At 65.2% G+C, this 57,671-nt stretch carries 46 protein-coding genes, 3 tRNA genes and 3 pseudogenes (1 of these 52 only partly in view); 18 read left to right on the top strand and 34 right to left on the bottom strand.

The window, feature by feature from the left end; all coding sequences use genetic code 11:
• The 7 genes from AKN84_RS05200 to AKN84_RS05170 all read right to left on the bottom strand — a co-directional run.
• Positions 1-2,425, bottom strand: the 5' portion of a protein-coding gene (locus AKN84_RS05200; protein ID WP_050419692.1) for a valine--tRNA ligase. 443 nt of this gene lie to the left of the window's left edge; the window shows 2,425 of its 2,868 coding nt (coding positions 1-2,425); its start codon is at positions 2,423-2,425; the stop codon falls past the left edge of the window.
• 135 nt (positions 2,426-2,560) lie between these two features.
• Entirely contained in the window at positions 2,561-3,316 is a 756-nt protein-coding gene (locus AKN84_RS05195) for a PopZ family protein (protein ID WP_050419691.1), read from the bottom strand.
• Between the two features lie 335 nt (positions 3,317-3,651).
• Positions 3,652-5,034, bottom strand: coding sequence for a TolC family outer membrane protein (locus AKN84_RS05190; protein WP_050419690.1), 1,383 nt, complete (start codon positions 5,032-5,034; stop codon positions 3,652-3,654).
• 215 nt (positions 5,035-5,249) lie between these two features.
• Positions 5,250-5,915 carry a protein-L-isoaspartate O-methyltransferase family protein gene (locus tag AKN84_RS05185; protein WP_050419689.1) on the bottom strand — a complete coding sequence of 222 codons (666 nt, stop codon included), beginning with the start codon at positions 5,913-5,915 and terminating at the stop codon, positions 5,250-5,252.
• 121 nt (positions 5,916-6,036) lie between these two features.
• Positions 6,037-6,216 (bottom strand): hypothetical protein, encoded by a 180-nt coding sequence (locus tag AKN84_RS05180; protein WP_050419688.1) that lies wholly within the window; start codon positions 6,214-6,216, stop codon positions 6,037-6,039.
• Positions 6,217-6,349: 133 nt separating this feature from the next.
• Positions 6,350-6,424, bottom strand: a tRNA-Asn gene (locus AKN84_RS05175).
• Between the two features lie 563 nt (positions 6,425-6,987).
• Positions 6,988-7,473, bottom strand: coding sequence for an anthrone oxygenase family protein (locus tag AKN84_RS05170; RefSeq protein ID WP_050419687.1), 486 nt, complete (start codon positions 7,471-7,473; stop codon positions 6,988-6,990).
• A gap of 94 nt (positions 7,474-7,567) precedes the next feature.
• Between AKN84_RS05170 and AKN84_RS05165 the strand changes: the two genes are divergently transcribed.
• Both AKN84_RS05165 and AKN84_RS05160 read left to right on the top strand, forming a co-directional pair.
• A complete protein-coding gene (locus AKN84_RS05165; protein ID WP_050419686.1) occupies positions 7,568-8,212 on the top strand; it encodes a TetR/AcrR family transcriptional regulator in 645 nt (214 codons plus the stop codon).
• 409 nt (positions 8,213-8,621) lie between these two features.
• The gene (locus AKN84_RS05160; RefSeq protein ID WP_024584196.1) at positions 8,622-8,804 is read left to right on the top strand and encodes a hypothetical protein; all 183 of its coding nucleotides are present in this window, start codon (positions 8,622-8,624) and stop codon (positions 8,802-8,804) included.
• 43 nt (positions 8,805-8,847) lie between these two features.
• On the opposite strand, the gene AKN84_RS05155 is transcribed toward AKN84_RS05160, so the two are convergent.
• The 6 genes and pseudogenes from AKN84_RS05155 to AKN84_RS05130 all read right to left on the bottom strand — a co-directional run bounded on the left by AKN84_RS05155 (position 8,848) and on the right by AKN84_RS05130 (position 18,919).
• Positions 8,848-8,921, bottom strand: a tRNA-Cys gene (locus AKN84_RS05155).
• 55 nt (positions 8,922-8,976) lie between these two features.
• A pseudogene (locus AKN84_RS05150) lies at positions 8,977-9,701 on the bottom strand (tRNA-uridine aminocarboxypropyltransferase).
• 35 nt (positions 9,702-9,736) lie between these two features.
• Positions 9,737-12,841: an efflux RND transporter permease subunit gene (locus tag AKN84_RS05145; RefSeq protein WP_050419685.1), complete on the bottom strand. Its 3,105-nt coding sequence runs from the start codon at positions 12,839-12,841 to the stop codon at positions 9,737-9,739.
• On the bottom strand, positions 12,838-15,966 hold the full coding sequence (locus AKN84_RS05140; protein ID WP_050419684.1) for an efflux RND transporter permease subunit: 3,129 nt from the start codon (positions 15,964-15,966) through the stop codon (positions 12,838-12,840). Before AKN84_RS05140 ends, AKN84_RS05145 begins: the two co-directional genes overlap by 4 nt.
• Before the next feature lie 48 nt (positions 15,967-16,014).
• Positions 16,015-17,460: an efflux RND transporter periplasmic adaptor subunit gene (locus AKN84_RS05135; RefSeq protein WP_050419683.1), complete on the bottom strand. Its 1,446-nt coding sequence runs from the start codon at positions 17,458-17,460 to the stop codon at positions 16,015-16,017.
• A complete protein-coding gene (locus AKN84_RS05130; RefSeq protein ID WP_128970481.1) occupies positions 17,450-18,919 on the bottom strand; it encodes an efflux transporter outer membrane subunit in 1,470 nt (489 codons plus the stop codon). The genes AKN84_RS05135 and AKN84_RS05130 overlap by 11 nt, the downstream gene beginning before the upstream one ends.
• Positions 18,920-19,491: 572 nt before the next feature.
• Between AKN84_RS05130 and AKN84_RS05125 the strand changes: the two genes are divergently transcribed.
• Entirely contained in the window at positions 19,492-20,526 is a 1,035-nt protein-coding gene (locus tag AKN84_RS05125) for a cysteine synthase A (protein ID WP_050419682.1), read from the top strand.
• 111 nt (positions 20,527-20,637) lie between these two features.
• On the opposite strand, the gene AKN84_RS05120 is transcribed toward AKN84_RS05125, so the two are convergent.
• The 4 genes and pseudogenes from AKN84_RS05120 to AKN84_RS05105 all read right to left on the bottom strand — a co-directional run bounded on the left by AKN84_RS05120 (position 20,638) and on the right by AKN84_RS05105 (position 25,153).
• On the bottom strand, positions 20,638-21,378 hold the full coding sequence (locus AKN84_RS05120) for an amino acid ABC transporter ATP-binding protein (protein WP_050419681.1): 741 nt from the start codon (positions 21,376-21,378) through the stop codon (positions 20,638-20,640).
• An 11-nt stretch (positions 21,379-21,389) separates the two neighbouring features.
• Positions 21,390-22,910, bottom strand: coding sequence for an amino acid ABC transporter permease (locus AKN84_RS05115; RefSeq protein ID WP_050419680.1), 1,521 nt, complete (start codon positions 22,908-22,910; stop codon positions 21,390-21,392).
• Positions 22,907-24,112 (bottom strand): amino acid ABC transporter permease, encoded by a 1,206-nt coding sequence (locus AKN84_RS05110; protein ID WP_050419679.1) that lies wholly within the window; start codon positions 24,110-24,112, stop codon positions 22,907-22,909. Before AKN84_RS05110 ends, AKN84_RS05115 begins: the two co-directional genes overlap by 4 nt.
• A gap of 25 nt (positions 24,113-24,137) precedes the next feature.
• Positions 24,138-25,153, bottom strand: a pseudogene (locus tag AKN84_RS05105) (amino acid ABC transporter substrate-binding protein).
• Between the two features lie 327 nt (positions 25,154-25,480).
• Between AKN84_RS05105 and metC the strand changes: the two are divergent.
• The 5 genes from metC (at position 25,481) to AKN84_RS05080 (ending at position 31,282) form a co-directional block, all read left to right on the top strand.
• A complete protein-coding gene (gene metC, locus AKN84_RS05100) occupies positions 25,481-26,677 on the top strand; it encodes a cystathionine beta-lyase (RefSeq protein ID WP_050419678.1) in 1,197 nt (398 codons plus the stop codon).
• Positions 26,678-26,962: 285 nt separating this feature from the next.
• Positions 26,963-27,766, top strand: a complete 804-nt coding sequence (gene cpaB / locus AKN84_RS05095; protein ID WP_050419677.1) for a Flp pilus assembly protein CpaB — start codon at positions 26,963-26,965, stop codon at positions 27,764-27,766.
• Positions 27,767-27,806: 40 nt separating this feature from the next.
• The gene (locus AKN84_RS05090) at positions 27,807-29,246 is read left to right on the top strand and encodes a type II and III secretion system protein family protein (RefSeq protein ID WP_050419676.1); all 1,440 of its coding nucleotides are present in this window, start codon (positions 27,807-27,809) and stop codon (positions 29,244-29,246) included.
• Between the two features lie 30 nt (positions 29,247-29,276).
• The gene (locus AKN84_RS05085; protein ID WP_050419675.1) at positions 29,277-30,017 is read left to right on the top strand and encodes a CpaD family pilus assembly protein; all 741 of its coding nucleotides are present in this window, start codon (positions 29,277-29,279) and stop codon (positions 30,015-30,017) included.
• Positions 30,014-31,282: a CpaE/TadZ family protein gene (locus AKN84_RS05080; protein WP_050419674.1), complete on the top strand. Its 1,269-nt coding sequence runs from the start codon at positions 30,014-30,016 to the stop codon at positions 31,280-31,282. Before AKN84_RS05085 ends, AKN84_RS05080 begins: the two co-directional genes overlap by 4 nt.
• A gap of 23 nt (positions 31,283-31,305) precedes the next feature.
• Here AKN84_RS05080 and AKN84_RS05075 read toward each other — a convergent pair whose 3' ends face one another.
• A complete protein-coding gene (locus AKN84_RS05075; protein WP_050419673.1) occupies positions 31,306-32,130 on the bottom strand; it encodes a tetratricopeptide repeat protein in 825 nt (274 codons plus the stop codon).
• A gap of 140 nt (positions 32,131-32,270) precedes the next feature.
• Positions 32,271-32,516, bottom strand: a complete 246-nt coding sequence (locus AKN84_RS05070) for a PilZ domain-containing protein (RefSeq protein ID WP_021079298.1) — start codon at positions 32,514-32,516, stop codon at positions 32,271-32,273.
• 332 nt (positions 32,517-32,848) lie between these two features.
• On the opposite strand from AKN84_RS05070, the gene AKN84_RS05065 reads away from it, so the two are divergent.
• Positions 32,849-34,531 (top strand): Na/Pi cotransporter family protein, encoded by a 1,683-nt coding sequence (locus AKN84_RS05065; RefSeq protein ID WP_050419672.1) that lies wholly within the window; start codon positions 32,849-32,851, stop codon positions 34,529-34,531.
• Between the two features lie 21 nt (positions 34,532-34,552).
• Here AKN84_RS05065 and AKN84_RS05060 read toward each other — a convergent pair whose 3' ends face one another.
• The 7 genes and pseudogenes from AKN84_RS05060 to AKN84_RS05030 all read right to left on the bottom strand — a co-directional run bounded on the left by AKN84_RS05060 (position 34,553) and on the right by AKN84_RS05030 (position 47,733).
• Complete coding sequence (locus AKN84_RS05060) at positions 34,553-36,358, bottom strand: M23 family metallopeptidase (protein ID WP_050419671.1); 1,806 nt, start codon at positions 36,356-36,358, stop codon at positions 34,553-34,555.
• A 201-nt stretch (positions 36,359-36,559) separates the two neighbouring features.
• Entirely contained in the window at positions 36,560-36,898 is a 339-nt protein-coding gene (locus AKN84_RS05055; protein WP_050419670.1) for a lipid-A-disaccharide synthase N-terminal domain-containing protein, read from the bottom strand.
• A pseudogene (locus AKN84_RS05050) lies at positions 36,898-37,676 on the bottom strand (glycosyltransferase family 2 protein). Before AKN84_RS05050 ends, AKN84_RS05055 begins: the two are co-directional and overlap by 1 nt.
• 69 nt (positions 37,677-37,745) lie before the next feature.
• Positions 37,746-38,591: a phosphatase PAP2 family protein gene (locus AKN84_RS05045; protein ID WP_050419669.1), complete on the bottom strand. Its 846-nt coding sequence runs from the start codon at positions 38,589-38,591 to the stop codon at positions 37,746-37,748.
• A 1-nt stretch (position 38,592) separates the two neighbouring features.
• Positions 38,593-40,338: an ArnT family glycosyltransferase gene (locus AKN84_RS05040; protein ID WP_050419668.1), complete on the bottom strand. Its 1,746-nt coding sequence runs from the start codon at positions 40,336-40,338 to the stop codon at positions 38,593-38,595.
• Positions 40,339-40,420: 82 nt separating this feature from the next.
• Positions 40,421-42,529, bottom strand: coding sequence for a penicillin-binding protein 1C (pbpC, locus tag AKN84_RS05035; RefSeq protein ID WP_050419667.1), 2,109 nt, complete (start codon positions 42,527-42,529; stop codon positions 40,421-40,423).
• Positions 42,526-47,733 (bottom strand): alpha-2-macroglobulin family protein, encoded by a 5,208-nt coding sequence (locus AKN84_RS05030; protein WP_050419666.1) that lies wholly within the window; start codon positions 47,731-47,733, stop codon positions 42,526-42,528. Before AKN84_RS05030 ends, pbpC begins: the two co-directional genes overlap by 4 nt.
• Positions 47,734-48,020: 287 nt before the next feature.
• On the opposite strand from AKN84_RS05030, the gene AKN84_RS05025 reads away from it, so the two are divergent.
• From AKN84_RS05025 to AKN84_RS05015, 4 genes are all read left to right on the top strand, one after another.
• Positions 48,021-48,097 (top strand) — tRNA-Arg (locus AKN84_RS05025).
• Between the two features lie 257 nt (positions 48,098-48,354).
• On the top strand, positions 48,355-49,668 hold the full coding sequence (locus tag AKN84_RS05020) for a glycosyltransferase family 87 protein (RefSeq protein ID WP_244484930.1): 1,314 nt from the start codon (positions 48,355-48,357) through the stop codon (positions 49,666-49,668).
• Between the two features lie 235 nt (positions 49,669-49,903).
• Positions 49,904-50,068, top strand: a complete 165-nt coding sequence (locus tag AKN84_RS47180; RefSeq protein ID WP_157863249.1) for a hypothetical protein — start codon at positions 49,904-49,906, stop codon at positions 50,066-50,068.
• 389 nt (positions 50,069-50,457) lie between these two features.
• Positions 50,458-50,871 (top strand): DUF992 domain-containing protein, encoded by a 414-nt coding sequence (locus tag AKN84_RS05015; RefSeq protein WP_157863248.1) that lies wholly within the window; start codon positions 50,458-50,460, stop codon positions 50,869-50,871.
• A gap of 213 nt (positions 50,872-51,084) precedes the next feature.
• Here AKN84_RS05015 and AKN84_RS05010 read toward each other — a convergent pair whose 3' ends face one another.
• On the bottom strand, positions 51,085-51,276 hold the full coding sequence (locus AKN84_RS05010) for a hypothetical protein (RefSeq protein WP_050419664.1): 192 nt from the start codon (positions 51,274-51,276) through the stop codon (positions 51,085-51,087).
• 117 nt (positions 51,277-51,393) lie between these two features.
• Between AKN84_RS05010 and AKN84_RS05005 the strand changes: the two genes are divergently transcribed.
• A complete protein-coding gene (locus tag AKN84_RS05005) occupies positions 51,394-51,690 on the top strand; it encodes a hypothetical protein (RefSeq protein WP_050419663.1) in 297 nt (98 codons plus the stop codon).
• A gap of 424 nt (positions 51,691-52,114) precedes the next feature.
• Here the strand turns inward: AKN84_RS05005 and AKN84_RS05000 are convergent, their stop codons facing one another.
• A complete protein-coding gene (locus AKN84_RS05000) occupies positions 52,115-52,528 on the bottom strand; it encodes an SRPBCC family protein (protein ID WP_050419662.1) in 414 nt (137 codons plus the stop codon).
• A gap of 237 nt (positions 52,529-52,765) precedes the next feature.
• On the opposite strand from AKN84_RS05000, the gene AKN84_RS04995 reads away from it, so the two are divergent.
• Positions 52,766-53,071 carry a hypothetical protein gene (locus AKN84_RS04995; protein ID WP_050419661.1) on the top strand — a complete coding sequence of 102 codons (306 nt, stop codon included), beginning with the start codon at positions 52,766-52,768 and terminating at the stop codon, positions 53,069-53,071.
• Positions 53,072-53,088: 17 nt separating this feature from the next.
• Here the strand turns inward: AKN84_RS04995 and AKN84_RS04990 are convergent, their stop codons facing one another.
• The 3 genes from AKN84_RS04990 to AKN84_RS44575 all read right to left on the bottom strand — a co-directional run bounded on the left by AKN84_RS04990 (position 53,089) and on the right by AKN84_RS44575 (position 55,010).
• A complete protein-coding gene (locus AKN84_RS04990) occupies positions 53,089-53,724 on the bottom strand; it encodes a 2-dehydro-3-deoxy-6-phosphogalactonate aldolase (RefSeq protein WP_050419660.1) in 636 nt (211 codons plus the stop codon).
• Positions 53,725-53,735: 11 nt separating this feature from the next.
• On the bottom strand, positions 53,736-54,650 hold the full coding sequence (locus tag AKN84_RS04985) for a 2-dehydro-3-deoxygalactonokinase (RefSeq protein WP_050419796.1): 915 nt from the start codon (positions 54,648-54,650) through the stop codon (positions 53,736-53,738).
• A gap of 144 nt (positions 54,651-54,794) precedes the next feature.
• On the bottom strand, positions 54,795-55,010 hold the full coding sequence (locus tag AKN84_RS44575) for a hypothetical protein (RefSeq protein WP_128970447.1): 216 nt from the start codon (positions 55,008-55,010) through the stop codon (positions 54,795-54,797).
• A 196-nt stretch (positions 55,011-55,206) separates the two neighbouring features.
• Here AKN84_RS44575 and AKN84_RS04980 point away from each other — a divergent pair, with 196 nt between their 5' ends.
• Positions 55,207-55,383, top strand: a complete 177-nt coding sequence (locus AKN84_RS04980; protein WP_167351833.1) for a hypothetical protein — start codon at positions 55,207-55,209, stop codon at positions 55,381-55,383.
• Between the two features lie 101 nt (positions 55,384-55,484).
• Here the strand turns inward: AKN84_RS04980 and AKN84_RS04975 are convergent, their stop codons facing one another.
• Complete coding sequence (locus AKN84_RS04975) at positions 55,485-55,754, bottom strand: hypothetical protein (RefSeq protein WP_050419658.1); 270 nt, start codon at positions 55,752-55,754, stop codon at positions 55,485-55,487.
• A 142-nt stretch (positions 55,755-55,896) separates the two neighbouring features.
• Positions 55,897-56,073, bottom strand: coding sequence for a hypothetical protein (locus tag AKN84_RS47960; protein ID WP_167351832.1), 177 nt, complete (start codon positions 56,071-56,073; stop codon positions 55,897-55,899).
• Positions 56,074-56,259: 186 nt separating this feature from the next.
• On the opposite strand from AKN84_RS47960, the gene AKN84_RS04965 reads away from it, so the two are divergent.
• Positions 56,260-56,526: a hypothetical protein gene (locus AKN84_RS04965; protein WP_244484929.1), complete on the top strand. Its 267-nt coding sequence runs from the start codon at positions 56,260-56,262 to the stop codon at positions 56,524-56,526.
• Positions 56,527-56,745: 219 nt separating this feature from the next.
• Positions 56,746-57,102 (top strand): DUF6481 family protein, encoded by a 357-nt coding sequence (locus tag AKN84_RS04960; protein WP_050419656.1) that lies wholly within the window; start codon positions 56,746-56,748, stop codon positions 57,100-57,102.
• Positions 57,103-57,162: 60 nt separating this feature from the next.
• Here AKN84_RS04960 and AKN84_RS04955 read toward each other — a convergent pair whose 3' ends face one another.
• Entirely contained in the window at positions 57,163-57,408 is a 246-nt protein-coding gene (locus tag AKN84_RS04955) for a pentapeptide MXKDX repeat protein (RefSeq protein WP_050419655.1), read from the bottom strand.
• Positions 57,409-57,671: the final 263 nt, after the last annotated feature.

The raw sequence follows: 57,671 nt of genomic DNA, 5'->3' as shown, positions 1-57,671 counted from the left end.
CGAGATCGACCACCCAGCCGATCTCGGCCTCAGCGGCGGGATCGCTGAACTCATCGGCGTCGAGCGCGGCAATGACCGGCGGAATGATCGGATCGACCACCGGACCGGCGGTCGCGATCGCCGCCAGCTGCTCGCCGGTGACGCCCGACTTGCGCGGCCAGGACGCCAGCACCAGCAGGCCGTTGCGCTTTGCCGTCACGGCCCACAGCTCCTCGGTGATGAAGGGCATGAACGGGTGCAGCAGCTTGAGGATCTCGTCGCGCGCCCAGGCGATCATGGCGCGGGTCTCGGCCTTGGCCGCGCCCTCCTCGCCCATCAGCACCGGCTTGGCGAGTTCGAGATACCAGTCGCAGAACACGTTCCAGACGAAGCGGTAGATCGCGCCGGCGGCATCGTTGAAGCGGTGATCCTCGATGGTCTCGGTCACCTCGCGGGTGACGCGCGAGGTCTCGTGCGCGATCCAGCGGTTCAAGGTTTCCCTGGCGGCCTTCGGATCGAAACCGTCCGGCTTGGCGCATTCGTTCATCTCGGCGAAGCGGCAGGCGTTCCAGAATTTGGTCGCGAAGTTGCGGTTGGTCTCGACCAGATGCGGCGACAGGCGGATGTCATGGCCCTGCGCCGCCTCGCGGGTCAGCGCGAAGCGCAGCGCGTCGGCGCCGTATTCGTCGATCACGCCGAGCGGATCGATGACGTTGCCCTTCGACTTCGACATCTTGGCGCCCTTCTCGTCGCGGACGAGGCGGTGGATGTAGACGGTCGAGAACGGCGCCTGCTTCATGAAGTGCAGGCCCATCATCATCATGCGGGCGACCCAGAAGAAGATGATGTCGAAGCCCGTCACAAGCGTGTTGGTCGGGTAGTAGCGCGCGACCTCCGGCGTGTCGTCCGGCCAGCCCAGCGTCGAGAACGGCCACAGCGCCGACGAGAACCAGGTGTCGAGCACGTCCTCATCGCGCGTGATGAAGCCCTCGCGCTTGGCGGGGTCGGTGGCCATGTCATGGCCCTGCTCCGGCGTGATGACCTCCTGCTCGACGTAATAGCCGAGCGCGTTGCCGACCGCCTCTTCCTCGGTCTCGGCGACGAACACCTTGCCGTCCGGGCCGTACCAGGCCGGGATCTGATGGCCCCACCACAGCTGGCGCGAGATGCACCAGGGCTGGATGTTCTCCATCCACTCGAAATAGGTCTTTTCCCAGTTCTTCGGCACGAACGTGGTTTCGCCCGAGCGCACCGCCGCCATCGCCGGCTGCGCCAGCGTCTTGGCGTCGACATACCACTGGTCGGTCAAATACGGCTCGATCACGACGCCGGAGCGGTCGCCATGCGGCACCATGTGGGTGTTGGGCTCGATCCGCTCGAGGAAGCCGAACTCCTCCAGCCGCGCCACGATCTTCTTGCGCGCGGCGAAGCGTTCGATCTTGTCGAACTCGGCGGCGAACTCATCGGAGCCCATCGGCAGGCCGCGCAGATAGTCCTCGTTGCCAACCAGGCTGAGGCAACCTTCCTGGTCGAGCACGCTGATCTGCGGCAGGCCGTGGCGCTTGCCGATCTCGAAGTCGTTGAAGTCGTGCGCCGGCGTCACCTTGACCGCGCCGGAGCCCTTCTCCGGATCGGAATAATCGTCGGCGACGATCGGAATCTTGCGGCCGACCAGCGGCAGGATGACGTGCTGGCCGACCAGGTCGGTATAGCGCTCGTCGTCCGGGTGCACCGCGACCGCGGTGTCGCCGAGCATCGTCTCGGGACGCGTGGTCGCGACCACGATGAACGACTTCGGATCGTCGGGGCTGAAGCTGCGGCCCTCGATCGGATAGCGCAGGTACCAGAGATGGCCCTTGACCTCGACCTGCTGTACTTCGAGATCGGAGATCGCGGTGAGCAGCTTCGGGTCCCAATTGACCAGGCGCTTGTCCTTGTAGATCAGGCCATCGCGATGCAGCTCGACGAACACCTTGACGACGGCGCGCGACAGGCCCTCGTCCATGGTGAAGCGCTCGCGCGACCAGTCGCAGGATGCGCCGAGCCGCTTGAGCTGGTTGACGATGGTGCCGCCGCTCTCGGCCTTCCACTGCCAGACCCGTTCGAGGAACTTGGCGCGGCCCATGTCGCGCCGGCCCGGCTCCTGCCGTTCCATCAGCTGGCGCTCGACCACCATCTGGGTGGCGATGCCGGCATGGTCGGTGCCGGGCTGCCACAGCACGTCGCGGCCGCGCATCCGCTCGAAGCGGCACAGGATGTCCTGCAGCGTGTTGTTGAGCGCGTGGCCCATGTGCAGCGAGCCGGTCACGTTCGGCGGCGGGATCACGATCGTGAAGGGCGCGGCGTCCTTGCGCTCAGGCCGGCCGGCCTTGAACGCACCGCTCTCCTCCCAGATCCGGGCCATGCGGTGCTCGATATCGGCGGGCTGGTAGTTTTTCTCGATCATGACAATGCGCTATGGACCATAGGGAAAGGCTAGAAAGCCGCCGGACCGCACCAAGTCAACCGGACTGGCACGTCAAAACGGCGTTTTGGGCATTTGGGGACGGAATGAGGGCTGCCAAGCCCCTGCGGGGCCGGGCTATCGACCGCGGGATACCCGTTCGATCTCGGCCTTGACGATCCGCTCGACCAGGCCCGGCAGATTGTCGTCCAGCCAGGACTTCAGCATCGGCCGCAGCATCTCCTTGACCAGATCCTCCAACGTCCGAGCATTGTTGCTCAGCACGGTGTTGGCCAGCGAGTTGAAGGCGGATTCGACCGCCCGCATCGTGGTTCCCGAGATGATCTGCTGCATCGGCGCGGTTTCGATCGCCGGCGGTTCTCGGACTGGCTCGCGAACGGATTCCTGGGCAGGCACCCGGGTGCGGGCCTCGGTGAATTCGACGTCGTCCTGCGGCTCGACTTTGCGGAACGATGGCGCGGGGGCCGGCTCCGGCAGCGCCATGTCGTCGGTGAGCTCGAACACGTCGGCTTCGGGCTGGGCTTCCGGCTGCGGCGACGGCCTGATCTCGGCCGCGGGCGTCGCCTCGTCGAGGCTGGCCAGCAGCGAATCGATGTCGTCCTGGCTGTTGCTGGAGGCCGCTGCCGGCGCGGGCGGCGTTGATTTCGGCGCCGGCGCCGCGGCCTTTGCAGCCTGAGGCGCTGCAGGCGGCGGGCTCTTCATCGCGGGTTTGGCCGCCGGTGGCGGCGCGGGCTCGGCCTTCGGCGGCGGTGGAGCAGCAGCCGCCGGCTTCTCGGCCGCACCCGGCTTTGCCTCGTCGTCGGCAATGATGCGACGGATCGACGCCAGGATCTCCTCCATCGAGGGTTCTTGGACCTTCGCAGGTTGCGTCATCTCCGACTCCACATCGAAACTATTTTACATCAAGCCCAAGAGGATTCGCCGGTTCCGATGATGCGGGCGGAGATTTTCATTGCTCTCGCCCGACTTGTCCCCAGATCACGCCCGCCCGAGGCCCTTCTGCAAGCTTCGTGTCGCCCAATGCAGCGTGATCACAGGTGGCGTCGCACCTGTCATCACGCTACGCCGGCTCGCCGCGAATCGCCTTGCTGCCCGACAAAACGGTATGTCAGGCCAATTATCGATTGCAAGCAAACGCGCCCGTTTGTGGTCCTGATTAACTCAGAACCACAAACATGGCGCGACAAGCGATGATGAAGTGAAGGTGTTTAGCGGCCGTCGGGTGTGCGAACGCCGGCCCAATTGTCACGAACCTGCTGGTAGTGCACGCTCGGATCATAGATGTTGGTCGAAAGGCCCATCACCTGCGGCGACAAGCGGCCGATATAGTTCAGCACATTGTAGGAAGCGACGACGCGGTCGTGCTGCGCTGTGACGAGCGCATTGCGCGCGTTGACGAGCGCCTGCTGCGCATTGAGCACGTCGAGCGTGGTGCGCTGGCCGGCCTTGGCTTCTTCGCGCACGCCGTTCAGCGCGATTTCCGACGCGGTCACCTGCGCCTGCGCCGATGCCACCTGCGACTTGCCGGCGACCAGCTGACCCCAGGCGGTGACGACGTTGGCACGCGCCTGATCCCTGGTCTGGTCCAGCACCAGGCGCTGCTGCGCCAGCGATTCCTTGGACTGGCGGATCAGCGAGTACTCAGCGCCGCCCTGGTAGATCGGCAGCGACAGTTGAACGCCGACCGAGGCGTTGAAGAGGCGGTACACGGTCAACTGCGTTTCGTAGCCCTGGCTGACCGATGCCTGCAGCCCAACCGTCGGCAACAGCGCGCCTTCGGCAACCTTGGTCTGCAGGAAGTTGACGTCGACGCCGTACATCGCGGCGGTGACGTTCGGATTCTGGGTCAGGCTGAGTTCGACAGCAGCCGAGAGCGACGACGGCAGGAACCGGTCGACCGGCGAGCCCGGCGCGGGATTCTGCGGCTCGACGCCGATGATGCGGCGGTAGTTCGATCGCGTCGTCGTCAGATTCGATTCCGCGGTGAGCTGCTGGGTTCTGCCGGCCGCGAGCTGGGCCTCAGACTGCGCAACGTCCGTGCGCGTCACCTCGCCGACGTTGAAGCGGTCCTGGGTCTGCTTCAGCGTCTGTTCCAGCACGCGCGTGTTGCTGCGCTGGACCTCGACGATTGCCGCGTCGCGGAGATAGTCCATATAGATCGTGGCCGCGCTCAGCAGCACCGACTGCTCGAGCACGCGCAAACCTTCGCGTGCCGACGACACCTGGCTTTCAGCCTGGCGCACCTTCGGCCCGTTCTGCGCATTGAACAGCGACTGGCTGGCGGTGATGCCAACGGTACGCTGCCGGCTCACACCCGACAAAGCCGGGCTTCCCGGCGCCAACTGCTCATCGGTGTATTGTCCGCCGGCCGTTGCGGTCAGCGAGACCTTCGGACGGTAACCCGAGAGTGCCTGCGGAACGTTTTCGTCGATCGACCGCACCTGTGCACGTTGTGCGTTCAGCTGGGGATTGTTCTGGTAGGACCGCACCAGCGCGGACTCGATAGTTTCGGCGAGCGCGGGCACGGGGCCCAGCTCCGCCAACAGAAGGGCGGCAGTCGCAGCCGCGGTGATAGCCTTCACCCCTCGCATCCCCGGTAATCCAATCATTGTAGTCGCCGTCTCCACACGCAAGTCAGTTCCGGCGGTCGCTTCAGACGAAGTGAGTCCCGCCTCACCTTAGTCCGCAGCTAAGGGCAACGGAACTACCCCGCAACGGAACATGGTGGAAACTCTTCACCTGGGGCAAACGGGCCACACTTCTGATTCGGAACGGGATTTTATCAGGTGGCGCAGCGCGGTAGCGGTCAGAAGACGAAGGCGGGACGCCGTTCCAGTCCGGGCAGCACCGGGGCGGTGGCATCGAACAGCTCGCGATGTCCGAAATCCCCGTGGGAGTGCGTCACGAGGGTGGCGCGCGGCGGCGGCGTCAGGCCGAACACCCCGACCAGCCGGCCTCCCTCCTTGAGCTGGCCAAACAGCCCGGTCGGGAGGATCTCGGTCGCACCATTGAGGACGATGACATCATATGGCGCACCCGCGGCGTCGCCGTCCGCTGAAGCTCCGGTCTTGACGGTCACATTCTGGATCCCGAGCTGGGCCAACGCTGCGGTCGCTTTCGCGGCAAGCGCCGGATCGCTCTCGGTGGCGCTGACCTGCGCGGCAAAGCGCGCCACGATCGCGGCGGCGTAGCCGGTTGCACAGCCGACGACCAGGACGCGGTCGGTGGCCTTGATCTCGGCGGCCTGCAGCATCCTGGCGAGCAGCGCCGGCGTGATCAGGCAGCGCTTGGCCGCGCCGCCCTCGGCGACATCGAGATCGAGATCGAGATAGGCAAGCGCCTGCTTGCTGGCCGGCACGAATATTTCGCGCGGCACGGTCAGCATGGCTTCGAGAATGCGATCATCGGTCACGTCGCTCGGACGCACCTGACCATCGACCATGTACTGGCGCGCGGTCGAAAAACCGGTCATTGGCGGGGACCCTGCAAGTCGCGGCATTGCCGCTGGAGAAGCTAGAACAGGGCCATCTTTTGGAACAAGCTCCGCCAAAACGCAACACGCCGTTGGTGTACGGGATGCTCCGGGGCGCGTTCTATTCGATCGTGACCGCAAGCCGGCCGATCAGGCGGGCCACTTCATCGAGATGCTCGGAATCATGCTCCTCGACGGCCCTCGCGAGCCGGCGGACACACTCATCGTCGCTGATGACGGGAGCATCATGCGGAACAAGCGTCGGCTGCGGCATCGACAGGTCGATCAGATTAATGGCCATCAAAATCACCTCTCAAGACCCGGCACGACGAAGTGTCGACAGTTATTGAGTCGATTTGACGACGTATTTGGTTCGCGTGTTGCGGACCACGTGCTTGTGATTGTCGACGGCAATGTTGCCGGGCCAGCAAAGCTGGCTCCCCGGGCTGGATTCGAACCAGCGACCATTCGATTAACAGTCGAATGCTCTACCGCTGAGCTACCGAGGAATAGGCGAACAAGTGTTCGCGAGCGGGCAGCGTATAACAAAGCCTTTCGGGCTTGCAAAGAACCAAATGGGGCTTCGGCGAAACTTTAGCCCAAGACGGTAAACCGCTGCAATGCAAGGGTTTGCCGGCGTCCCAGGGCAATGCAGGCCTGTCCCGGTTGTCCCGTTCTCGGCGCGGGGCGGCCGGGATGGACCAATGACGCGGCGTTACAGCCGCGCGCCGTGATTCCCGGCCGGGGCCCCCGCCCCCTTGATGTCATTCCGCAATGAACGAGGTGGTCTTGGTGCCGGGGTCGTAGCGCAGCCTCAGCACGTTGAGCTTGCAGAGGTTGACGTTCTTCCAGCACCGACTCGTTGTAGTTGGCCCAGTCGACCTTGATGTTCCAGACGCAGCCTTCGTGAAGCCGAGAAACTTGATGGCGTATCCGGTCTCGTTGACGACCGAGACGTTGCGGTTGTCGGCCGCGCATCGTTGTGCGGCGGCACCTCCTTGGCGATCGTGCCGGACGAGTACAGATCGTGCACAAAATGCGAAGCACCCTGCCAGAGCCTTCTGCGTTCCGATCAACGCGCGGCGATCGTGACGATGAACAGAGCGGTCGCCGCGAGCGAAGCGACGGTCCGCACGTGGTTCCAAAAGGTCCAGTCGGTCAGATAGCGCGCCCAGACCGGCGCGGCCGCCGTGCTCGCGGGATCCGTGGCCGCAAGCTGGTCGTTCAGCGGCACGTTGAAGACGGCAGTGACGACGAACATCCCGAGGATATAGAGGCCGCCGCCGCAAATCATCGCAACGGCGCCCGGCTCCTGCCATCTGAGCGCACCGAGCACGACCAGCAGGGCGCAGGACAGCGTGGTGCCGAGGAAGATCGGCATGAACAGCGAACGCACGATGTCGACGTTGATCGCGTTCATCGCCGAGATGCCAGCCGCCTGGTCGACACGGCCGAGCGCGCTCATCACGAATGTCGAGAACGCAAAATAGAGCCCGGCAAGCACGCCGCAGCCGAGCGCGGAAAACCACAGCAAGCCCGAGGTCAGGATATTGCGCATCGCTCTACCTCCGAATGCGAGAGATACTCGTGTTTGCAAAATGCGATAAACTCTCGTATTAGAGACGTCAACCCGATTTCGAAGGAGACAGAAGGTGGCGAGACGAAAGGCCGCGCCCGTGGAAGCCCCCCTGCCCGGGCTGGCGCGGCTTGCTCCGACGCAGCAGCGCAGCCGCGAACGGTTCGAGCGCATCCTCGCCTGCGCGACCGAGATCATGGCGGAGAAAGGCAGCGAGGCCTTTCGGATGAGCGACATCGTCGAACGCAGCGGCGTCGCATTCGGCTCGCTCTATCAATATTTCCCGGACAAGGCCGCGATCATCGGCACGCTGGCGGAACGGCACAACGCCGTCGGACGCGATTGTGTCAGGCGCGATCTGGCTGCCGTCACGGCCCCGCGCGACCTGCATCCGGCGCTTTGCCGGATCGTCGACAGCTACTGCGAGATGTTCATGCGCGAGCCTGTCATGCGCGACATCTGGCAGGCGACGCAGGCCGACCGCGCCCTGCAAAAGCTCGATGCCGACGACATGGCCGTGCTCGCCGGCCTGCTGTCCGACGCAATCCGGCGGGTTGCGCCCGGCGTGCCGGCCGCCACCCTCGCGACCTTCTCAGCACTGACGATGACGCTGATCGCGGCCGCAGTACGCCACGCGATCACGCTGCCGCCGAAAAAGGCGCGGCAGGTGCTGACACAATTCAAGACCATGCTGCCGGATGACCTCGCCGGGCTGGCTTGACCACGTTCGTGACCGACCTCGGGAATTTCCGCCGCGCATGGGCGGTAGGCATCGGGCGTAGAGCGGCGCTGCCCGGCTCTGGCGAACGAAGTCAGCGAGGGCCGAGAATCGATGCAACGCGCGATAGGCGACACCGCGGTCTGCTTGCCTTCACTGTCACGTCTTCCTAAAATTCCTGCGATATTTGACGGCTATGAATATTGCCGGGAATTCCGGGAAGAGTTTTTCGCAAGATGTGATTTGTCTCACACGAGGTGCGGCAGTGCCGACCTAGGTTCCCGAAGGGGTCATCAGCGATTTATTAACCAAACAGGGCGCCATCGTTCTTTTCATAAAATTCGAACGAATCGCTCAATCCGGACCGAAGACAGTTTTGCGACCATTGCGCTCTCGAACCTCGGAGAGCGCGATGAGCGAAGTCGAATTTGATCTGCTGCTGGACGCCGTGCGTACGGCCATCGCGCCTATTGCTCAGGAGGATTTCGTGGCCCAACCTTCGCCCCGCATTCAGCCGCCGCCGCGCGCTGCCAATGACAACCAGGCGCCGTGGCCGCTGATTCCGTTTCCTGAAGGTTGGTACGCCGCGAGCTAATGCGGCTTCTCATTTGTCGGCTGCAAGCCATTGATGAGATGAGTGGAGGCCACGACCAGAATTGAACTGGTGTACACGGTTTTGCAGACCGTTGCGTAACCACTCCGCCACGTGGCCCCTTGCGGCGCACTTCATATACGCCCTCTCTGCGATAGGCAACCAAGCCCAACAGCTAACGTCGGCGCCTCCGGTAGTCGCGTTTCCTGGGTTTTGGCGCCAATTCCGGCATTTTGGCCTGGACTTCGCGGAATCTCGCCAGCATCCGCTCGAAACTGTCAGTTAACGTTGCGGCGATATCGGGCCGCTTCTGCAGCCCGGCCAGCAGGATCGCGGCCGCCTCGATGGTGGACAAACCGTCGCGCCGCGGTTCCCGGCGCAACTTGCCGTACAGCGAGGGGCGTTTCGGCCCGAGAATCACCCGCTGGCACTTCAGCATCCAGGCGTTGCGCCACCACAGCGCCTTGGCCTGGCTCCAGGTGCCATCGAGCAGCACGATGCCCTCGATGTCGGACAGGATCGCGCGCTGATGCGGCTCGAGCTCGCCCTTGCGGTTGATCGCGACGATCTCGGCATCGGTCTCGAGGTCCTCGACCTTGGCCGAGCGAGATAGAGCACCGCCCAGCGCGACGGGTCGGGCACCGGGCGGCCGAGCGCCTTGGCAAGGCTCGGCCACGACAATCCGATCCGCACCACGGCGTTCTCGAAATGCTGCGCCAGCAGCCGCGCGGTACCGAGCGCCCTGTCCTGCTCCTGCGGATGGATCAGGATCAGGAGCTGAATGCGGCTTTCGATCGGTGTGACGCTGTCGCAGATGCAGAGCGGCAGCGGCTTGCCGCAACGCGCGCAATCCTCGATCTCGGCGATAACGTCGGATTTGACTTCGGTCGGTTCGGACATCGCTTCGCTATACGCCCACGACGGCGCAATTCAAACTATTCCGCCGGCGCGTGCACGCCTGACGGCTCGCGGCGCTGACGCAGCCGGTCGATCAAGAGATAGATCACCGGCGTGGTGTAGAGCGTCAGGATCTGCGACACGAACAGGCCGCCGATGATGGTGATGCCGAGCGGCCGCCGCAGCTCGGTGCCCGGGCCGGTCGCAATGACCAGCGGGATGCCGGCAAACAGCGCGGCCATCGTCGTCATCAGGATCGGGCGGAAGCGCGCCCGGCAGGCCTCGAAGATCGCGTCCCGCGACGACAGGCCCTGGTGCCGTTCGGCCTCGAGCGCGAAGTCGACCATCATGATGCCGTTCTTCTTGACGATGCCGATCAGGAGGATGATGCCGACGAAGGCGATCACGGTCAGCGGCGTGTTGGTCACCTGCAACGCCAGCAGGGCGCCGAGGCCGGCCGACGGCAGTGTCGAGATGATCGTGATCGGATGCGCGAGGCTCTCATAGAGCACGCCGAGCACGATATACATCGCGATCAGCGCGCCGAGGATCAACAGCGGCTGCCGCCCGCTCGTCTTGTTGAAGTCGCCGGCATTGCCGTCGAAGCTGCCGCGGATGCCCTCCGGCATGTGCAGCTCGTCGACCGCCTGCTGGATGTTCGTGGTCGCGACCTCCAGCGGCACGTCCGGCAACAGGTTGAACGACACCGTGGTCGAGGGGAAGCCGCCGGAATGATAGACCGCGAGCGCCGACAGTCCGCGCTCGTAGCGCACCAGCGCCGACAGCGGCACCTGCACGTCGTTGGCGCCGGCGACATAGATGCGCTCGAGGTTCGAGGGATCGCTCTGGAACTTCGGATCAATCTCGAGCACCACCACGTACTGGTTGCGCTGGGTGTAGATGTAAGAGATCTGCCGCTGCGAGAACGCGTTGTTCAGCGCGTTGTCGATATCCTGCACCCGGACGCCGAGGCTGGAGGCGATCTTGCGGTCGATCACGAGGTTGAGCTGCAGGCCGCCGGGATCGCGGTCGGAGGACACGTCGGTGATGCCCTCCACCGTCTCCATCCGCTTGGCGACGAGCGGCGCCCATTTCTGCAACAGATCGAGGTCGGTCGAGGCGAGCGTGTATTGATAGTCGGAATCGCTCTGCCGGCCGCCGGTGCGGATGTCCTGCGCGGCGAACATGAACAGGCGGATGCCCGGCACCATGAACAGGTTGCGGCGCAGCCGGTCGATCACCTGGGCGGTCGACATGCCTCCCCGCTCCTCCGGCGGCTTCAGGCTGATGAACATGGTGCCGCGGTTGGAGGTGGCGCCGCCCGGGCCGCCGCCGGAGCCGACCGACGAGCCAATGCCGGCGACCGCGGGGTCTGCCATCACGATGTCGGCGAGCCGCTGCTGCAGCTGGAGCATCGACTGGAACGAGATATCGGCCGAGGCCCGTGTCGAACCGATCACGAATCCGCTGTCGTCGGTCGGGAAATAGCCCTTCGGCGTCTTGATGTAGAGCGTCACCGTCAGGGCGACGGTGGCGAAGAACACGATCAGGGTCAGGAAGGGATAGCCGAGCACGATGCGCAGGGTCGATGCATAGAATGCCACGACCCGCGACAGCGTGCCCTCGATGGCGCGGTCGTACCAGGTCGCGTGCTCCGAGGTCGCCTCCTTGATGTAGTGGGCGCAGATCATCGGCGTGATCGTCACCGACACCAGGGTCGACACGATGATGGCAAACGTCAGGGTCAGCGAGAACTCCCGCAGCAGCCGGCCGACGATGCCGTCCATGAAGATCAGCGGCGTGAAGGCCGCGATCAGCGACAGCGAGATCGACAGCACAGTGAAGCCGATCTGCTTGGCGCCTTCGACCGCGGCCGGATATGGCGCCATGCCCTGCTCGAGATTGCGGTACATGTTCTCGATCATGACGATGGCGTCGTCGACCACGAAGCCGACCGAGATCGCGAGCGCCATCAGCGACAGATTGTCGATCGAGAAGCCGGCGAGCCACATCCCGGCGCAGGTGCCGGCCAGCGCCAGCGGCACCGAGACGCCGGCCGCGATCGTCGGCACCACCCGGCGCAGGAACACGAACACCACGACCATCACAAGCATGGCGGTCGCCAGCAGCGTGAACTGCATATCCTCGACGCTGGCGCGGATCGTTCCGGTGCGATCGACCAGGGTCGAGATCTCGACGCCGGCCGGGATCCACTTCCTCAGTTCCGGCAGCAGCCGGCGAACGTTGTCGACGGTGTCGATGACGTTGGCGTCGCCCTGCTTGGTGATCTGGATCAGCACCGCCGGCTGCTTGTTGAACCAGGCGATCGAGCGCGAGTTGCGGACGGAATCCTCGACCTCGGCGACGTCGGAGAGGCGGACGAAATTGCCGTTCGAGCTCTTGATGAGGATGTCGCGGAACTCGGCCGCGGTGCGCATCTGCTTGTTGATCGATAGCGTCTCGGCTAGCCGGTCGCCGTTGAAGATGCCGACGGGACCCAGCGGATTGGCATTGATGATCGCGAGCCGGACGTCGTCGGTCGAGATTCCGGCATTGGCCAGCGACACCGGATTGAGCGCGATGCGCACTGCCGGCTGGTCGGCGCCACTGACGGTGACCTCGCCGACCCCCGGCACCTGCGAGATGCGCTGTGCCAGCACGGTGTCGGCGACATCGTACATCGCGCTGGTCGAGATCGTCTTCGAGGTCAGCGCCAGCACGAACACGGGCGCCGCAGCCGGATTGGCCTTGCGGAACTTGGGCAGCGACGGCAGGTCGCTCGGCAGATCGGCGAGCGAAGCATTGATCGCCGCCTGCACGTCGCGCGCGGCGCGGTCGATGTCACGGCCGATCGAGAACTGCACCTGGATGCTGGTGACGCCGAGCGAGCTCGTCGAGGTGATCTGGTCGACGCCCGAGATGGTGCCGAGCTTGCGCTCCAGCGGCGCTGCAACGGTCGAAGCCATCACGGAGGGATCGGCACCGGGCCGGGACGCCGACACCCGGATGGTCGGGAAATCGACGTTCGGAACCGACGACACCGGCAGGAACTGGTAGGCGACGATCCCGACCAGGAACAGCCCGATCCCCAGCAAGGTGGTGCCCACCGGCCGGCGGATGAAGGGCTCCGAGATCGAGATCACTGCATGCCCTCGGTGGCGCCCGCGATCGGCGGGCCGCTGGGACCAGGCTCCGGCACGGCCCGCTCGATCCGCCGGTTGAGCCGGTCGAGCGCGAGATAGATCACGGGCGTGGTGTAGAGCGTCAGCAGCTGGCTCAGCAGCAGGCCGCCGATGATCGAGATACCGAGCGGGAAGCGCAGCTCGGCGCCGGTGCCGCTTTCGATCGCGAGCGGCAGCGCGCCGAACAGCGCCGCCAGGGTCGTCATCATGATCGGCCGGAACCGCAACAGGCAGGCCTGCACGATGGCGTCATAGGACGACATGCCCTGATGCCGCTCGGCCTCCAGCGCGAAGTCGATCATCATGATGGCGTTCTTCTTGACGATGCCCATCAACAGAATGATGCCGATCAGGCCGATCACCGACAGGTCCTGCCCGCACAGCATCAAGGCGAGGATAGCGCCGACGCCGGCCGAGGGCAGCGTCGAGAGAATCGTGATCGGATGGATGTAGCTCTCGTAGAGCACGCCGAGCACGATGTAGATCGTGATGATCGCGGCCAGGATCAGCCAGGGCTGCCCGGCAAGCGAGCGCGCAAACTCGGCGGCGTCGCCGGAATAGATGCCGACGATGCTGCCGGGCATCCCGATCCTGCTCTCGATCGCCTTGACGGCGACGACCGCGTCGCCCAGCGCCTCCCCGGGCGCCAGGTTGAAGCTGAGCGAGACCGACGGGAATTGCGCCTGGTGCGAGATCGCGAGCGGCGCCGTGGTGCGGACCAGCGTCGCCACCGCCGACAGCGGCACCTGCGCGCCGTTCGCGCCGGGCAGATAGAGCTTGTCGAGGATCGACGGGTCGCGCTGATACATCGGCAGCGCCTCGAGCACCACGCGGTACTGGTTGGCCTGGCCGTAGATGGTCGAGATCTGACGCTGCGCGAAGGCGTCGTTCAGCGTGTCGGTGACGCCCTGCAGATTGACGCCGAGCTGGCCGGCACGCTGTCGGTTGATGTCGAGCGCCGCGCGCAAGCCGCCATCCTGCGCCTCCGAGGAGACGTCGCGGAAGATCGGGTCGCGCCGCATCTCGGCGACCAGCTTCTGGGCCCATTGCGAGACTTCGGCGGCATCGGTCGCGGTCAGCGTGTACTGGTATTGCGAGCGGCTGGACTGGGTCGAGATCTGCACGTCCTGCACCGGCTGGAAGTAGACGGTCATGCCGGGGACCGACGATATCTTCAGCTTCAGCCGCTCGATCACGTTGACGACGCCGTCGCGCCGCTGGTCGAGCGGCTTCAGGGTCATCACCAGGCGGCCGACATTGGTGGTCGGATTGACCGAACCCGAGCCGATCACCGAGACCACGCCGACCACGTCGGGGTCGGCCTTGATGATGTCGGAGACGGCGCTCTGCCGCCGCTGCATCTCGGCGAACGAGACGTCGGGACCGGCTTCGGTCACCGCCGTGATCGAGGAGGTGTCCTGCAACGGCAGGAAGCCCTTCGGCGCCAGCACGTACATGATCAGCGTCAGCGCGATGGTCGCGAACGTCACCAGCAGCGTCGCGCGCTGGCGCTGCAGCACCCAGAGCAGCGTCCGATGGTAGAACTCCACCATGCGGTCGATGAAGCGGCTGACCGCGGCGAGGCCCGGAACCGCCATCTCCTCGTGAATGTCCTTGAGCAGCCGCGAGCACATCATCGGCGTCAGGGTCAGCGAGACGATTGCCGAGGTCACGACCGCAATTGTCAAAGTCAGCGCGAATTCGCGGAACATGCGGCCGACCAGCCCGGACATGAACAACAGCGGAATGAACACCGCGATCAGCGATACCGTCAGCGAGATCACGGTGAAGCCGATCTCGCTGGCGCCCTTGAGCGAGGCTTCCATGACAGTCTCGCCGTCTTCCATGTGGCGGACGATGTTCTCGATCATGACGATGGCGTCGTCGACCACAAAACCGGTTCCGATGGTCAGCGCCATCAGCGACAGATTGTCGAGGCTGAAGCCGGCGAAATACATGATGCCGAAGCTCGTGATCAGCGACAGCGGCAGCGCGACGCCGGCAATCAGGGTCGCGCGCAGCGACCGCAGGAACAGCAGCACCACCAAGGTCACCAGCACGACGCTCAGGATCAGCGTGAACTGCACGTCGCGGACCGAGGCGCGGATCGTCACCGTGCGGTCGGAGACGATGGTCAGCTTGACGCCGGCCGGCACCGAGCGCTGCAGCCGCGGGATTTCGCCGCGGATCTGCTTGACGACGTCGATGACGTTGGCGCCGGGCTGACGCTGGATATCGATGATGACCGCCGGTGTGCCCTGGTACCAGCCGCCGGTGCGGTCGTTCTCCAGCCCGTCCACGATCTGGGCGACATCGCCGATCGTGACCGGCGAGCCATTGCGGTAGGCGATGATGATCGGCCGGTAGGCGTCGGCCGCTGCGATCTGGTCGTTGGCGGCGATCGTGTAGGATTGCTGGGCGCCGTCGAGCGAGCCCTTCGGTCCCGACACGTTGGCGCCGGCGATCGCGCTGCGCAGGTCCTCCATCGCAATGCCATAGGCGGCAAGCCGGGCGAGGTCGGCCTGCACGCGCACTGCCGGCTTGAGGCCGCCGAGGATCGAGACCCGGCCGACGCCGGAAACCTGGCTCAGCCGTTGGCCCAGGATGGTGTCGGCGAGATCGCTCATCGCCCGCAGCGAGATCGTGTCCGAGGTCAGCGCCAGGGTCATGACCGGCGCGTCCGCCGGGTTCACCTTGGCATAGACCGGCGGGTACGGCAGCGTCTTCGGCAGGATGCCGGCCGCGGCATTGATCGCGGCCTGCACGTCCTGCGTGGCGCCGTCGATGTCGCGGTTGAGGTCGAACTGCAGCGAGATCTGGCTGACGCCGAACGAGCTCGTCGAGTTCATCGACGACAGCGACGGGATCTGCCCGAGCTGCCGCTCCAGCGGCGCCGTGATCAGCGAGGCCACCACGTCGGGGCTCGCACCGGGCAGCTGCGTCGTCACCTGTACGGTCGGAAAGTCGACCTGCGGCAGCGCCGAGACCGGCAGTGCCCAATAGCCGAGCGCACCGCCGATCATCAGGGCGATGCCGAGCAGCGAAGTGGCGATCGGCCGGCGGATGAACGGTTCGGAGACGCTCATGGTTGCGTTCTCGCTTTAACGTCGGACATTACGAGGTCGGGGAGCCGGTCATGGCTGCGCCTTCGGCGCGCCGCCCGGCTGTTCGCCCCCTGCCGCCGGCGCAGGCGCCGGTCCGGTCTGCCCCTTCTGGTCACGTTCGCTGTGCTCGGGCCGGCCGTTATGCTCGCCGCTCTTGCCCTGTCCGTCCTGCTTGCCGTCCTTGCTCTGGCCCCCGGTTTTGCCATCGGGAGTGCGGCTGCGCTTGCGCGGCGCGAGATCGGCTGCCGGTGGCCCGTCGTCCTTGCCGACGATGACCTTGGCGCCGTCGGCGAGATTGGCAAAGCCGGTCGTGACGACGCGGTCGGATGTGGTCAGCCCGCTGGCGATGACGGCCTCATGCTCGTTCTGCTGCGTGACCGTGACCGGCTTGGCGGTGACGACGTTATCGGCGCCGATCACATAGCTGAACGTGCCGGCTGGACCGCGCTGCACGGCCGAGGTCGGCACCACGATCGCCTGCGGCAGGGTCTCGACCTTGAGCCGCACATTGACGAACTGCCCGGGCCAGAGCTGGTAGCTGGCATTCGGGAGCTCGGCCTTCAGCTTCAGCGTGCCGGTGGTCGGATCGACCTGATTGTCGATGCCGGTGAGCTTGCCGGTGTCGATCACGGTGACGCCGTCATTGCCGAACACGTCGACCGCAAGCTGGCCTTTGGCGGCGGCGGCGTTGACCCGCATGATCTGCTGCTGCGGCAGGCTGAACCACACCGCGATCGGCTGCAGCTGGGTCAGGATCACGAGCCCCGTGGTGTCGGAGGCGTGAATGATGTTGCCCTGGTCGACCTGGCGCAGACCGGCGCGCCCCGCGATCGGAGCAACGATCTTGGTATAGCCGAGCGTGGTGCGCGCATTATCGATCTGGGCCTGGTCGGCCTTGATGATGGCCTGCTGCTGCGCGACCAGCGCGCGCTGCGTGTCGGCCTGCTGCTTGGAGCCCGCGTTGGTGGCAGCGAGCTGCTCATAGCGGGCAAGGTCGATCTTCTGATTGGCGAGCAGCGCTTCGTCCTTGGCCTTCGTGGCCACCGCCTGATCGTATTGCGCCTGGTAGATCGCGGGATCGATCTCGCCGAGCACCTCGTCCTTCTTGACGTCCTGGCCCTCGACGAAATTGACCTTGAGCAGCTTGCCGTCGACCTGCGAGCGCACGGTGACCGTGTTCAGCGCCTTCACCGAGCCGACCCCGTCGAGATAGACCGGCACGTCGTGCACCTGTGGCGTGGCCGCAAGCACCGGTACCGGCAGATCGGGCCGCGCGCCCGCGCCGCGCCCGCCGCCTCCATTTGGCTTGGGCTGGAAGGCGAGCCAGCCGAGATAGCCGAGCCCGCCCAGGATCACGAGCGTGATGAGCAGCGACACCATGCGCCCGAGCACGCGCGAGAGGATGCTCCGCTTGCGCGGCACAGTGCTTTTCTCGTCGTCCCTGTCGTTTTCCTTGGAGTCGGGCTTAAAGAGCATCGACCGGTCTTTCCATCTTCGGTTCCCAGCCGCCCCCCAAGGCCTGATACAGGCTCACGATCGCCAAAAGCCGGGCCAATTGGGCCTGCGAATAGGCATCTTCCGCCTGGAACAGAGTCAGCTGCGTGTTTAACACAGTTACGATGTCGGCGGTGCCGGCCTTGAGCTGCTGCTCGGCCAGGTCGAAAGCGCGCCGCGACGACGACAGCACGTCGCGTTGCAACTGCAGCCGCCGCGTGGTCTCGCGGATCGCGACCAGCGCGTTGTCGACATCGGTGAACGATTGCACGACCGTCTTGCGATAGGTCTGCAGCAGTTCGTCCTGCTTCGCCTTCGCGTTTTCGAAATTGCCGAGGATCCGGCCGCCGTCGAAGATCGGCTGCGTCATGCTGCCGACCAGGTTGAAGAACGCCGCGTGCGGCTGGAACAGAGAGACCAGCGCCTGGCTCTGGTAGCCGCCCGTCCCGGTCAGCTGGATGCTCGGGAAGAACTGCGCCCGCGCGCTGCCGACATTGGCGGTGGCGGATGCGAGCTGTGCCTCCTGCCGGCGGATATCGGGACGCTGGGTGAGCAATTCGGACGGCAGCCCCGGCGTGACGCGCGGGATCGCAACCGAGTTGAGCGAGCCGCCGGCGACGCGCACGCTCTCCGGCGGCCGCGACACCAACACCGCGAGCGCGTTGCTGTTCTGGTCGAGCGTCTGCCGCAGCGGCGGCACCAGCGCACGCTGGTTCGCCAGCACGCTCTCCTGCTGCGCGACGTCGAGATCCGAGCCGGTGCCGGCCTTGAAGCGGTCCTTGATCGCGTTGAGGATCCGCTCGGCGCTGGCGATGTTGCGCTGCGCGGTGCGCAACCGGTCCTGGGTGGCGAGCACCGTGAAATAGGCGTTGGCGACGCTGGTGAGCGTGGTCAGCGCCACCACCTCGCGGTCGAACCGGTTGGCGACGGCGGTCTCCTCCGCCGCCTGCGCGGCGTCGCGATTCTGGCCCCAGAAGTCGAGCTGGTAGCTGGCGCTGAGCGAGGCATTGTAGTTCACCACCTCGCGTCCGCCATTGGTGAGGCCGCTGGCGCTGGAGCCGGAGGTGCGCGAGTAGGTCTCCGATCCATTGAGATTGAGGGTCGGCAGCAGCGCCGCACCGGCCTGCCGCGCCAGCGCGTCGGCCTGGCGGAAGCGCGCCACGGCAGCCGCGATGTCGAGGTTGACGGTCTGCGCCTCCTCCATCAGCTGCGTCAGCTCCTTGGAGCGGAAGCCGCGCCACCAGTCGAGCGTCGGAAGCGCGTCGCCCGATCGGCCAAGCCGCGCGGCCTTGTAGCCCTGCGGCACGTCGAGCGCCGGATCTGGGATGTCCTGGGTCAGGATGCAGCCGGCCGAGCCCGCGACCAGCCCAAGCGCGACGAGCGAGCGTCCCGCCAGCCGTCGCACGCGGACGGCGAGGCCGAACCGGCCTCCAGGCACCATCACGGATGCTTGCTGGGTCACACCCGTTCTCCGCCGGAGCCAGACTTCGCCCATGGCGCACGAGTGACGCGTTCAGCGGTGGTCTGGGTGACGTACACGGGGTAATGCTTTCAATGGAACCTGGCTGTCCCATCCTACCCTTGGGACAATAGGGCGGACAGCCCCTGTCACGAATGCGCGACGTCGCATCGCAAGCGATTCGAGGCCACCCTGATTGCGGGCTTTTCCCTATTTTTACGGCATTTGCGCGCGTTTCAGACCGGTGCCGGAAGTCTCGATTCTAACAAAGATTTCATGGGGATTTCTCGGCCCTGTTGCGCCGAATCCGCAAGATGCGCCAGCACAACGACGCCCTCGCGGCGGCTGACGCAAAACCGCCCGCAGCGGAACGATTCTGCCGGACGTCCCGACCGCCGAAAAACGTTGTTCTCCGCATGCCCGTGATGGCCACGCGCATGCGGTGATGCGTGGTGAACCCGCCATTTGCCGCAGTGCAAAAGCCCTTCCCTTTTTCGATCAGCACACTAGGTTCGCGGCAAGCAAGACACAGACCGGCAAAGAAATTCCCCGACATGGCATTCAACAAAGACGTCATTGAAGCGATCGGCAACACCCCCCTCATCAAGCTGAAGCGTGCATCAGAACTGACCGGCTGCACCATTCTCGGCAAGGCCGAATTCATGAATCCCGGCCAGTCGGTCAAGGATCGCGCCGGCAAGGGGATGATTCTGGAGGCCGAAAAGCGCGGCGATCTGAAGCCCGGCGGCCTGGTGGTCGAATCGACCGCGGGCAATACCGGCATCGGGCTTGCGGTCGTGGCGAGTGCGCGCGGCTACCGCACCCTGATCGTCATTCCGGAGACGCAGAGCCAGGAAAAGAAGGACATGCTGCGGCTATGCGGGGCCGAACTTGTCGAGGCGCCGGCGCTGCCCTACTCCAATCCGAACAATTACCAGCATCTCGGCAAGCGCCTCGCCGAGCAGCTGCGCAAGACCGAGCCGAACGGCGTCCTGTTCGCCGACCAGTGGAACAACCTCGACAATCCCAAGGCGCATTACGACTCGACCGGGCCCGAGATCTGGCAGCAGACCAACGGCAAGGTCGACGGCTTCATCTGCTCGGTCGGCACCGGCGGCACGCTCGCCGGCATCAGCCGTTATCTGAAGGAAAAGAACAAGGACATCGTCACGGCCTGCGCCGATCCGCACGGCTTTGCGATGTACGAACTGTTCAAGAACGGCCAGGTCAAATCGACGCCCGGCGACTCGATCACGGAAGGCATCGGGCTCGGCCGCAAGACGCCTGTCATCGAGACCGCGAATGTCGACGACGCGTTCCTGGTCTCCGACGAGGACGCCGTGACCATCATCTATGAGCTGCTGGAGCACGAAGGCCTGTGCCTCGGCGGCTCGACCGGCGTCAACATCGCCGGCGCGATCCAGCTTGCCAAGCAGCTCGGCCCCGGCAAGACCATCGTCACCATCCTCGCCGATTCCGGCAACCGCTATCAGTCCAAGCTGTTCAACCCGGCCTTCATGCGTTCGAAGAATCTGCCGGTCCCGGAATGGCTGGAAAAGCGCAGCAAGATCGAGCTGCCGTTCGTGTGAGTTGCGAACGTCGCTACAAGCGTCATTGCGAGGAGCGATAGCGACGAAGCAATCCATGCGCTCCACGCGGACATGTGGATTGCTTCGCTCCGCTCGCAATGACGGAAACTGTCACCGCAGAATCTGGCTCAGGAACAGCTTCGACCGCGCATGCTGCGGGTTGGCGAAGAATTCCTGCGGCGTGTTCGACTCGATGATCTGGCCGGCGTCCATGAACACGACGCGGTTGGCGACCTCGCGGGCGAAGCCCATTTCGTGGGTCACGACCAGCATGGTCATGCCTTCTCTGGCGAGGTCGACCATGGTGTCGAGCACCTCCTTGACCATTTCCGGGTCGAGCGCCGAGGTCGGCTCGTCGAACAGCATCACCTTCGGGTTCATGGTCAGCGCGCGCGCGATCGCGACGCGCTGCTGCTGACCGCCCGACATCTGGCCGGGGAACTTGTTGGCCTGATGCGGGATCTTGACCCGCTCGAGGAACTTCATCGCGGTCGCCTCGGCATCCTTCTTCGGGATGTTGCGCACCCAGATCGGGGCCAGCGTGCAATTGTCGAGCACGGTGAGATGCGGGAACAGGTTGAAGCTCTGGAACACCATGCCGACCTCGCGCCGCACCTCATCGACCCGGCGCAGGTTCGGTCCGAGCTCGATGCCGTCGACCACGATCTCGCCCTCCTGGAACTCCTCCAGCGCGTTGATGCAGCGGATCAGGGTCGACTTGCCCGAACCGGACGGACCGCAGATCACGATTCGCTCGCCCTTGCCGACCTCAAGGTTGATGTCGCGCAACACGTGGAAGTCGCCGTACCATTTGTTGAGCGTGGAAATGTTGACGATCGGGGTTGTGGACATGGTGACCTTGTTCAGTGGCGGCGATGAGCGTTGAGCCGATTTTCGACAAACAGCGAGTAGCGCGACATTCCAAAGCAGAACACGAAATAGATCATTCCGGCAAAGGCGAAGCCGGTAAAGGCTGTGGTCGGCGTCGACCAGTTCGGGTCCGAGAACGACGCCCGTAGCGAGCCCAACAGATCGAACAGCGCCACGATCGACACCAGCGAAGTATCCTTGAACAGCGAGATGAAGCTGTTGACGATACCGGGGATGACGTAGCGCAGCGCCTGCGGCAGCACGATCAGCGACGTCGTCTTCCACCAGGACAGGCCGAGCGCCGATGCGGCTTCCGCCTGCCCGCGCGCCACCGCAGCGAGCCCGCCCCTGATCACCTCCGCCATATAGGCGCCGGTAAAGATCGCGACGCCGATCAACGCACGCAGCAGGCCGTCGACGGCGAAATTGCCCGGCACGAACAGCGGCAGCATGTAGGTCGCGAAGAACAGCACCGTGATCAGCGGCACGCCGCGCCAGAATTCGATGAAGGCGATCGAGAAGATCCGGATCAGCGGGATGGTCGAGCGGCGGCCGAGCGCGAGCGCAATCCCGATCGGCATCGAGGCGACGATGCCGGTGATCGCGATCACCAGCGTCACCAGGAGGCCGCCCCACAGCCGCGTGTCGACGATCGGAAAGCCGCCGCGATCGAGCCCCATCAGCTTGATGCCCGCTGCGATCCCGGCAAACGTCAGCAGGCTGCCGATCAGTGCCCTGCCGCCGCTGCGCAGGCCGCCGCCGAGCACAAACAGCACGGCGGAGACGATCACGGCAGTCAGGAGAAAATCGCCCCAGACCGGCACCGACGAGAGCTGCAACTGATCGCGCAGCCAGGTCAGCGGAAAGATCAGCCAATGGATTAGCAAGCCGACGAGGACCAGCAGCTTGCCCAGCACCCACGGCAGCGGGCCGATCGCCGAACTCTTGCTGAGGTTGACCAGCAGGTCGCCGGCGCCGCCAATGCTCTGCTCGAACAGCTGCAACAGGCCGGCAGTCCAGCTCACGCCGAAGCCCGCGATGCCGCCGCCATGCAGCAGGAAAAACGCCACCACAGGAAACGCGAAGAAGAACAGCCCGGAGTTCAGTGCCTTCGCCGGCAGGCGCGGCATCAGCAGCGGCAGCAACAGCGCCGCGCCGAGCCCATAAGTGAGATTGACGCGCCAGCGCTGGGCTTCCGGATAGAAGCCGTAGATCAACTGCGTCAGCTTGGCCTGAATATAGGGCCAGCAGGCGCCGACCTCGTGCCCCGCCTTGTCTGCGAGGCAGGCGGTGCGATCCTTGCCGGTCCAGATCGCGTCGACCAGAAGGAACTTGATGGCCGGGATCACGATGTACCAGGCCAACAAGAGCCCGAGGATCGTGAGCAGGATGTTGCCCGGCGAATTCAACAACCGCATGCGCACGAAGCCGATGAGGCCGGTGGTCTTTGCCGGCGCCGCGCGCTCGGCGACCAGGTCCTGCCGGACAAAGGACGGGGCGGAGAGATCCGTCATGCCGCCATGCTCCGGTTGATGCGCCAGCCATAGACGCTCATCAGCGCGCTCGTCGTCAGCGAGAGCAGCAGGTAGACGCCCATCGTCATGGCGATGATCTCGATCGCCTGCCCGGTCTGGCTCACCGCGGTGCCGGCGAATACCGAGACCAGATCCGGATAGCCAATGGCCACCGCCAGCGACGAATTCTTGGTGAGATTGAGGTACTGGCTGGTCAGCGGCGGCACGATGACGCGCATTGCCTGCGGCACCACGATCAGCCGCAGCGTCGCGGCGCGGCTGAGGCCGAGCGACGAGCCCGCCTCCATCTGTCCCTTGTGCACCGACATGACGCCGGCGCGGACGATCTCGGCGATGAAGGCCCCCGTGTAGGTCGACAACGCGACCGTCAGCGCCACGAATTCGGGGATGATCCGCGCGCCGCCAGCGAAGTTGAAACCCTTCAGCTGCGGCAGCTCGAACTTCAACGGGCCGCCGAAGACCAGCATCGAGACCAGCGGCAGACCGACGAGACAACCCAGCACGTAGGGCCAGATCCGGATCATCTGTCCGCGCTGGAACAGGGCACGCCGCGCGTAGCCCCGCAATCCCAGCGCCAAGACGGTGCCGACCGCGAGCGCGGCGATGAACGGATAGAGCCCCGGCTCGGTGACCGGCTGCGGCACGACCAGGCCGCGATTGTTGAGGAAGAACGTATTGAAGATCGAAATGCTCTGCCGCGGCGCCGGCAGCGCCGCGAGCACCGCGAGATACCAGAACAGGATCTGGAACAGGAGCGGCAAATTCCTGACGATCTCGACATAGAGGCCGCCGATCCGCGCCAGCAGCAAATTGGGCGACAACCGACACAGCGCCACGATGAAGCCGATCACGGTGGCAAACACGATGCCGATCACCGAAACCAGGATCGTATTCAACAGGCCGACAAAGAACACCCGCCAGTAGGTGTCGGAATTGTTGTAGGCGATCAGGCTCTGATTGACGTCAAAGCCTGCGTTGTAGTTGAGAAAGCCGAAGCCCGACGCAATGTGCTGGGTCTCCAGGTTCATGCGCGCATTCGCCACGATCTCATAGGCGATCCAGGCCAGGATCGCGGCGAAGGCAATCTGGGCGGCCAACCCGTTCCAGCCGGCCTTGCCGCCAAGCGCACGCTTCAGCCTGAGGGCAAATTGCAACGGTGGTTTGCGGGGCGCGATGCTCATCGCGGCAGCCGTTGGCCGGGATCGATCAGCGGATCGGCGGCGCGTATTGGATACCGCCCTTGTTCCAGAGGTTGTTGACGCCACGGGCGATGCCGAGCGGCGAGCCGGTGCCGACATTGCGCTCGAAGGTCTCGCCGTAGTTGCCGACCGCCTTCACGATCCGCACCACCCAGTCCTTGGTGAGGCCGAGCTGTTCGCCCAGATTGCCGTCGGTGCCGAGCACCCGCTTCATCTCCGGTTTGTCGGATTTGAGCATCGTGTCGACGTTCTTCTGGGTGATGCCGAGCTCCTCGGCATTGATCATCGCAAACAGCGTCCACTTCACGATATCGAACCACTGGTCGTCGCCGTGGCGCACCATCGGCCCCAGTGGCTCCTTGGAAATGATTTCCGGGAGCACGATGTGATCGGCGGGGTTCGCAAGCTTCAGACGGCTGGCATAGAGTCCGGAGGCGTCGTCGGTGAAGACGTCGCAGCGTCCGGATTCATAGGCCTTGACCGCTTCGTCGATGCTGCCGAACGCGATCACTTCATACTTCATGTTGTTACCCTTGAAGAAGTCGGCGAGGTTCTGCTCCGTGGTGGTTCCGGTCTGCACGCAAACCGAAGCGCTGTTCAGTTCGAGCGCCGAATTGACCTTGAGCGACTTCTTCACCATGAAGCCCTGCCCGTCATAATAGGTCACGCCGGTGAAATTGGCGCCGAGCGAGGTGTCACGCGACACCGTCCAGGTGGTATTGCGCGACAGCACGTCGATCTCGCCGGACTGCAACGCGGTGAAGCGATCCTTGGCCGACAGCGGCACGAACTTGACCTTGGTCGGGTCGTCGAGCACCACGGCGGCGATGGCCCGGCACACGTCGACGTCGATCCCGGTCCAGTTCCCCTTGTCGTCGGGTGCCGAAAAACCGGGCAGGCCCTGGCTGACGCCGCAGGACAGCTGGCCCCGATCCTTGACCGTCTTGAGGGTTTGCGCCGAGGCGCCTGGACCGACAGGGCGGCGGCAGCGGCAAGTATGACAGCCAGGGATACGCGTTTCATGGGCGGGCCTTTCAGGGTCGTCCGTCGGACGTTTGCTTTGTGATCGCCTCGCGTTCACGGGCCATCCCAATGATCCCCTGCAGCAAATAGTGCTGATCGAACCGGCAGTTTGGCGTGCAAACCGGTCAGGCAACGGATCGTAGGTCGCGGCAGGCCCCTCAACGTGCGGCGACGGGTAGTTGCGCCGCATCATATAGCGACTGGCGAGCCGGGTCAAGGGGTTGACGCATGTCTTCTACCTCTTGTTAGTAGCAACTCCCGGCGTGGCCCCGTCTTCCGGCGCGGTACGGCTGCGGCAAAAAGTCTAAAGTCTAACGGCAGCGAACCATGACCTCCTCCGACGGCTCCACGCCCTCCCGCCCGCAAGACGCCGCGACCCGCCTGGTCACGGCCGGCCGCGACACCAAGGCCCAGAAGGGCTTCGTCAATCCGCCGGTGTTTCACGGCTCGACCGTGCTCTATCCGACCGCCGAGGCGCTGCACGCCCATCGCGCCGAATTTACCTATGGCCGCCACGGCAGCCCGACCACGCGGGCGCTGCAGGACGTGCTGATGGCGCTGGAAGGCCCGCAATGCGCCGGCGTCGGCCTCGCCCCGTCGGGACTGGCCGCGATCAGCACCACGCTGCTCGCCGTGCTGAAGGCCGGCGACCACCTGCTGGTCTGCGACAACGCCTATCGGCCAACCCGCAATTTCTGCGACAACGTGCTGAAGCGCTACGGCATCGAGACCAGCTATTTCGATCCGCTGATCGGCGCCGGCATCGAGACGCTGTTCAAGCCGAATACAAGCGCGGTGCTGCTCGAAGCGCCCGGTTCGCAATCCTTCGAGATGCCGGATGTCCGCGCGATATCGGCGGTGGCGCATGCCCGCGGCGCCCTCGTGATCGACGACAACACCTGGGCGACCGCGCTCTATCACCGCTCGCTCGAACAGGGCGTCGACATCAGCATGCAGGCCGGCACAAAGTATATCGGCGGCCACTCCGACATCATGTTCGGCACCATCGCGGCCAATGCGAAGGCCTGGCCGCTGGTTCAGGAGGCGATCCGCCTGCTCGGCGTCTGTGCCGGTCCCGACGACGTCTATCTCGCGCTGCGCGGGGTCCGCACGCTGTCGGTGCGGCTTGCGCAGCACCATCGCTCCGGGCTCGAGATCGCGCGCTGGCTTGGCGCGCGGCCCGAGGTCGATCGGGTGCTGCACCCTGCCCTCGAGACCGATCCGGGGCACGCGATCTGGAAACGCGACTTCACCGGCGCCTCCGGACTGTTCAGCATCGTGCTGAAGCCGGTGCCACAGGCCGCAGTCGATGCGATGCTCGACGCGCTCCAGCTGTTCGGCATGGGCTTTTCCTGGGGCGGCTTCGAGAGCCTCGCCATCCCGTTCGACTGCAGCGACTATCGCACCGCGACCAAATGGGCGCCGGGCGGGCCGACGCTGCGGCTGCATATCGGGCTCGAAAATCTCGACGACCTCAAGGCCGATCTCGATCGTGGATTTGCTGCGTTGAAGGCCGCGCTCTGATCCTGCCACGCGACCTCGCGCGTTAGACGACATTAACCACGGCCGAGCGGCCGTGACGCCGTGTGGGAGCAGCGTCGTACACGTTGGGCGCGTACGATCTCCGGGATTCTGCGGAGATGCGACTGACGCCGATAACTCGCCGTTCACCATCCCCACCAATCCCTTAATTGTCCGGACCTTCCATCAAGTTCCCTTATACTTTTGCGGCCGTAGTGATGCTCCGGGAAGGGCTGTCAGTGCCGTAGGGACGTGACTGCCCGGCGTTAAGGGCATTCAGACAATCGCATGAAGACGGCACGCATCGTGGTCCTCGGCATCGCCGGCGTCGCAGGCCTCGCGGCCATGTATCTCGCGAGCAGCGGCGATCGCAAACCGGCGCCGGTCGCGCCGCCAGTGGTACAACTGCCGACCGTCGAGGTGCTGGTGGCGAAGTCCGACATCGGACTTGGTCAGTCGGTCAAGGCTGAAGACGTGCAATGGCAGCGCTGGCCGGCCGAGACCGCCAGCAGCGCATTCATCCGCCAGGACGCCAATGCCGACGCCATGAAGGACGTCATCGGCTCGATCGCACGGGCTCCCTTCATCGTCGGCGAGCCGATCCGCGACCAGAAACTGGTCAAGGCCAATGGCAGCGGCTTCATGGCCGCGATCCTGCCCTCCGGCATGCGCGCGATCTCCACGGAAATCTCGCCGGAGACCGGCGCCGGCGGCTTCATCCTGCCCAACGATCGCGTCGATGTGATCCTGTCGCGGCGCGACAAGAATCCCGATCAGGTGCAGGGCGGCCGCGACATCATCACCACCGAAATCCTGCTGTCCAATGTTCGCGTGCTGGCGATCGACCAGGCGCCGAAGGAGAAGGACGGCAACAACTCCCTCGTCGGCAAGACCGTGACCCTCGAGCTCAAGCCCGAACAGGCCGAGACGCTCGCGCGCGCGCGGCAGAGCGGCACGCTGGCGCTGGCGCTGCGCAGCATCGCCGACGTCAACGAGAAGACCGACGAGACCAGCGATCATGCCCCGAAGCGGGGCGAGAGCATCAGGGTGGTGCGTTTCGGCATCCCGAGCTCTCAGACGACACAGAAGTGATGGGGGCTTCGATATGACAACGGCTGCAAAACAACTGGCGATGCGGACCACCCTGGTCCGTTCGCTGTCGATCTCGGCGGTCACCGCCCTGATGCTGATCCCTGCCCTCGCCAGCGCGACCGATCCGGACAAGAACGCGGATGTCGCGGTGACGAGCAGCATTGCCGCCAAGACGCGGTTCGTGTCGCTCGGCGTCGGCAAGTCGGTCGTGGTCGACCTGCCGCGCGAGGCCAAGGACGTTCTGGTCGCCGATCCCAAGATCGCCAACGCGGTGATCCGCTCGGCCCAGCGCGCCTACATCATCGGCGCGGCGGTCGGCCAGACCAACGTGGTGTTCTTCGACGCCGAGGGCAACCAGGTCGCCTCCTACGACATCGCGATCAAGCGCGACCTCAACGGCATGCGCGCCGCGCTGAAGCAGATGCTGCCGGGCGTCCAGATCGAGGGCGTCGGCGAAAGCGTGGTGCTGACCGGCACGGTGGCGAGCCCGGTCGAGGCCCAGCAGGCCGGCGACATCGCCGCCAAGCTCGTCGGCAGCCCCGACAAGGTCGTCAACTCCATCGTGGTGCGCGGCCGCGACCAGGTGATGCTGAAGGTCACCGTCGCCGAGGTGCGGCGGGACGTCGTCAAGCAGCTCGGTGTCGATCTCACCGCCAACATGAACTACGGCACTGCCGCGGTGGTCTTCAACAACGCCAACCCCTTCACCGCCAACAACGGGCCGCTCACCGGCAACGTGCTGACCGGCGCGGCCCTGAACAAGCTCGGCGTGCCGACCGTCACCGCGACGCTGCGCGCGATGGAGAGCGCAGGCGTGGTCAAGACGCTCGCCGAGCCGAACCTCACGGCGATCTCCGGCGAGTCCGCGACCTTCGTCTCAGGCGGCGAGTTTCCAATTCCGACCGGCGTGACCTGCCAGACCTCGAGCACGGGCACGATCGGCAATTGCGTCCAGACCGTCAGCTTCAAGAAGTTCGGCATCTCGCTCAACTTCACCCCGGTGGTGCTGTCCGAGGGACGCATCAGCCTGAAGGTGATGACCGAGGTTTCCGAAGTCTCGATGGACAACGCGCTGACCGGCGGCCAGGGCGGCACGACGATTCCCTCGATCAAGACCCGCCGCGCCGACACCACGCTGGAAGTGCCCTCCGGCGGCTCGATCGCGATGGCCGGATTGATCCAGGAGCAGACCAAGCAGGCCATCAATGGCATGCCCGGCGTCGATCAGATCCCGGTGCTCGGACAGCTGTTCCGGAGCCAGGACTTCGTCAACAACGAGACCGAGCTCATGGTCATCGTGACGCCCTACGTGGTGCGCGCGGTTGCGCAGAAGGAATTGTCGCGTCCCGATGACGGCTTCGCACCGGCTTCCGACGCGCAGTCGGCACTGCTGGCGCGCGTCAATCGCATCTACGGCGTTGCCGCCCGTGCCGAGCCGATCGGCGCCACGCCGGTCAATTTCGGCTTCATCATCGACTGAGGCGCGGACCTGAAGGGGTTGGGGGATCCTATGACGATACGCAACACACATGCAGGTCACGCGCGGACGTTGTCGCTGTTCGGCGCGCTCGTCACCACGGCGATCGCGCTCGGCGGCTGCAACCTGACCGGCGATGTCGTTACCGGCACCGTGCCCGACGACTACCGGCAACGGCATCCGATCGCGGTCACCGAGGGCGAACAATCCATCGTCGTGTTCGTCGGCCGCGCCCGTGGCAATCTCACCGAAACCCAGCGCGACGACGTCATGGGGCTCGCCCGCAGCTGGCGCCGCGAAGGCACCGGCGCGATCGCGGTCGACGTGCCCGCCGACACCGCGAATGCGCGCTCGGCGCAGGCGGTGTATCAGGAAATCCGCGGCGTCCTGGCGTCGATGGGTGTGCCCGCCCACGCCATCACCAGGCGCTCCTACCGCCTCGACGATCCGCGCGCGCTGCCGACCATCCGCCTCAGCTATCCGAAGATGGCCGCGGTCGCCGGGCCCTGCGGCGTGTGGCCGGCCGACCTTGGTCCCTCGATCTACAATCCGAGCTACAACGAGAACAAGCAGTGGGACAATTTCGGCTGCGCCACCCAGCGCAATCTGGCTGCGATGGTCGCCAATCCGTCCGACCTCGAACAGCCGCGGACCGAGACCGCATCCTACACTCCGCGCCGGTCGATCGCGTTCCAGAAATACAGCAAGGGTGAGACGACCGCGACCACCTACCCTGAAGCCGATAGAGCCAAGCTGAGCGACGCCGGGAAATGACCGAACAACAAGACGAGCCACAGCACACCAACGACCACATCGCGCCGGCGCCGCGGATTTCCGTGCAGGCGTTCTGCGCCAGCGTCGCGACCGCCACAACGGCGCGCGCCGCCGCCGACGACCGCCGGCTCGCCAAGGCTCACCTCTCCGTCCACATGGGCGGCATCGCCGCGGCCATCGATGCCTATCACAAGGCGCCGACGCCCAATGTCATCATGCTGGAGACCGAGCCGGACACCGATTTGCTCGCCGCTCTCGATGAGCTCGCAACGGTCTGCGATCCCGGCACCCGCGTTGTCGTGCTCGGCGCGCCCGGCGAGACTGCGCCGTATCGCGAATTGGTCCGGCGCGGCGTCAACGATTACGTGATCGGGCCGGTCAAGGTGCTCGACATCGTGCGCTCGATCTGCGGTCTGTTCTCGTCCTCCGAAGCGGTCTCGGTCGGTCGCCTGATCGCGGTCGCGGGCGCCAAGGGCGGCGTCGGCGCCTCGACCATCGCCCACAATGTCGCCTGGACCATCGCGCGCGACCTCGGGTTGGATTCGGTCGTTGTCGATCTCGACCTCGCCTTCGGCACCGCCGGGCTCGACTACAACCAGGATCCGACACAGGGCATCGCGAACGCGGTGTTCGCGCCGGAACGTCCGGACAGTGCCTTCATGGAACGCCTGCTCGCAAAATGCGGCGACCATCTCAGCCTGCTGGCGGCCCCGGCCACGCTCGATCAGGTCTACGATTTTGGCGCCGAAGCCTTCGACGCCATCTTCGATACGATGCGCATGACCACATCCTGCATCGTGCTCGACGTCCCGCATCAGTGGACCGCCTGGACCAAGCGCGTGCTGGTCGCCGCCGACGACATCCTGATCGTTGCCGAACCCGACCTCGCCAACATGCGCAATACCAAGAACATGATGAACCTGCTCAAGGCCGCACGTCCGAACGACCGGCCGCCGCTCTACTGCCTGAACCAGGTCGGCATGTCGAAGCGGCCCGAGATCGAGGTCAAGGACTTCGCCAAGACGATCGAGAGCCAGCCGATCGCGACCATCCCGTTCGATTGCAGGCTGTTCGGTGAAGCTGCCAACAACGGCCAGATGATCGCGGAAGTCTCCGCGCGTCACCGCACCACCAGGACCTTCCTGCAAATCGCGCAGCGCCTGACCGGCCGCCCCGACCTCGCCGAGACCCGCGAATCATTCCTGTCGCCGATCCTCAAGAAGCTGCAGTCGCGCCGCAATGATGGACGCCGCGCTGCGGGCTAGCCTGACTTGAGACGTCGACTGATCTAGTCGCGACGGCTGGTCGCGACCGGGATCTTGTCCGCGTCGGTGCGGCTTGCGTCCCTGCGCGCCAGCAGCCGCTTCAATGCGGCGACATTGGCTGAGCCCTGCTCCGGCGGCAGATCGGCCTTCATGATGGTTTCCGCCTCGGCCTGGCGGCCCTCCAGGCCGACCACGACGGCGAGATTGGTGCGTACCCGCATATCGCCAGGTGCGCGCTCTCGGGCGCGGCGCAGCGTCTCCTCGGCCTTCGGCAGATCTTTCGACAGCAGGTAGGACAGGCCGAGATTGGAGAGCACCGAGGCATCATCAGGCACGATCTTGAGGGCGCTCGCATAATATTGGCGGGCCTCGTCGTGGCGCTCGAGCTGGTCGAGCACGGCGCCTTGCGCCGACAGGATCCGCCAGTCCGGATCTTCCGGCGTGTGGGCGCGCCCGAGCACGTCGAATGCCTGCTGGAAATTGCCGTTGTCGGCGAGCGCCCGTCCGTAGCCGGCGAGCAGCGCCTTGTTGCTGGGCTGCGCCAGCACCGCCTGCTCCATGACGGCGACCGCCTGGGCCCGCTGGCCGGTGGCACGGAGCGCCCGGGCGTATTTCAGCGCGGCATCGGTGTCTTTCGGGTTGGCACGGACGCGCTCGTGATAGGTCGCAATGTCGCGCCGGGGATCGGTGGGAGCCGGCGTGGCCTCCGCCGTTTCGCCCAGTGACCCGGTGATGTCGGACGGACCCGAGGTCTGACAGGCGGACAGCCCGATCAGCAGGATCACGGCGGATACCGAGCCGGCGAGACGGTTCATGCGGCCAGGGGGTCGGGGTAGTTTCTCAGACATCAACGAGACTCGGAACAGCGAAGGTTCCGGGATGCTCACAGCTTAACCCTAAGTTCCGGTTAAGGATGCCATCATCTCGCCGTCATCCGGCCCCGAAGCGGGGCCGGCGTGCCGGGCCGACCACCGGCTCTGTGCTCGAATCAGTCGACGAACTGGGCGCCGAACTCGTGCCCGATCCGCCAGGCCAGGCGGCACTGACGCGGACTGCCGCTCGAGAGGATGATGGTGAATTCCGGCGGTATCTCGAGATATTCGGCGATCACCTTGACGCCGCCGGCCGAGATGTCGGTGATCATGCAGTCACGCGGCAACGACCCTGTGCCCAATTGAATTTTGGCGACGCTCCGGCACTCACGGCGTTCGCTCTTGCGGCGATTGACAAACATACTGATCCCCAAGCCTTGCTGGACAGCTTCTCGTTTCCACCTTCATAGCGGGGAAAGATTGGGAACTGCCTAGCGGATCCAATCGCAATTGAACGGTCATCTCTAGGATTCGTTTACCGGGCTCGACAGGTCGCCGTCCGATCTGAGCCAAGCAGCGGCACGTGGTTTAGGGCTGTCCCGGTCCCGGAGCCGGCCGCCACAATTGGCCGGCCTGTTTCGTTGCAACCTCTTCCCTCGCTTCGGTTCCAGCGGGAACAAAGGGGTTGATCGCGGGTCAATTGGCTCTATAGCGTGAACCCTTCGACTCGAATTTACCGGGATATCCACGACGTATGGGAAGTCTTGTTCTGCTTGATCTGATGGGGGGCGTCGCGCTCCTGCTGTGGGGCCTGCACATGGTCCATAGCGGGATCCTGCGAGCCTTCGGGCCCGACTTGCGGCTGCTGCTGGCGAGAGCGCTGCGCAACCGGTTCACCGCCCTTGGCGCCGGGCTCGGCCTGACCGCCCTGCTCCAGAGCTCGACCGCGACCGCCCTCATCACCAGTTCCTTCGCCGCCGAGGAGATCGTCAGCCTGGTGCCCGCGCTTGCGATCATGCTTGGCGCCAATATCGGCACCACGCTGATCGTGCAGGTGCTGTCATTCAACGTCGCGGCGGTGGCGCCGGTGCTGTTCATCGCCGGCCTCGTCGCATTCCGCAGCGGACCGCGCTCGCGGATCAAGGATCTCGGCCGCGTCTCGATCGGCCTCGGCCTGATGCTGCTCGCGCTGCATATCCTACTCGATACGATGGCGCCGGCCGAGAATGCCCCGGGTGTGCGCGTGTTCCTGAACGCGATCACCGGCGATCCCGTGCTCTGCATCCTGATCGGAGCGGTCGTGACCTGGCTGGTCCATTCCAGCGTCGCCAGCGTGCTGCTCGTGATGTCGCTGGCCTATTCCCAGTTCATCTCCCCCTATGCCGCGTTCGCGCTGGTGCTCGGCGCCAACCTCGGCAGCGCCGTCAATCCGTTGCTGGAGGGCGCGCGGCGCGACAATCCGGCGAGCTACCGGCTGCCGGTTGGGAACTTGGTCAACCGTGTCGTCGGCATCCTGCTGGTGGCGCCGTTCCTGCGCCCGATCACGGAGACCATCTACGCCTGGCAGCCCGATCTCGCCAAGGCGACCGCGCTGTTCCACATCGCCTTCAACGTTGCGACCGCGCTGCTGTTCATCGGCGTTCTCGACCACATGGCGCGTCTGCTCGAGCGCCTGTTGCCCAAGCGGGCACAGGAGACCGATCCGTCACGGCCGCGCTATCTCGACGAGAGCGCGCTGGAGACGCCTTCGCTCGCGCTGGCCGATGCCGCGCGCGAGGTGCTGCATATGGGCGACCACACCGAGGCGATGTTGCGCAAGGTGATGGCGGCGATGCTGACCAACGATCGCGCTTTGGTCGACCAGGTATCGAAGATGGATAACATCGTCGACCGGCTGAACGAGGCAATCAAGCTTTACGTGACGAAACTCACCCGCGGCAGCCTGGACGAGCGCGAGGGTCAGCGCGCCATGGAGATCGTCGCGTTCGCGATCAATCTCGAGCACATCGGCGACATCATCGACAAGAACCTGAGCGAGCTTGCGACCAAGAAGATCAAGCATCGCCTGCAATTCTCCGCCGAAGGCGCCGAGGAATTGTCGGCGTTCCATAAGCGCACGATCGACTCGCTGCGGATCGCCTTCGGCGTGTTCATGTCGAGCGATGCCAACGAGGCGCGCCAGCTGCTCACCGAGAAGGCGGCACTGCGCGCGGCGGAACTCGCTGCCGTCGACCGCCATCTGGAGCGGCTGCGCGAAGGCCGGCCCGAGACCATCGAGACCACTTCGCTGCATCTCGACGTGCTGCGCGACCTTCGCCGCATCCATTCGCACATCTGCTCGGTCGCCTATCCCGTGCTCGACGCCGCCGGCGAGACCTCGGCCGATCGCAGGAATGCGGTGGAGGCAGCCGAGCTTCCGGCGCCCGGGCGGCTCTGATCAACCGGGCTGCGGCCTGCGCTACGTCGGCGGCCGGTGGTCGGAGCCACGCTGCGGCCGCGAAAATGCGGATGCGGCAGCGAGCTGGTTGATGCTGTCGCGCTGCCGGTCGAAGGCGCCAAGGAGATCCCCTTGCAGCACCCGGCCGCCTGACAGTTTCATCCGGAGCGGATCGACATTGCGGCCGTTGATCCGCACCTCGTAATAGAGATGCGGTCCGGTCGAGAGCCCTGTCGATCCGACATAGGCAATTGTCTCGCCCTGACGAACACGGTCTCCGACCTTCAGCCCGGACGGGACGCTCGCGATGTGGGCATAGGTGGTCTCGTAGCCGCGATCGTGACGCATGCGGATATATTTCCCGTATCCGGGTTCAAACCCTTCGGTCTCGACGACGCCGGCGCCTGCCGCCGCAATCGGCGAACCATAGGGCGCGGCATAATCGACGCCTTCATGGAAGCGGCGGTCGCCAAGGATCGGATGAATGCGCCAGCCGAAACCGTCGCCGAGCCGCCCGCTGACGACCGGCTTGCGCAGCAGGAACTTGGTGATGGACTGGCCGTCCTCATCATAGAAGTCGGAGCTGCCATCGTCCGGTGCCGTGAAGCGATAATAGCGGCGCGTCTGCCCGCCCGCCGCCAAGTCGATGAAAACCAGCTCCGGCTGGCCAATGTCGTTGGGAGCATAGATGATCTCGGCCGCATCGCTGTCGCCGAGCGGCTCGTCGAGGTCGAAATCGCGGCCACACAGCCGCATCAGTTCAGCGACGATCCCCTCGTCGACGTGATTGGAACGCGCAAGCGCGTTGAGGCCGTCACGCAGCGTCTCACCGGGCACCGAGTGCGTGTCGATCGAATCGCGTAGCGAGCTCTCGCTCCGCAAGGCGACGTCCGGCTGTTCCGGCGCGATCGCCTGGTATTGGCCGCTATCGGTGCGACCGACGGCCGCCACGGTGGAGTCCGCCCGTTCGATCGACACTTTCGCGACTTGGCCGCGTGACGAAGCAGTATCTCCGCTCTGCTCGACGATCGTGATTTTCTCGCCGCCGGACAGCGTCGCTTGACCGCCGGGCGACGGGAAAGCGGCAAGGATCGCAGGCGCATCTTTCGCAGCTGCGGCAAGCGCGCGCAGAATGGCCGACAGCGTGTCACCAGCTCTCGCGATGATGACGTGCCGATGGTGACGCGGCGCCGACGGAGATTTCGGAAGGCTGGTGACGTTGACGGCGTCACCGATCGGAGCAAGCGAATGTGGCGCGTCTTCATCGGCCGCATAGGCGCTGGTGCGGCCCGGCAGCGCACGGCGTGACGGACCTGCCCGTATGATGGCCGGTAACTCCGACACCACTTGCGAACTCGCGCGCTGCTCGTCCTTGCCGTCCGCCGGTGCCTCGCGACGATGGTCCTGTTGCGGTTCGGGATCGATCTCCGCCAGCCGCGCCGACACGCGGGTAAATCGACGGACCGCGCCGGCATCGCTCAATTGCTCGATCTTGAGTGCTGAAGAATTGCCTTGTGGGCTGGGCCTCCGATCCAGGCGATCGCCGCGCCGCGCCTCGTCGACCACCTGCCCTGTGAAGCGCGGAAGCGAAACGACCGGCGATGCTGCGAATCGCGCGCGATAGCCAAATGCGCCGCGCAGCGCGCCACACAGCAGCGCGACGGCCGCGGCGCCAATCAGAATCGTTCCCGCCATCCAGCGGATACTGACGGCGCGCCGGTCCGGCAAACCGCACTCGCCAGTCAGCGGCGGCTCGTCGAGCAATGCGACCTCGTTGGCGCGCGACAGATAACCACCCGCTTTGGTCGGTTCGCCACGGCTGGTCATCGACGGCCCTCATCCCTCAGTGCATGGACTCGGGATGCCGCCACGCCCACGACAAGCCGTAGATGCCATGCGCCTTGGGGCGATTGTTTGACCGTCGTTCGGATTCGGACGCATTGCTGTCGCGCCGAGCCGAATGCTGGAATCTGTCGAAACTAAAGGGGAGCCTCAGCATACCGCTGGTCGCACGGACCGCGGCGCGGGTCAGTTGTCGAGCGTCTTCGACGCGCTGCCGCGGTTCTTCACGATCAGCATGATGTTGCGGATGTAGATCAGGGTGGCGAGGCCCTGCCCGATGATGATAACGGGTTCGCGTTTGGCGAGCCCGTAGACCAGCGTCATCAGACCGCCGCCCATCGAGAAGAACCAGAACGCAATCGGCACCACGCTCTGGCCGGCGCGCTCGCTGGAAATCCACTGCACGAGAAAGCGCGCAGTGAAGAACAATTGCGCGATGAGTCCGAACGCCAGCCAGAAGTCGAACTTGGCGATGAACACGTCGTAGAGATAGGCGCTCAGCGCCTGGCCGTACTGAATCAGCATCACTTCACCTCGGTGACGCCCGTCACTTCAGTGACGTCCGTCACCTCCGTGACGAGCGGCGTCGGCTTCTTGCGGCGGATCAGCCACCACACGCCGGCCAGATCCATGATCCCGATCCAGAGCCGGTCGAAGAATCCATAATTCGACACGCCGGAATGGCGCGGGCGTCGACGACGTCGACATAGGCAATCGCCAGCCCCTCGCGGCGGACCAGTGCCGGAAGGAAACGATGCAATCCGTCGAAATAGGGCATGGTCAGAAACACCTCGCGCGGAAACGCCTTCAGGCCGCAGCCGGTGTCGCGGGTGCCGTCGCGCAGGATGACGCCGCGCACCGCATTGGCGATGCGCGATTGCAGCTTCTTGAAACCGGTGTCCTTGCGGCCGACGCGCTGGCCTGCGGCGAGGCCGACGCGGCCATTGCCGCTCTCGATCGCCGCGATCAGGTTGGGCAGGAAGGCCGGATCGTTCTGGCCGTCCCCGTCGAGCGTTGCCACGATCGCACCGCGCGCGGCGCGAACGCCACTTCGCACGGCCGCCGACTGCCCCGAGGAGACCGCGTGGCGGAGTTGCCGGAGGTTGCGCCGCTCCGTCATGATCGCACTCAGCCGTTCGCCGGTGGCGTCGGTCGAGCCGTCATTGACGTAGACGATTTCGTAGACCCAGCGTCCGTCGAGCGCCGCCGCGATCTCGGCGATCAGCGGCGCGATATTATCCGCCTCGTTGCGCACGGGCACGACGATGGAAACGGCGACCGGCGTCTGGTCGGAAACAGGCAATTCGGCACTCGTGGTTGATGTGGGGTTCGCGGCTGGAACCCGCCCGATCCGGCCGCCGGGCGACCGCTTTTATGGGGCGAAGGCGCTCCCCGCAACCCTTTTGAGGCGCTCTTCCGACGGTCCCGGCAGGGCCACGACCGTTCCATCGCGATCAATGGCGAAACCAAGGCGGCGGGCGGCGAACCAGTAGCGCACGGCCATTGCGCCGATCACGCCGACAGCCGCGCCGGCCACCACGTCGCTCGGATGATGGGCCAGCAGCACCAGCCGCGTCGCGATGATGATCAGCGCGTAGACCAGCATCGCGCCCCGTGCGCGCGGCCAAACTGCCGAAACGGCGAACGCCAACGCGAATGCCGTGATCGAATGTCCCGACGGAAAGCTCGAATAAGCCTCGGTGCCCGCGAAGTGCTGGAAGTTGAAGGCGTTGGCCTTGCCGCCGACGAACGGCCGCCCGCGGCCGACGACCCACTTGATCACTTCACCGACTGCTACCGACAGCGCGACCGACAGGAACAGGTATTGCAGCCTCGTGCCAAAGCCGAGCAAGGTCGCGCGCGGCACACTGCGCAGCGCAGGCGCCGTCAATGCGACAACAATCAGCAGCACACCCAGCGCACTTAGCACGTACTCGTCCTTGCCGAAATCGGTGAGTATCTTCACCCACCAGAGGCTCGGCGTGCCGCGTGGCGGCATCAGGCTGATCTCGGCGACATCGACCGCATACATCAGCGTGATGATCACGGCGCCGACGATGACGACGAACAAGAGTACGTGGCGCGCGGAGCGTCGCGCTGCCTCGGCCCGGCGCGAATGCGACGGTGCCCGCACAAGCTGGGCGAGGGACAGCCAGACCAGCGTCAGCAATCGTCCGAAATAGTTGGCGGATTCCGGGTTGGCTGGCGGCGCCGGCATGTCACTCCGTCCCTTCGGAACGGAAGATCGCAATCGAGACCGCCTTGCCCTGCGAGATGTTGTAACCCTCGATCCGTACCGGCGCGTTGTAGCGCAGGCCGATCGCCTCGGCGCGCTGCACGAAGGCGCGCTCCGAGCGCTGTTCGACCAGCGCGAAGCGGCAGGAGCCCTGCCCCAGGAAATCGGCGGCACCCGATCCATCGGTGAGCAGCGTCGAGGTATCGGTCATGAACACGAGGCTCGGCTCGTGGAAGCCGGCGGCCGCCGCCTTCGGGCCGACGCAGGTCACGTTGCGCAAGGCGCGCGCGACCTCCTGACTCGGAAACACGGTGGTGAGCCGCGGCAGCACCACGCCATAGGTCGCGCCCGCCATCAGCGCCGCGGCGATCACCGCGTTGAGCAGCGAGCGCTCGGCGCGGCTGTCCTCGAACATCCACCACGCGATCAGACCGAACACCATCGCGACGGCAAACAGCGGCCATGCCGGAAATACCGGCTGATGGATCGCCTTGATGGCGCCGACGATCACCAGCACAGCGCCGAACGCGGGGATCGCGAACCACCAGGCGGCGCCGCGCAACAGCCAGGGGGAGCGCGACAGCACACGCCGCTCCAGCGCGCCCACGGTCAGGATCGCGATCGCGGGATAGAGTGGCAGCACATAATGCGGCAGCTTGGTCAGAACAGCCTCGAACACGATCCAGGACGGGATCAGCCAGGCCAGCAGGAACTGCGCGCCGGGTTCGCGCCGCGCGCGCCAGACCGCAGGTGCCGCCAGGCCGGCCAGCGGCGCACCGGGCCAGAACGTGATCCAGAACAGCAGCAAATAGAGCCCGGGCGGCGCGCCGTGGGATTCCTGTGCGCCGAGCTTGCTCAACATGTCGCCACCGACCGAGTCGGCAAAGAAGGTCTCTCCGGCGCGCAGGAAGATCAGGACGAACCACGGCAGCACCAGCACCAGGGTCCACATCAGGCCCCAGACCGGACGCATCCGCCAGAACCACGCCGCCGAGCGGTCGAGTATCGCAAGGGCGGCCATCGCAAGGCCGACGAACATCAGGATCAGCGGACCCTTGAGCAGGATCCCGACCGCCAGCGCCGTCCAGAAGATCGCAGGCGGCCCCCATGATGGATGCGGCGGATCCTCACCGCGCTGCCAGGATAGATACACGCGCGCCATCGCGCCCATCGCCGCGGTGACCGTCAGCAGCAGCATGGCGTCGGTCTTGGCGAGCCGCGCTTCGACGCCGAGCAGCACGCAGCTTGCCATCATCAGGGCGGCCAGCACCGCCCCCTGTCGCGTCACGAAGGCGAGCGCCGTCCAATAGGTCAGCAAAACGGCGCCGATGGCGCCGATCAGGGACGGCAGGCGGTAGACCCAGATGCGGACCTGGGCACGCGGCACCCCGAGCGCGGAGATCGTCTTCAGCGCCGCCGCTTGCATCCAGTAGATGCCGACCGGCTTTTTGTAGCGGACGTCGTCCTGGAAGCGGATATCGACGAAATCGCCGCTCTCGACCATCTGCTTGGTCGCCTGGGCAAAGCGCACCTCGTCGCGGTCGACCGGCGGGATGGTGAAGAAGCCCGGCAGGAACAGCACCAGACAGGTCAGCGTCAGGAACAGGATCGAACGCCATTGGCTGGCCGTTGCGAACTCGAACGCCATGAACAGCCTGCGGCTCGAATGCGCAGGTTTTACAAACTGTTGCCCTGCTCCGAAGCGCCGGGGTTGGAGGCCGTCCACCATGGGTTTCGCATACGATGAAACCGCAGCGCAAACAACCGTGCTGTTCCGCTTTCCAACCCTGCCGTTCCGCTTTCCCGTGCGATCATTGCACGCGGATCACAACGGTATCCGCGGCACCCGTGGCGTCGATGACCGTGAGCCGCGCGAAGCCCGGCCCGGGCGGGTCGATCAGGCGCTGGCGACGGCTGTCGATGTCCCCGGCTGAGACACCATTGACGAGGACCGTCAGCGGCAGCACACCGCCGGCAACCTTGACCGGCAGCGGCGCATTGCGGCCGCCCTCGGATTGATCGACATCGATGCGTGAGCCATTCAGCGGGAACTGGATGTGCGGAGCCTGATCGTTGCCGCTGCGAACCAGCTCGCCGAGCGGCCTGAAGCGGCGCAGCGGCGGCGGCAGTTTGGCGTTGGAGGCAACCAGCACGCCCCGTGGCGGCTTCGGCAACGCCGCCGGGATTTTCCCGGTGCGCGCAAAGGCGTCGAACAGGATCGGCGCCGCCGCCGTGCGGCCGACCAGACCCGGCACCGGCGCACCGTCCGGGCGGCCGACCCAGACGCCGATCGTGATGCGGCCGTCGAACCCGACCGACCAGGCATCGCGATAGCCGTAGCTGGTGCCGGTCTTGAACGCGATCCGGTTATGCACGCCGTTCTCCGGTGGCGGCGTGCCGAGCAGGACATTGCCGACCTGCCAGGCGGCGGCCTGATCCATCAGTCGCATCGTGTCGCGGCCATCATTCTCCCGCATGATCTCGCGCAGCGGCCTGGTGACGCCGAGCCGCGCCAGGCCGGAATAGAGCTGGGCGAGATCCTGCAGCGTGATGCCGACACCGCCGAGACCCATCGCAAGGCCCGGCGCCTCGTCCTTCGGCAGCACGAGACTGGTGCCGGCCTGCTTCAGCCGCGACGACAGCCGGCTGGCGCCGACCCGGTCGAGCAGCGCGATCGCCGGCACGTTCAGCGACAATTGCAGCGCCTTGCGGATCGGCACCGTGCCCTGGAACGTCATGTCGAAATTTTCCGGCGCGTAGGCGCCGAAGCGGATCGGCCGATCCTCGATCAGGCTGTCGGGATGGACAAAACCATCCTCGAAAGCGAGCCCATAGATGAAAGGCTTCAAGGTCGAGCCGGGCGAGCGAACCGCGCGCGTCATGTCGACCTGCCCTGCCCGCCGTTCGTCGAAATAATCCGCAGAGCCGACACGCGCGAGCACGTCGCCGGTTTCATTGTCGACCACGACGATCGCGACGGAGACGTCAGGTCCCTGCGCGATGGCGCGATCGCGCGCCAGCGCCTCCAGGTTCCGCTGCAGCGTCGCGTCCAGCGTCAGCTTGATGACGGGCGCATCTTTCATCGTCGCGATCGCCTGATCGGACGAATGCGGCGCCAGGATCGGGATCTGCTTGCGCAGCTTCGGCACGGCCGTCGCCGTGGCCTGCGCGGCATCGTCCTTCGACACCACGCCGTCCTCGACCATGCGGGCGAGCACACGATCGCGCGCGGCATGGGCGGCGTCCGGATAACGGTCGAGCCGCCGCCGCTCCGGCGATTGCGGCAGCGCCACCAAGAGCGCGGCTTCGGCGAGCGAGAGCCGCTTCGGCTCCTTGCCGAAATAGGCGATCGAGGCGGCGCGCAAGCCCTCGAGATTGCCGCCGAACGGCGCCAGCGCAAGGTAGAGATCGAGGATCTGATCCTTCGAGAGCTGCTGCTCCAGCTCGACCGCGCGCACCATCTGCCGCAGTTTTGCGTAGATCGAACGCTGGTGCCGCGGCTCGATCAGCCGCGCCAGCTGCATCGTGATGGTCGAACCGCCCGAGACGATATGGCCGCTGGTGAGCAGCTGGAATGCGGCGCGCGACAGCGCCAGCGGATCGATGCCGTGATGCTCGTAGAAGCGCTTGTCCTCATACGCGAACAACAGCTTCAGATAGCCGGGATTGACCGACGTCTTCGCATCGACCGGCAGCCGCCAGCGTCCATCCGCCATCGCATAGGCGCGCAACAGCTTGCCGTTGCGGTCAACGACTGTCGTCGAGACCTGCTGCGCCTGCGTGAGCGGCAACGCTCCGAGCGAGACGACCCAGGCTGCGCCGGCTGCGACCAGCGCTGCGACGGCGCCGATCGTCAGGACGGATTTGATCCGCCGCCAGCGCGATCCGCGTTCCGCTGCTGTCCTCAACGTTGCACTCATTTCGCCGGCTTCACCTCAACCGCACCGGTGCCGCTGCGGCCATAGCGCGAGGGGTTGTACATGTCCTCGACATAGGCCTGCGGCAGCACGTATTTGCCCGGCGACACTGCACGCACCACATAGGCGACCGTGAACACCGACTTGTCGTTGGCGCCGCGGTCGATCGCCGCTGTGAAGTGGTCATCGCGGAACTCGGTGTTCTTCGGCTCGACACCATCCTCGATCCATTCGAGCGTGCCGGAATCGCCCGACGACACCAGGTGCGGGTTGTCGATCTCGAGTCCGGCCGGCAGGTAGTCCGCCACCATGATGTGCCCGAACTCCGGTTTGGCTTCCGTCACCTTCAGGACAACCGCGAAGCGGTCGTTCTGTTTCGCCTTGGTGACATCGGCCGGCTTGCCGTCGAGCGTGAAATAGCTGCGCTCGATCTTGAAGCCGTTGGAGGCCGCGGGTTCCGGCGTGACCGGCGAGCCGGACACCGAGACCACCGCCTGCACCGGCGCATCGCCGGTGTTGGTGATCTTCAGCGGCTGCCCCGTCATTTCCTCGGCCTTGTAGCTGCGATAGACCGCGGTCTTGACCGGCTGACCGTTGATGTCGAGCGCAAGCGTCTCCTTGGCGAGCGCGCGCGCCGCCAGCACCATCCACGCATTCTCCTGCGTCGAGGTGTAGGGCGACAGCCCGCGCGCCGCTTCGACTCGCAGCACGGCTTGCGTCAGCGTGGTGCGCGGTGCGTTGCCCTCGCCCGCGAGCGAGACCAACGCTGCGGCATCACGCAGCGCCGAGCCGTAATCGACCCGGCCGAACTCGATCACCGGTTTCGGGTTCAGCGCGTCGAGCGCGGCACCATAGACCCGCTCGGCCCTCGCTCTGTCGCCGACCAGCGCCAGCGCCGCGGCGAGCTGCGCCTTGGAGATCGGCGTCGCCAAATTGTTCAGCTTGGTGTCGGCGAGATAGCGCAGATCACCGATCGGTGCCGCACCATTGCGCGCGAGCACGTAGAGGCCGTAGGCCAGGTCGCGGCCGCCGTCCTTCTCCGGCTCGTTGGCATTGACCACCGAGTTCCTGACGCGGTCGAGCGCGCTCTTGAACAGCACGTCCGGCACCGCAAAGCCCTTTTCACGGGCCCGGGTCAGGAAATCAGTGACATACGCATCGAGCCAGGCGTCGTCGCCGCCCGCCGACCACAGGCCGAACGACCCATTGGAGCCTTGTCGCGCGAGAAGCCGCTCGATCGCGTCGCGGATGCGCTGGTCGACCGCAGTGTCCATCGCCAGATGGGCGCCGGCGGCGAGATCGTTGACATAGAGCAGCGGCAGTGCGCGGCTCGTGATCTGCTCGGAGCAGCCATAGGGATAGCGGTCGAGCGCCTTCAGGATGCTTGCAGCATCGAGCGCGGTCGACAGGCTCGCCGAGACCGAGACGCTGCCGGTGCCCGGCACGAGGTCGGAGAACATGTCCGACGTCAGCGTCAGGCTCTCGCCCTTCGCCAGCGTGCGGATCGAACGACGCGCCAGCACTTGCGTCGCCGGTTTGACGTCGAGCGCATAGTGCCGCGCCAGCGTCAGCCCGTTCGGCCCGGAGATGTCGACGTCGAAATCGGCGCGGCCTGCTCCGCCTGCCTCGAGCCCGAGCGACAGCGAGCTGCGCTGCTTGGCGGCGAGCTTCACGGTCGTGGTCGGATTGCCGGAGGCCTTGATCGGGCCGCTCGCCTTGACGCTAATGGCATAGTCGCCGGCGGCGCCTTCGACATTGTCGATATCCATGCTGATGGTGCCCTTGTCACCGGTGAGCAGGAAGCGCGGCAAGGTCGCGGTCACCACCACCGGATCGCGCACGGTCACGTCGACATTGGCGCGGCCGAGCTTGGTGGCGCTCCAGGCCACCGCCATCACCCGCGCGGTGCCGGCGAATTCGGGGATGTCGAAGCTCACTTCGGCGGTGCCGTCGGGGCCGACCGTGACGATGCCGGAATAGAGCGCCAGCGGCTTCTGCGTCGGCGGCGAGCCTTGCAGCTCGGCACCGGCGGCATCACCGCCGCTGCGGATCTGGCCGGTTGTGCCCTGCATGCCGTCAATCAGCTGGCCGTAGAGGTCGCGGATCTCGGCGGTCAGGCGGCGCTGGCCGAGATAGTAGTCATCCGGCGCGGGCGGCTTGTAGTTGGTCAAATTGAGAATGCCGACATCGACCGCGGCCAGCACCACCTTGGCGTCCTCGCCGGGATTGAGCCCGCCGAGCTTGACCGGGATCTTCAGCGTCGAGCCCGGCCGCACCAAGGCGGGCGGCGACAGCGCGACGGCAAGCGTGCGCGTCTTCTTGTCGATGCCGAACCATTTCAGCCCGATCGCGCGGCCCGGCATACGCCCGGCGGCGGCATCGAGCGGACGGCGCAGCGTCGTCATCACATAGGCGCCGGTGCCCCAGTCCTTGCCGACCTGCAGCTTGACCTGCTGGGTGCCTTCCTTGACGTCGACGCTCTGGGTCGTCAGCAAGCGATCGCCGAGCACGTAGACCGTGAGCTTGCCGGCGGTGCGTGCGTTTACCGACACCGTCATGGTGTCGCCCGAGGCATATTCCGGCTTGTCGATCGAGGTTTCCAGCAGATCCGGCGTGTCGGCGCTGCCGTCGGAATACCAGCCGACGTCGAACTGCACCGAGGTCACCGGGCCGTCGGCGTCGGTCGACTTGACGTCGAGCCGATAACGGCCCGGCTGCGGCTGGAAGGTCAGGCGCATCGGCTTGTCGGCGGCGAGGTTGACGTCGCCATCGGACACGCGGCGGGTCGACTTGACCGGCTCGTACTGCCAGGACGAATTCTGCCGATACCACTGGTAGCGCGACTCCAGCTTCAGCAGCTCGTAGCGCAGTCCGTTGCGCGGCAGCTGCTTGCCGTCGGGCGCGACGAACACGACATCGAACTCGGCCTTGTCGCCCTCGGCCACGCTCTTGTCGCCGAACAGCGGCTTGACGCCGATCAGCGAGGCGCTGGGGGCCACCGGCAGCACGATCTTGCGCTCGACCGAGCGGCCGCCGCTCTCCGCCATGCGGATGAAGATCTGGGCCTCCTGCGGCCGGGTCGAGGCCGGCACCTTCTCGAGCTTGACCGGGAAGCTTGCTGCGCCATTGGCGTCAGCCTCCGGCAGGTCCTCGATCGGGGTCCGCTCGTTGCTCGCGGTCTGTTCGTCATCGACACCGAACTGGTAGCCGGCATAGCCGGGCCGGCCGTTTGCTGCGGGCGCCACCAGCATGTCGCCTTCGAGCTGCAGGCCCGAAGCCGGCGCGCCATAGAGGAAATGGCCCGAGACCTGAAGTTCCACTGGAACTTCAGCTTTGATCACCTTCTCCTTGCTGGTCAGGTCGAATTCGATCCGCTCGGGGATGTAATCCTCGACCATGAAGGTGGTCTCGCCGACCGACGAGCCCTTGGGATCGGTGAAGACGCGGGCCCGCCAGGTGCCGGTCGGCACGGCGGAGTTCAGCGCCACCGCCAGCATCCGGCCGCCGGCGCCCTGGTCGGGCAGCACGGCGCGGCGGAATTCAACGCCATCCGGCCGCTCGATCACCATCGTCAGCGGGGTCCCGGTCAGGGCATTGCCCTGGCCGTCGCGCAGCAGCGCGGTCAGGTAAACGGTCTCGTTGGAGCGGTAGACGCCGCGCTCGGCGTAGACGAAGGCGTCGGCGCCGGCCGGGATGGCGCGCCCGGCGACGCCGCGGTCGGTGAGGTCGAACGCGTTGGTCTTCAGGCTCAGGAAGGCATAGTCGGACTTTTCACCCATCACCGTGAGCAATGCCGGCGACAGGCCGCCCTCGCCGCGGGCCAGCCCCTGCTCGAACAGCACGTGGCCGGCCGCATCGGTCTTGCGGGTGGCGAGGATCTCGTTGTTGCGGGCGACCAGCTTCACTTCGGCGTTGGCGACCGGTTCGGTCGAGGCCAGCGAGTTGACGAAGACGTGGATACCGTCATTGCCGGAGAAGGCCGACAGGCCCATGTCCGAGACGATGAACCATTGCGTCGCCAGGGTCCCGTCGTCGTCGGTGCCCGGGCCCTTGGCCGCGGCGGTCATCACATAGACACCCGGCTGCAGGTCGCCGAGCGCCTGGTCGACCGGAAATGCCGTGACCACATCCTGGTTCAGCGTGGTGGCGGTCGCAAGCTCACCGGACCACACCTTGACGCCGCGCTGGCCGCCGAGATCGGACAGCTGGTAGCGGCTAAGCGTGCTCTGGAAGTCGCTGTCGATCACCGTGTTGATCAGGTTTCGGTCGCCGATCCGGAACACGTCGACCGTGACTGCCGGCGTGTTGACGCTAACCACCGGGATACCGCGCTGGCCGGTCCGCGGCAGCACATAGGCCCGCCCCGTGAACCGCACGAACGGCTTGCGGTCACGGACATAGATGTTGAACTCGGCCGATTTCGACAGGGTCTCCTTGACGCTCGACGGCAGACCGGCGCGCAGATTGATGTTGTAGCGCTCGCCATGCTTCAGCCCGTCGACGCAGAGCTGCTGGCCTTCCGCCGACAGGGCCGGCTTGTCGGTGCCGGCCAGTGCCAGGTACGGCGCGAAGTCGACGCGCTTGGCCAGTTCCTCCGAGAACTGAAAGCAGGCTCGCGGCGAGGCCGCATCCGAATCGACGGTATAATCGAGCAGCCGGAAGCCGTGCTCGTCGCGCATCTTTTCATACTGGCCTCTGACATCGGCCACCTCGCGCAGGTCGAGCGACAGCCGCAGCGCGTCGAGTGCCGGTCGCCACAGCTTGCGCTCGGCGAGCGCCTTGCCGAGCACGGCCAGCGAGTCGGCTTCCTCCCCCGCGTTTCCGGCGCGCTGATAGGCGATGTAGGCGGCGGTGGAGGCGCGTTCCATCAGGAAGGTCTGTTCGCTGGAGCTCGCCGACCGGATCTGGAAGACGGTCTTGGCGAGCCGCAGCCAGTTGGCGCCGTCCTCGGGCGCGGTCGCCGCGATCTGGCCGAGGATCGTGAGCCCGCCGCGGAAATCGTTGCGCTTGAAGGCGGCGTCGGCATCGGTGCGCAAGGTCGCCGCCGACTTGTTGACCGCGCCCGCCTCGCTCTTGATCTGGGCTTCCAGCTTGATCGCGGAATCGGCGAGATCGTCGCGTTTGAAGGCCTTGTCCGCAGCCTGGGCGCTGACCATGCCGAGCGCCAGCGCGGCGCAAAGTGCGGCGGCACGAACCAATCCGATCATGATGGAGCTCCTGAACGCCCCGCGGTCGACCGCCGCGTTGGGGCTAAAAATGCGCGAAAAGGTGACGGAGTGAAGGCGCGGACATGAACGGACGAAAACGTCGCAGATCGCATTGCCGACATCCTTCGACAAGCCCCGGCGGCAGTGTCAGGCCGGCCCGGCGGACTGGTCAGGTCAACGCAGGGCGGGACCCCTGCACGCCTTTGTCGCTCGCCCCCAGAAATCGGTTCGGACGGACTTGGCGGAAAGGCGGATTTTTCATAATGGCGGTGCTACAAGGCGGCCACGGTCCCGTAGCTCAACTGGATAGAGTAGCGGATTTCTACTCCGCGGGTTGCAGGTTCGAATCCTGCCGGGATCGCCAGTTCATTTCCAGCTCCGTTTTCTCAGTGGGTCGCGATTGGTTTTTGGCTCACCCGGTCAGAATCACCGATCATCCAATGCCTGTCCCGAAATGAGCTTCACTCCGTTGCGAGCCATCAACCCGTAGTCCCGTAAAATCACGACCGGGACAGGACCAGGGCAGCTGGCGTCGGCCGGTTAGGTTAAGAACAATACATCGTTGCTGCATCCCAGATTGCCGGGATAAACCTTGGCGTGGCGTTTGAATATTTTTGAACAATGCCGGACGGCGACATCGATTTCTTCCGGTCGCGCGAACAGTTCTATTTTTCAGAAGCAGCCTTGATCATGACCGGTTCGTCGAAAAAGATGCTGAGCTGGGATGTTTCTGCGGGAGACGACCCGGCGCAAGCAGCAGCCTGCGCTGTCCTGTTGTGCCTCACGATCCTCGCCGTAGTGCTGATATTTGTCAGTGCCGGCAGCCATCCCGGGATCGACTTTTCGTGTTTCTGGGGCGCGGGCACGATGGCGATCGAGGGCCGCGCGGCGACCGCCTACGACTGGCAGCAACTGCATCAGCTGCTCGTCCAGATGCAGCCGATCACTCACACCACGTATCCTTACGATCGGATGCCGGTTCCGTTTTTCTATCCGCCGGTGTTTTTCCTGGTTCTGGCACCGCTGGCGCTCCTGCCGTTTTGGATCGCGTTCTGGGTTTGGAGCGCGGCCAAGCTGCTATGCTGGCTGCTCGTCGTTCATGCGATCCGGCCACGTTCCGCCGCAATGCTGCTTGCGCTCGCCGCGCCGCCTGTCTTCTTTGATTTCATTGCCGGCCAAAGTGCGCTGCTCGCGGCATCGCTGCTCGGTCGCATCCCGTTGACGTTGGACAGGCGCCCGCTGCTGAGCGGCTTCCTGCTCGCGCTGCTCATCTTCAAGCCTCAATACGGCGTTCTGCTTCCTTTCGTACTGATCGCGACCAAGCGCTGGCGTGTCGTCGTCACGGCCAGCCTCGTGGCGCCCACCCTCATCCTGCTCACGGGGGTCATCTTCGGCTGGGATACTTTCAAGGGATTTCGTGAGGCGGCAACTTACGCGGCGACGCAGTTTCACCTCAGCGGCGCGCTGCCATGGTATAAATTGCAAAGCAACTATGGCCTGTTTCGGTTTGCCGGCCTGGACTACGGATCGGCGATGTCGTTGCACATCGCAATCGCGGCAGCCTGCGCGATTTGGGTGCTGATCATGTGGCGCCGCCAGGTCAACTTCGCGGTGCAAGCCGCGAGTTTGCTTGCGGCAACGCCGCTCGTTTCTCCTTACTTCGCCATCTACGATATGCCGATCCTGGCGATCGCGCTGGTCTTTCTCATGAATGCGGACACGGACGAGCGGATCGCGCCGCGCTCCAATCGTCGTGTCTTTCGGATCGGTGTCGGCATCGTGTTCACGCTGGGATACGTTTTCCCGCTCGTGTTGTGGCCGGTCGGCCCGTTCATGTGCGCGACCGTGATCGCGGTCATCTTGATGAGTTACCGGCATCGCACGGCGAGCGAGACAAGCGCGGGCGCACCGTTGCGAGAGCCGGCCAGCGTTTGAGGGTCGCATCCGCCGCGGAAGGCGGCAGGCCGCGGCTGGGGCAAGGAGCTCATACGTTCGGTTCCTGCCCGTATCGCCTCCCTATGAAGCCATGTTCAGGAAGCCACGAAGCCGGCCGGAAACAAACCCGGCGTAGCGTCCCATTACTGGACCAAAGGGGATTCGGTCATGTGGGATTTCATCAACGAATTGTATCGGGATTTTTGCCTGGCTCGCCTGCAGGAGATGCGGAAGCTTGAGCACCATATCTGAACGGGCGCGGAGCATGGACAACGATCAGCCCTTGGCCGGCGCCATCCTCACGGCGATGGTGATTGCCGCGGTGGTCTGGGCCACCATCGGACCTCCGCCTGGGCACAAGAAGGTCAGCAGCCAGCACCAGACGGTCGCCAGACGCTAATCCCCGTAAGACTCCGGGGCATTCGAACCTTGGCGCCCGTCTTGCAGACAGACCATGACTGGGATTGCGGGCCCAGATTGAAACAGGGCGCCGCCGGGACAATCCATTTCGAGCCCGGCGGCGTAGTTTTTTCAGACCGAGCAGCGTGGTCGTGGCCGGCGCATTTTTGCGGCGTGGTGGTCGGCTGCACTTTGCCTGGCGGATGTGTCCGCCAGCTCAGCCGGATCGCCGCAAAGGCCCTCCCGTTGGCGGCAACACAACCCCGGCTCTAAAACTCTCTTAACCACAAGCGAAGGCCGCGGCGGGGATCGTGGAGCGATTGCGCATCATCGGCGTTGTACGGCACCATGCGTACGACGGGTCATTGGGTACTGCGTGCGATCTGCGGCGTGGCAGCGCTCGCCGCGCCCATCACGACGGCCGAGGCACAACAGGTACAGGCCGGGACGCTCGCATGCCGCGGCGGCCCCGATACAGGTTTCATCCTCGGCCCGGTGACCAATCTCGACTGCGTGCTGCACGTCGAGAGCGCACCGGATCGCCGCTACGTCGCAGCCATTCCCAATCTTGGTGTTTTCATCGGCGATCAGGACGTCGCGTTGACCTGGAAGGTGATGGCGCCGGTGCCGTGGCTCGGACTCGACGATCTCGCCGGCAGTTACGCGCACGCCAGCGGCGCGGGCGACAATGTTCTCGCCGGCGGCACGAATGCGACGATCGCGTTGCATCCGCTCGATGACAAGGATCCGGCAATTCCGCCGGTGAAAATCGAGAGCCTGGAGATTCGACCGATGGATCACTGATCGCGGCTTGAGCCGCGTGCCGGCTGCCAAAATGCACAGCGCCGTCCGCTTGAAATATAGGCGGACGGCGCTGCTCCTAGCCCCAGGAAGGTGATGCAAAATCCTGACGGCTCCAAGTCTGCACGTTCTGTGCCAGGCATCATGGCCCATATGGGCTATTTAGCTGCAGAGAAACGAAGATAGGCTAAGCATCGAGGCGCTGGTGACGGTGCCTCACGACCAAAGTGTCAACTTGGCCTCGGCGTGGCCCACGCGCTGAGGCCTTTTCTTTTTGATGTTCACGGTCTGCTCTGAAGTCGCGTCTTGTTCCTTATCATTCAACGCACGAATACTTCCGTAGTTCTCCGTGCGTGAACAAAGTTCCGGCAGCACCTGCTGCTGCGCGACGCATTCGGTTCGTGACATTGCAGGTTGCCGCGATGGTTTGCGGCGCGCTTCGCCTCGTGATTTTTCTTAATCCGGAATTGCCTTCGCAAAGCTATTGTGAGCGCGTGCGCCGTTCGCCGATACGTCAGGGCCGTCATGGAAGATTCCGTCCAGATCCGTTGCACACGCTGCAAGAACGTCTTTCGCGATCGCGCCAAGCGGCTGCAGAACGGCTACTCGCGTCAATGTCCAAGCTGCGAGATCGTCCTGTTCTTCGACGAGGACTCGTACGATGCAAACATCAAGCGCGCGATGCGCACCGCACGGCGCATACGGAAGGAACTGCGCGAAAGCGAGGGCGTGAGCACGAGACAGGCCACCGCCGCCCCGCGGCGATATGGCGGCCGCTCGGCATCGAGCTCGCGCGGAACTGAAGACGACGGCGACGATTGAATTTGCGCCGCGGGCTATCGAACTATCCGCCGCGGCCGGCATTCTCCGACGCGCGGTCGAGCCATTGGCGGGTCGCTTCGTCACTCCAGCCAGGAACAGCAAAGCGCGCCGGTGGCGTCGCATCCGCGGGCGCGCGAACGGTTGCGGGTTGCCGTGCATGAGGGTGATGCCGTGGTGCGGCGTCCGCGGACGCGCACAGCATGACCAACAGACCAAGTGCCAAGACAAAGCGCATCGCATTTGCTCCTGACCACCATCGCGATCGCGCCGAGAGCGCTCTCACCTCGCCCGCTTGCTCGGCCGATGTGCCATTCCCATGCAAATCCCGCCTGCCCTCAATTCTGCGATCATCTGGTCGATCCGCTTCCGCCTGGTCGCAGCCCGCACCTTTGCGCCATCGATCACATCGCCTGCAGTCGCCGGATCAGGACGCTCGCTTTGTCTCGACGTAGCGCTTGAAATTATCCAGGATCGCCTGCCATCCGCCGCGCTGCTGCTCGACCGAATGGGTATCCTCGCTGTCGAAGCTGACCTGTAGCTTGACGCCGCCGGCCTCGGGCGTGAATGCAACCTGCGCGGTGCGATCGCCGAACGAATATTCAAGCAGCCGCGGTGCCTCGACCCTGGTGTAGGTGCCGGCGAAATCGAATCCCATGCTGCCGTCCTTGGCCTCCATCCGCGACGAGAAGGCGCCACCGGCGCGCAGGTCCACGGTCGCAGCGGTGGTGTGCCAATCGTCGGAGGCCGCATTCCATTGCTTGATGTCGTCGGGTGTGGTGTAGGCGCGCCAGACATCCGCGATCGGCGCGGCAACGATGGTTTCGACGGCAATCCTCATATGCGTTCCTTCGTCGTGATTGAATGAAATGGGGCGCCCCTGGCGTCCGGCCGGAGCGGCGGACAGCAGTCACTCTACTAGGGCTATCCGCGATGATCCACCAATGGCTCCGCCGGCGGACAGCGCCTGCCCGGGCCGCAGATATCGTTCAACGAACCAAATGGTGGTGGCCGGCACAAGAATTTCGTCAGGAATGACCGTGTATGGAAGACAGGTCCAACGCCCGGAGAGGACGTCATGCGGAACCTGAATACTGTGCTGAGCAAGCTGAACGACCGCCTGCTGCGGCTGGAGGGCGAGCTGTTCGTGCTGCGATCGATCGCCCGCGCCGCCCTCACCGCCGGCGACGAATCCGCCGTCCGCACCCGCAAACTGCTCGAGGGCGCCAAGCTCGCGCTGTCAGACGAAGCCGAGCGGCCACTGGACGCCGCGACCGAGAAATACGTCGCGGCTGCGATCGCCATGGTCGACGAGCTGCTCGAGAGCCCTCGCGAGGCGGCGCCGCTGTTCAGGGTGATCGACGGCGGCAGGCGCGACGATTAGTCCGTTACGGACCGGGCTTAGCTCGCGCCCTGCACGGCCCTGTCATACGCCTCGATCGTCATCTTCGCACGGACCGCAACATCCTCCGCCGTCATGCCCGGCTTGTAGAGGCTGCTGCCGAGACCGAAGGCACGAATGCCGGCCTTCACATATTCCGCGAAATTCTGGTCCGAGACGCCGCCGACGGCGGCGATCATCGCATCCGCCGGCAGCACGGCGCGGATCGCCGAGATGCCGGAGGCACCGAGCACGCTCGCCGGAAAGAACTTCAGGCTCGAGGCACCGGCACGCGCGGCAAGCAGCGCTTCCGTCGGCGAGAACACGCCAGGCATCGTGACCATCGCGTAGTCCCGGGCCCGCTTCAGCACGTCGACATCGACGTTCGGCGACACCATGAGGCGCCCGCCGGCGTCGTGGAGACGATCGACGTCAACGGCTGACAGCACCGTGCCGGCGCCGATCAGGACATCGGCAGGCGCCCGCTTCACCGCGATCTCGATCGAACGGAACGGCTCGGGCGAGTTCAGCGGAATCTCGATCGCGGTCATACCAGCCTCGATGAGCGCACTGACGATGCCCAGGGCCTCGTCCGGCTTGATGCCGCGCAGGATCGCGACCAGCGGACGCTTCATCGGCGGAAACGGAATGCTCATGCGTTGATCCCTCAATTCTCCCAGATCGCCGCCGCTGCGCCGGCGAGGCCACGGCGAACCGCCTCCTCGGCATCCATGACGTTGAGCGGAATCGAAAGGCGTTGCAGCGCGATCCGATAGAGCCGTTGCAGGCGGCCCGACGCGATCAGCGTCACCGGCGTTGCCTGCTCCCGCTCCGCAAGGCCGGCCGCCAGTTCGGCGCCGATCAACGTGCCCGAGATCGTCTCGCGCGCGGCCTGCGCGCTGCCGCCGAACAGCAATTGCCGCGATCGCACCCGAAACAGCAGGTTGGCCGATAACGCTGGCGCAGCGAACGCCTCCATGACGGCCGAGCAAAACGCATCGGCATCGACAGCCTCATCCGCGCCCGCGATGGCGTGTGACAGGATGGTGTCGCGCGCGACCGCGCTGAACAATTCGCCGGTCATGAAGGTCGCAAAGCGTTCGACTGTGCCGCCGCGCAGGTGCACCCATTTGGAATGCGTTCCTGGCAGGCAAACGAGCGCCTCGCCCGACACGTCCAGGCCGAGCGCGCCGAGCAACTGGGTTTCCTCGCCGCGCATCACATCGGGAGCCGCGGCCTTGCGCTGTGCAATCCCCGGCAGGATGCGAATGTCCCGCGCCTGCCCGCCGACCATGGCGGCGCCCTTGAGGACGTCGGAGAGATGCGCCGGCGTGTCGATATAGCCGGCCTCGACCCAACCCTGCCGCGCACCGGCCATGCCGCAAATGATCACTGGCAGATTGGCCGCCGCACCCAGCGCGTCGAGATGCGATTGCAGCACGGAGGCAAAGCCGGTCCTGGCGGCCGCCGTCATGCCCTCGTCGCTGCGACGTTCGCCGAACACCTGGCCGCCGGCGTTCATCAGCCAGAGCCGGAAGCTGCTGGTGCCCCAATCGACCGCGACATAGGAAGGCCCGCTCACCGCGCTCTGTTCCACGCTCTCGGTTTCCGGCGCGGCAACGGCGCCGCTGCCGAGACGCGATAAAGGCCTTCCTCGCGCCGCGCAAGGCGGCCCGTTGCCGTGATGGCTCGAGGCCCCGTTCGCGGCGGCACATGCTCAGGCCGGTTACCGCGCGCCCCTCAGCGTACAGGATGTCGTACAGGTCGTGACGTTGCCATGGTCACACTTGATGCAGGTGTTGACGCACTGATCCATGACCTTGGGATTGTACTGACTATAGAGATTGGCCGCGCAGCTGTTGGTCGATCCGGTGACCTCCGGGTCGTTCCAGCAACCGGACAGTAAAAATGCTGCGGCACTCAAAATGGCGACCTTGCGCATAAGGCCTCCTGCCACGCTCTATCCAAGTAACCTTGATGGGTTAGGTTAAGATCCGGTTTCAATTGCGACCTTATTCGGAAGCAGTATTGCTTATCCACCGGACATTTCCCCAAGGTCCGGGCCCACACCGGCAAAGCCGTCAGGCGACCCCGCCTGGCGGCTTTGTTGCCCAGCAATGCACAAGGATACCAACAAGATGGCCCGAAAGCCGCGGTGGTCGTTCAAGGAGGACCGACGACTGATGGAATTGGCACGCTCCTCCAAGACGCTGGAGGAGGTCGTGAAGGCGACCGGCCGTTCGCCGGAGCGAATCAAGAAGATGGCGATGCGCCTCGGCCTCTCCATCAAGCCGCGTGACGCCACCAAGAAATGACTTGAAATACGGCCCCACGACGCCCCAGCCCGGCCGTCCAGAGCCCTTCCGAGCGAAATTGGCACCGGTTCGCGTTACGACGACGCGCCAGCAAACGAAACCTAGAGCTCCGGCGGACAATCGTCCTTGGCCCGTACCGGGATCGCCTTGGCCTCGCCGTCGACCTTCGCCTCGCGCTCGGCCTCGTCCGCCCGGGTGCAGGTGGTCAGCACGAAAGCCACCCTGCTGCATTGCCATCCGGGGCCCAGCCCCGCGCTCGACACCTGTTCGGGCGATGCCAGGGTGAGGGACGCATACGCTACTAAAACGGCACCCGCCGCGGCTGCGGCAGCCAGCGCCGCGCCCTTTACGGACCACAGCTTGGATATCATGGCCTTGGTTCCCGCCGATCTCTGGGACGAAATGAGGCAGCCCGCCTGTCCGCGTGTGACCGGAATCACAACCGGGACCAAACAGTTCAGCCCGAGTCTTTGGGTTGGATGTGGGACTGATATTGCACTGCCGCAAGGCGGGTCAGCGGGCCGGCTCGATCACATTACAGTTGGAGCGGCCCGACATCACGCAGTCCTGCAACTTGCTCGCCGTGGTCAGGCTGTGCGCAAGCCAAAGACCGACCGCGAGCATGACCGCGGCCACCAGCAGTCCGATCAGCGCGCCCCGGCGGCTGCCTCCATCTTCGGGTTCGCTCATCCTTGTTTCGGTTCCCGGTTGCAACGCGTGCATCATGACCGTTTGCACGGTTGCGTGCGATCAATTCTGCAACAGTCGCACAACGAAATGCGCGCCGGCGGCCGGCGGCCCCGTAATTCCATTGCGAGCGCGCGCGACTCGCGAAAAAATGCTCGTTGAAGTGGAGCGCGTGTGCGGGGCGTGCCGATGAGCGAACAGGAAGCGAGCTACGATTATCAGCGTTACAGGCAGCTTCTCTCGGAAGCCGTCGACGAGGCCAGCAGGCTGCGGCTGATCAGCCTTCTGATTGCAGAGAAAGCGCGCGACCGGCTGGAAGTCCAGCGTGCCTCGGACCGGGACGCCATGACTGCCGAGACGGTCGCCAAGGTCTTGGGTACTAAGGGTTTGGGTACCAAGGGTTTGGCTACCAAGGCCTTAGGCGACGGGCGGCGGGAGCAATTTCAGCGCGGCTAGGATTTCGGCGCCTTCCGCGGTAGATTCGGTGACCAACCACTCACCACGCCGGCGGGCCAGGCGTGCGTAACCTCCGCCATCGGCCATTTGCTGTCCGCTCATATCTCCCTTGCTCCACAGCCCTCCGTTCGCCACTGGCAATTTCTGCGCCGTTCACTTATTGAAGCGCCGAACCCAACCCCATCCATCACCCGAACAGAAAGCAGCAAGGCTTCCTCTATGAGTGGCTTCAAGGAACCGGGTTTTGCCGACCGCCAAAAGGCGGCCCTGCAGGCGCGGCAAAACCTCCTCAACAAATTTCGCGCCCAGCCTGGAGCTGACGATCCCGCTGTGAAGGCACGTGCCGACGAGCGCGCGGCGATCGCCGAACGCCGCACCAAGGCCAAGGAAGCCCGTGAGGCCGAGAAGGCCGAACAGAAGCGTCGCGAGGAAGAGGCCGCCGCTGCCGAGGCCGCCCGCATCGCGCGCGAGAAGGAAGAGGAAGCCGCCCGCGAGGAGGCGCTGCTCGCCGAGCAGAAGGCCAAGCGCGACGCGCGCTATGCGGCGCGCAAGGAGCGCGGCAAGAAGAAGCGCTAAGGCGCAGCCAAGCAGGCCCGCCACGATTGCGGGCCTGCGAAGGATGAGCGACGGCGGCGGTCAGTTCTTCTTCATGCCGTCGTCTTTCTTCATCATCGCGCCGCCGTCCTTCTTCATGGCGTCGTCTTTCTTCATGCCATCGTCCTTCTTCATGGCGTCCTTGGACATGGCATCCTTGGACATCGTGCCTTCCTTCTTCATCGCATCGTCGTGGCCCATCTTGTCCTGAGCGAAGGCGGCGGGCGCGAGCGCGAGGCTGAACGAGAGCAGCGCGGCGGAAAGGCCGAGGCGGGTCTTGGTGGTCATGATGATGATCCCTTGTATGATCCGATGTGAGCGCGACGACTTGCCGCTCTCTGCTCGACGCACTTGCGCCGCCCGTTGTTACCTCCAATAAAAAATTCTTGAAGCAGCGCCGCACCCGCCCGAAAGGCTGGTCGCGGAGGTTGAGTGGCGGCGCAGCGCTATCGCGCGGCAGTGTGCAGCGCAGCAACGGCAAGACTTGCTGCCGCATATGGGCCCGCACTATCAGGACGGCTCGAACTATCAGACTAGAGAAAATTCACGGG

The organism is Bradyrhizobium tropiciagri, assembly GCF_001189845.1.
Lineage (GTDB): Bacteria > Pseudomonadota > Alphaproteobacteria > Rhizobiales > Xanthobacteraceae > Bradyrhizobium > Bradyrhizobium tropiciagri.
The sequence above is the reverse complement of the archived record's forward strand: the minus strand, read 5'-3'. Positions and strand labels throughout refer to the sequence as shown.

Bases quoted from the DNA above. Each gene is read 5' to 3' on its own strand.
- AKN84_RS05040 (WP_050419668.1), bottom strand. From the start codon at position 40,338: ATGGTGGACGGCCTCCAACCCCGGCGCTTCGGAGCAGGGCAACAGTTT.
- AKN84_RS04960 (WP_050419656.1), top strand. From the start codon at position 56,746: ATGAGTGGCTTCAAGGAACCGGGTTTTGCCGACCGCCAAAAGGCGGCC.
- AKN84_RS05115 (WP_050419680.1), bottom strand. From the start codon at position 22,910: ATGACGGATCTCTCCGCCCCGTCCTTTGTCCGGCAGGACCTGGTCGCC.
- AKN84_RS05010 (WP_050419664.1), bottom strand. From the start codon at position 51,276: ATGTCACGAACCGAATGCGTCGCGCAGCAGCAGGTGCTGCCGGAACTT.
- AKN84_RS05085 (WP_050419675.1), top strand. From the start codon at position 29,277: ATGACGATACGCAACACACATGCAGGTCACGCGCGGACGTTGTCGCTG.
- AKN84_RS05060 (WP_050419671.1), bottom strand. From the start codon at position 36,358: ATGACCAGCCGTGGCGAACCGACCAAAGCGGGTGGTTATCTGTCGCGC.
- AKN84_RS05160 (WP_024584196.1), top strand. From the start codon at position 8,622: ATGAGCGAAGTCGAATTTGATCTGCTGCTGGACGCCGTGCGTACGGCC.
- AKN84_RS05090 (WP_050419676.1), top strand. From the start codon at position 27,807: ATGCGGACCACCCTGGTCCGTTCGCTGTCGATCTCGGCGGTCACCGCC.
- AKN84_RS05070 (WP_021079298.1), bottom strand. From the start codon at position 32,516: ATGTTTGTCAATCGCCGCAAGAGCGAACGCCGTGAGTGCCGGAGCGTC.
- AKN84_RS05135 (WP_050419683.1), bottom strand. From the start codon at position 17,460: ATGCTCTTTAAGCCCGACTCCAAGGAAAACGACAGGGACGACGAGAAA.
- AKN84_RS05055 (WP_050419670.1), bottom strand. From the start codon at position 36,898: ATGCTGATTCAGTACGGCCAGGCGCTGAGCGCCTATCTCTACGACGTG.
- AKN84_RS05130 (WP_128970481.1), bottom strand. From the start codon at position 18,919: ATGGTGCCTGGAGGCCGGTTCGGCCTCGCCGTCCGCGTGCGACGGCTG.
- AKN84_RS04965 (WP_244484929.1), top strand. From the start codon at position 56,260: ATGAGCGAACAGGAAGCGAGCTACGATTATCAGCGTTACAGGCAGCTT.
- AKN84_RS04975 (WP_050419658.1), bottom strand. From the start codon at position 55,754: ATGATATCCAAGCTGTGGTCCGTAAAGGGCGCGGCGCTGGCTGCCGCA.
- AKN84_RS05180 (WP_050419688.1), bottom strand. From the start codon at position 6,216: ATGGCCATTAATCTGATCGACCTGTCGATGCCGCAGCCGACGCTTGTT.
- AKN84_RS05120 (WP_050419681.1), bottom strand. From the start codon at position 21,378: ATGTCCACAACCCCGATCGTCAACATTTCCACGCTCAACAAATGGTAC.
- AKN84_RS04990 (WP_050419660.1), bottom strand. From the start codon at position 53,724: ATGAGCATTCCGTTTCCGCCGATGAAGCGTCCGCTGGTCGCGATCCTG.
- AKN84_RS05020 (WP_244484930.1), top strand. From the start codon at position 48,355: ATGCCGGACGGCGACATCGATTTCTTCCGGTCGCGCGAACAGTTCTAT.
- AKN84_RS05005 (WP_050419663.1), top strand. From the start codon at position 51,394: ATGGAAGATTCCGTCCAGATCCGTTGCACACGCTGCAAGAACGTCTTT.
- AKN84_RS05140 (WP_050419684.1), bottom strand. From the start codon at position 15,966: ATGAGCGTCTCCGAACCGTTCATCCGCCGGCCGATCGCCACTTCGCTG.
- AKN84_RS05190 (WP_050419690.1), bottom strand. From the start codon at position 5,034: ATGCGAGGGGTGAAGGCTATCACCGCGGCTGCGACTGCCGCCCTTCTG.
- AKN84_RS05170 (WP_050419687.1), bottom strand. From the start codon at position 7,473: ATGCGCAATATCCTGACCTCGGGCTTGCTGTGGTTTTCCGCGCTCGGC.
- cpaB (WP_050419677.1), top strand. From the start codon at position 26,963: ATGAAGACGGCACGCATCGTGGTCCTCGGCATCGCCGGCGTCGCAGGC.
- metC (WP_050419678.1), top strand. From the start codon at position 25,481: ATGACCTCCTCCGACGGCTCCACGCCCTCCCGCCCGCAAGACGCCGCG.
- pbpC (WP_050419667.1), bottom strand. From the start codon at position 42,529: ATGAGTGCAACGTTGAGGACAGCAGCGGAACGCGGATCGCGCTGGCGG.
- AKN84_RS05075 (WP_050419673.1), bottom strand. From the start codon at position 32,130: ATGTCTGAGAAACTACCCCGACCCCCTGGCCGCATGAACCGTCTCGCC.
- AKN84_RS05125 (WP_050419682.1), top strand. From the start codon at position 19,492: ATGGCATTCAACAAAGACGTCATTGAAGCGATCGGCAACACCCCCCTC.
- AKN84_RS05195 (WP_050419691.1), bottom strand. From the start codon at position 3,316: ATGACGCAACCTGCGAAGGTCCAAGAACCCTCGATGGAGGAGATCCTG.
- AKN84_RS04995 (WP_050419661.1), top strand. From the start codon at position 52,766: ATGCGGAACCTGAATACTGTGCTGAGCAAGCTGAACGACCGCCTGCTG.
- AKN84_RS05065 (WP_050419672.1), top strand. From the start codon at position 32,849: ATGGGAAGTCTTGTTCTGCTTGATCTGATGGGGGGCGTCGCGCTCCTG.
- AKN84_RS05045 (WP_050419669.1), bottom strand. From the start codon at position 38,591: ATGCCGGCGCCGCCAGCCAACCCGGAATCCGCCAACTATTTCGGACGA.
- AKN84_RS05110 (WP_050419679.1), bottom strand. From the start codon at position 24,112: ATGAGCATCGCGCCCCGCAAACCACCGTTGCAATTTGCCCTCAGGCTG.
- AKN84_RS44575 (WP_128970447.1), bottom strand. From the start codon at position 55,010: ATGCGCAAGGTCGCCATTTTGAGTGCCGCAGCATTTTTACTGTCCGGT.
- AKN84_RS04955 (WP_050419655.1), bottom strand. From the start codon at position 57,408: ATGACCACCAAGACCCGCCTCGGCCTTTCCGCCGCGCTGCTCTCGTTC.
- AKN84_RS05000 (WP_050419662.1), bottom strand. From the start codon at position 52,528: ATGAGGATTGCCGTCGAAACCATCGTTGCCGCGCCGATCGCGGATGTC.
- AKN84_RS04980 (WP_167351833.1), top strand. From the start codon at position 55,207: ATGGCCCGAAAGCCGCGGTGGTCGTTCAAGGAGGACCGACGACTGATG.
- AKN84_RS05030 (WP_050419666.1), bottom strand. From the start codon at position 47,733: ATGATCGGATTGGTTCGTGCCGCCGCACTTTGCGCCGCGCTGGCGCTC.
- AKN84_RS47960 (WP_167351832.1), bottom strand. From the start codon at position 56,073: ATGAGCGAACCCGAAGATGGAGGCAGCCGCCGGGGCGCGCTGATCGGA.
- AKN84_RS05080 (WP_050419674.1), top strand. From the start codon at position 30,014: ATGACCGAACAACAAGACGAGCCACAGCACACCAACGACCACATCGCG.
- AKN84_RS05185 (WP_050419689.1), bottom strand. From the start codon at position 5,915: ATGACCGGTTTTTCGACCGCGCGCCAGTACATGGTCGATGGTCAGGTG.